The organism is Nostoc sp. (assembly GCF_036917095.1).
GTDB lineage: Bacteria > Cyanobacteriota > Cyanobacteriia > Cyanobacteriales > Nostocaceae > Nostoc.
Genome location: NZ_JBALFH010000015.1, coordinates 634,386 through 692,056 on the forward strand (window position 1 = coordinate 634,386; position 57,671 = coordinate 692,056).

The 57,671-nt window shown below is 45.2% G+C and carries 51 protein-coding genes, 3 pseudogenes and 1 riboswitch (2 of these 55 cut by a window edge); of the genes and pseudogenes, 28 read left to right on the forward strand and 26 right to left on the reverse strand.

The window, feature by feature from the left end:
• The 10 genes and pseudogenes from ntrB to V7L01_RS06785 all read left to right on the forward strand — a co-directional run.
• On the forward strand, nucleotides 1-188 hold the 3' end of the coding sequence (gene ntrB, locus V7L01_RS06740) for a nitrate ABC transporter permease (protein WP_335033051.1). Its footprint begins 664 nt before the window's first position; the window shows 188 of its 852 coding nt (coding positions 665-852); its start codon lies off the left edge, out of view; the stop codon is at nucleotides 186-188.
• A gap of 87 nt (nucleotides 189-275) precedes the next feature.
• Complete coding sequence (locus tag V7L01_RS06745) at nucleotides 276-1,718, forward strand: ABC transporter substrate-binding protein (RefSeq protein WP_335033053.1); 1,443 nt, start codon at nucleotides 276-278, stop codon at nucleotides 1,716-1,718.
• 53 nt (nucleotides 1,719-1,771) lie between these two features.
• On the forward strand, nucleotides 1,772-2,608 hold the full coding sequence (locus tag V7L01_RS06750; RefSeq protein WP_335033187.1) for an ABC transporter ATP-binding protein: 837 nt from the start codon (nucleotides 1,772-1,774) through the stop codon (nucleotides 2,606-2,608).
• A 17-nt stretch (nucleotides 2,609-2,625) separates the two neighbouring features.
• Nucleotides 2,626-2,761: riboswitch (cyclic di-AMP (ydaO/yuaA leader) on the forward strand.
• Between the two features lie 175 nt (nucleotides 2,762-2,936).
• The gene (locus V7L01_RS06755) at nucleotides 2,937-3,557 is read left to right on the forward strand and encodes a universal stress protein (RefSeq protein ID WP_335033189.1); all 621 of its coding nucleotides are present in this window, start codon (nucleotides 2,937-2,939) and stop codon (nucleotides 3,555-3,557) included.
• Nucleotides 3,558-3,740: 183 nt separating this feature from the next.
• Nucleotides 3,741-3,918 (forward strand): annotated as a pseudogene (locus V7L01_RS06760) (winged helix-turn-helix domain-containing protein); the annotation flags it as partial.
• Nucleotides 3,905-4,159, forward strand: coding sequence for a YbhB/YbcL family Raf kinase inhibitor-like protein (locus tag V7L01_RS06765; RefSeq protein WP_335033055.1), 255 nt, complete (start codon nucleotides 3,905-3,907; stop codon nucleotides 4,157-4,159). The pseudogene V7L01_RS06760 and the gene V7L01_RS06765, both read left to right, overlap by 14 nt.
• 185 nt (nucleotides 4,160-4,344) lie before the next feature.
• Nucleotides 4,345-4,470, forward strand: a complete 126-nt coding sequence (locus V7L01_RS06770; protein ID WP_335033057.1) for a hypothetical protein — start codon at nucleotides 4,345-4,347, stop codon at nucleotides 4,468-4,470.
• A gap of 30 nt (nucleotides 4,471-4,500) precedes the next feature.
• Complete coding sequence (locus V7L01_RS06775) at nucleotides 4,501-5,031, forward strand: (2Fe-2S)-binding protein (protein ID WP_335033191.1); 531 nt, start codon at nucleotides 4,501-4,503, stop codon at nucleotides 5,029-5,031.
• Nucleotides 5,018-6,010 carry an FAD binding domain-containing protein gene (locus tag V7L01_RS06780; RefSeq protein ID WP_335033059.1) on the forward strand — a complete coding sequence of 331 codons (993 nt, stop codon included), beginning with the start codon at nucleotides 5,018-5,020 and terminating at the stop codon, nucleotides 6,008-6,010. The genes V7L01_RS06775 and V7L01_RS06780 overlap by 14 nt, the downstream gene beginning before the upstream one ends.
• On the forward strand, nucleotides 6,007-8,208 hold the full coding sequence (locus tag V7L01_RS06785; RefSeq protein ID WP_335033061.1) for a xanthine dehydrogenase family protein molybdopterin-binding subunit: 2,202 nt from the start codon (nucleotides 6,007-6,009) through the stop codon (nucleotides 8,206-8,208). Before V7L01_RS06780 ends, V7L01_RS06785 begins: the two co-directional genes overlap by 4 nt.
• A 323-nt stretch (nucleotides 8,209-8,531) precedes the next feature.
• Here the strand turns inward: V7L01_RS06785 and V7L01_RS06790 are convergent, their stop codons facing one another.
• The 11 genes from V7L01_RS06790 to V7L01_RS06840 all read right to left on the reverse strand — a co-directional run bounded on the left by V7L01_RS06790 (nucleotide 8,532) and on the right by V7L01_RS06840 (nucleotide 18,201).
• Nucleotides 8,532-9,563, reverse strand: coding sequence for an ABC transporter substrate-binding protein (locus V7L01_RS06790; RefSeq protein ID WP_335033063.1), 1,032 nt, complete (start codon nucleotides 9,561-9,563; stop codon nucleotides 8,532-8,534).
• A gap of 93 nt (nucleotides 9,564-9,656) precedes the next feature.
• The gene (locus V7L01_RS06795; RefSeq protein ID WP_335033065.1) at nucleotides 9,657-10,847 is read right to left on the reverse strand and encodes an LLM class flavin-dependent oxidoreductase; all 1,191 of its coding nucleotides are present in this window, start codon (nucleotides 10,845-10,847) and stop codon (nucleotides 9,657-9,659) included.
• Between the two features lie 86 nt (nucleotides 10,848-10,933).
• A complete protein-coding gene (locus tag V7L01_RS06800; protein WP_335033067.1) occupies nucleotides 10,934-12,172 on the reverse strand; it encodes an acyl-CoA dehydrogenase family protein in 1,239 nt (412 codons plus the stop codon).
• A 6-nt stretch (nucleotides 12,173-12,178) separates the two neighbouring features.
• On the reverse strand, nucleotides 12,179-12,307 hold the full coding sequence (locus V7L01_RS06805) for a hypothetical protein (protein ID WP_335033069.1): 129 nt from the start codon (nucleotides 12,305-12,307) through the stop codon (nucleotides 12,179-12,181).
• Nucleotides 12,308-12,469: 162 nt separating this feature from the next.
• Entirely contained in the window at nucleotides 12,470-13,267 is a 798-nt protein-coding gene (locus V7L01_RS06810) for a class I SAM-dependent methyltransferase (RefSeq protein WP_335033071.1), read from the reverse strand.
• A gap of 333 nt (nucleotides 13,268-13,600) precedes the next feature.
• A complete protein-coding gene (locus tag V7L01_RS06815; protein ID WP_335033073.1) occupies nucleotides 13,601-14,938 on the reverse strand; it encodes an LLM class flavin-dependent oxidoreductase in 1,338 nt (445 codons plus the stop codon).
• 19 nt (nucleotides 14,939-14,957) lie between these two features.
• A complete protein-coding gene (locus V7L01_RS06820) occupies nucleotides 14,958-15,842 on the reverse strand; it encodes a MetQ/NlpA family ABC transporter substrate-binding protein (RefSeq protein ID WP_335033075.1) in 885 nt (294 codons plus the stop codon).
• Nucleotides 15,843-16,060: 218 nt separating this feature from the next.
• Nucleotides 16,061-17,146 (reverse strand): aliphatic sulfonate ABC transporter substrate-binding protein, encoded by a 1,086-nt coding sequence (locus V7L01_RS06825; RefSeq protein ID WP_335033077.1) that lies wholly within the window; start codon nucleotides 17,144-17,146, stop codon nucleotides 16,061-16,063.
• A 320-nt stretch (nucleotides 17,147-17,466) separates the two neighbouring features.
• Nucleotides 17,467-17,655, reverse strand: a complete 189-nt coding sequence (locus V7L01_RS06830) for a hypothetical protein (protein WP_335033079.1) — start codon at nucleotides 17,653-17,655, stop codon at nucleotides 17,467-17,469.
• A 19-nt stretch (nucleotides 17,656-17,674) separates the two neighbouring features.
• Nucleotides 17,675-18,010, reverse strand: coding sequence for a hypothetical protein (locus V7L01_RS06835; RefSeq protein WP_335033081.1), 336 nt, complete (start codon nucleotides 18,008-18,010; stop codon nucleotides 17,675-17,677).
• Nucleotides 18,010-18,201: a hypothetical protein gene (locus tag V7L01_RS06840; RefSeq protein WP_335033083.1), complete on the reverse strand. Its 192-nt coding sequence runs from the start codon at nucleotides 18,199-18,201 to the stop codon at nucleotides 18,010-18,012. Before V7L01_RS06840 ends, V7L01_RS06835 begins: the two co-directional genes overlap by 1 nt.
• 741 nt (nucleotides 18,202-18,942) lie before the next feature.
• Here V7L01_RS06840 and V7L01_RS06845 point away from each other — a divergent pair.
• The 4 genes from V7L01_RS06845 to V7L01_RS06860 all read left to right on the forward strand — a co-directional run bounded on the left by V7L01_RS06845 (nucleotide 18,943) and on the right by V7L01_RS06860 (nucleotide 23,256).
• A complete protein-coding gene (locus tag V7L01_RS06845) occupies nucleotides 18,943-20,706 on the forward strand; it encodes an FAD-binding protein (RefSeq protein WP_335033085.1) in 1,764 nt (587 codons plus the stop codon).
• A 13-nt stretch (nucleotides 20,707-20,719) separates the two neighbouring features.
• Nucleotides 20,720-21,061 (forward strand): 4Fe-4S binding protein, encoded by a 342-nt coding sequence (locus V7L01_RS06850; RefSeq protein ID WP_335033087.1) that lies wholly within the window; start codon nucleotides 20,720-20,722, stop codon nucleotides 21,059-21,061.
• Nucleotides 21,062-21,632: 571 nt separating this feature from the next.
• Nucleotides 21,633-22,301 carry a glutathione S-transferase family protein gene (locus V7L01_RS06855; protein WP_335033089.1) on the forward strand — a complete coding sequence of 223 codons (669 nt, stop codon included), beginning with the start codon at nucleotides 21,633-21,635 and terminating at the stop codon, nucleotides 22,299-22,301.
• Nucleotides 22,302-22,389: 88 nt separating this feature from the next.
• Nucleotides 22,390-23,256 (forward strand): CmcJ/NvfI family oxidoreductase, encoded by an 867-nt coding sequence (locus V7L01_RS06860; protein ID WP_335033091.1) that lies wholly within the window; start codon nucleotides 22,390-22,392, stop codon nucleotides 23,254-23,256.
• A 299-nt stretch (nucleotides 23,257-23,555) separates the two neighbouring features.
• Here the strand turns inward: V7L01_RS06860 and V7L01_RS06865 are convergent, their stop codons facing one another.
• Together V7L01_RS06865 and V7L01_RS06870 are read right to left on the reverse strand one after the other, a co-directional pair.
• Entirely contained in the window at nucleotides 23,556-23,819 is a 264-nt protein-coding gene (locus V7L01_RS06865) for a TOBE domain-containing protein (RefSeq protein ID WP_335033093.1), read from the reverse strand.
• Nucleotides 23,779-24,537: an ABC transporter substrate-binding protein gene (locus V7L01_RS06870; RefSeq protein ID WP_335033095.1), complete on the reverse strand. Its 759-nt coding sequence runs from the start codon at nucleotides 24,535-24,537 to the stop codon at nucleotides 23,779-23,781. Before V7L01_RS06870 ends, V7L01_RS06865 begins: the two co-directional genes overlap by 41 nt.
• Before the next feature lie 151 nt (nucleotides 24,538-24,688).
• Here V7L01_RS06870 and V7L01_RS06875 point away from each other — a divergent pair, with 151 nt between their 5' ends.
• Together V7L01_RS06875 and V7L01_RS06880 are read left to right on the forward strand one after the other, a co-directional pair.
• On the forward strand, nucleotides 24,689-25,492 hold the full coding sequence (locus V7L01_RS06875; protein WP_335033097.1) for an SDR family NAD(P)-dependent oxidoreductase: 804 nt from the start codon (nucleotides 24,689-24,691) through the stop codon (nucleotides 25,490-25,492).
• 319 nt (nucleotides 25,493-25,811) lie between these two features.
• Entirely contained in the window at nucleotides 25,812-26,774 is a 963-nt protein-coding gene (locus V7L01_RS06880) for a sugar-binding transcriptional regulator (RefSeq protein ID WP_335033099.1), read from the forward strand.
• 49 nt (nucleotides 26,775-26,823) lie between these two features.
• Here the strand turns inward: V7L01_RS06880 and V7L01_RS06885 are convergent, their stop codons facing one another.
• Nucleotides 26,824-28,011: an anion transporter gene (locus tag V7L01_RS06885; RefSeq protein ID WP_335033101.1), complete on the reverse strand. Its 1,188-nt coding sequence runs from the start codon at nucleotides 28,009-28,011 to the stop codon at nucleotides 26,824-26,826.
• A gap of 376 nt (nucleotides 28,012-28,387) precedes the next feature.
• Here V7L01_RS06885 and V7L01_RS06890 point away from each other — a divergent pair, with 376 nt between their 5' ends.
• Entirely contained in the window at nucleotides 28,388-29,662 is a 1,275-nt protein-coding gene (locus V7L01_RS06890) for an MFS transporter (protein WP_335033102.1), read from the forward strand.
• A 310-nt stretch (nucleotides 29,663-29,972) separates the two neighbouring features.
• On the opposite strand, the gene V7L01_RS06895 is transcribed toward V7L01_RS06890, so the two are convergent.
• Both V7L01_RS06895 and V7L01_RS06900 read right to left on the reverse strand, forming a co-directional pair.
• A complete protein-coding gene (locus tag V7L01_RS06895; RefSeq protein ID WP_335033104.1) occupies nucleotides 29,973-30,716 on the reverse strand; it encodes a 3-oxoacyl-ACP reductase family protein in 744 nt (247 codons plus the stop codon).
• Between the two features lie 680 nt (nucleotides 30,717-31,396).
• Complete coding sequence (locus V7L01_RS06900; protein WP_335033106.1) at nucleotides 31,397-31,546, reverse strand: hypothetical protein; 150 nt, start codon at nucleotides 31,544-31,546, stop codon at nucleotides 31,397-31,399.
• A gap of 329 nt (nucleotides 31,547-31,875) precedes the next feature.
• Here V7L01_RS06900 and V7L01_RS06905 point away from each other — a divergent pair, with 329 nt between their 5' ends.
• A complete protein-coding gene (locus V7L01_RS06905; protein ID WP_335033108.1) occupies nucleotides 31,876-32,301 on the forward strand; it encodes a hypothetical protein in 426 nt (141 codons plus the stop codon).
• A gap of 715 nt (nucleotides 32,302-33,016) precedes the next feature.
• Here the strand turns inward: V7L01_RS06905 and V7L01_RS06910 are convergent.
• From V7L01_RS06910 to V7L01_RS06920, 3 genes and pseudogenes are all read right to left on the reverse strand, one after another.
• A complete protein-coding gene (locus V7L01_RS06910; RefSeq protein ID WP_335033110.1) occupies nucleotides 33,017-33,364 on the reverse strand; it encodes a hypothetical protein in 348 nt (115 codons plus the stop codon).
• Between the two features lie 156 nt (nucleotides 33,365-33,520).
• The gene (locus V7L01_RS06915) at nucleotides 33,521-33,775 is read right to left on the reverse strand and encodes an oxidoreductase (RefSeq protein WP_335033112.1); all 255 of its coding nucleotides are present in this window, start codon (nucleotides 33,773-33,775) and stop codon (nucleotides 33,521-33,523) included.
• A gap of 608 nt (nucleotides 33,776-34,383) precedes the next feature.
• A pseudogene (locus tag V7L01_RS06920) lies at nucleotides 34,384-34,596 on the reverse strand (AAA family ATPase); the annotation flags it as partial.
• 407 nt (nucleotides 34,597-35,003) lie between these two features.
• Here V7L01_RS06920 and V7L01_RS06925 point away from each other — a divergent pair.
• Nucleotides 35,004-35,705 carry a Swt1 family HEPN domain-containing protein gene (locus V7L01_RS06925; protein WP_335033114.1) on the forward strand — a complete coding sequence of 234 codons (702 nt, stop codon included), beginning with the start codon at nucleotides 35,004-35,006 and terminating at the stop codon, nucleotides 35,703-35,705.
• Nucleotides 35,706-36,219: 514 nt separating this feature from the next.
• A complete protein-coding gene (locus V7L01_RS06930; RefSeq protein ID WP_335033115.1) occupies nucleotides 36,220-37,272 on the forward strand; it encodes a transaldolase family protein in 1,053 nt (350 codons plus the stop codon).
• Here V7L01_RS06930 and V7L01_RS06935 read toward each other — a convergent pair.
• Nucleotides 37,269-40,892: an NB-ARC domain-containing protein gene (locus tag V7L01_RS06935; RefSeq protein WP_335033116.1), complete on the reverse strand. Its 3,624-nt coding sequence runs from the start codon at nucleotides 40,890-40,892 to the stop codon at nucleotides 37,269-37,271. The genes V7L01_RS06930 and V7L01_RS06935 overlap by 4 nt on opposite strands.
• Nucleotides 40,893-40,954: 62 nt before the next feature.
• Between V7L01_RS06935 and V7L01_RS06940 the strand changes: the two genes are divergently transcribed.
• The 4 genes from V7L01_RS06940 to V7L01_RS06955 all read left to right on the forward strand — a co-directional run bounded on the left by V7L01_RS06940 (nucleotide 40,955) and on the right by V7L01_RS06955 (nucleotide 43,662).
• Complete coding sequence (locus V7L01_RS06940) at nucleotides 40,955-41,122, forward strand: hypothetical protein (RefSeq protein ID WP_335033117.1); 168 nt, start codon at nucleotides 40,955-40,957, stop codon at nucleotides 41,120-41,122.
• A gap of 74 nt (nucleotides 41,123-41,196) precedes the next feature.
• Nucleotides 41,197-41,943 carry a glucose 1-dehydrogenase gene (locus tag V7L01_RS06945; RefSeq protein ID WP_335033119.1) on the forward strand — a complete coding sequence of 249 codons (747 nt, stop codon included), beginning with the start codon at nucleotides 41,197-41,199 and terminating at the stop codon, nucleotides 41,941-41,943.
• 203 nt (nucleotides 41,944-42,146) lie between these two features.
• A complete protein-coding gene (locus tag V7L01_RS06950; RefSeq protein WP_335033121.1) occupies nucleotides 42,147-43,079 on the forward strand; it encodes an NmrA family NAD(P)-binding protein in 933 nt (310 codons plus the stop codon).
• A 442-nt stretch (nucleotides 43,080-43,521) separates the two neighbouring features.
• The gene (locus V7L01_RS06955; RefSeq protein ID WP_335033123.1) at nucleotides 43,522-43,662 is read left to right on the forward strand and encodes a hypothetical protein; all 141 of its coding nucleotides are present in this window, start codon (nucleotides 43,522-43,524) and stop codon (nucleotides 43,660-43,662) included.
• A 349-nt stretch (nucleotides 43,663-44,011) separates the two neighbouring features.
• Here V7L01_RS06955 and V7L01_RS06960 read toward each other — a convergent pair whose 3' ends face one another.
• The 4 genes and pseudogenes from V7L01_RS06960 to V7L01_RS06975 form a co-directional block, all read right to left on the reverse strand.
• Nucleotides 44,012-44,221, reverse strand: coding sequence for a high light inducible protein (locus V7L01_RS06960; RefSeq protein ID WP_335033125.1), 210 nt, complete (start codon nucleotides 44,219-44,221; stop codon nucleotides 44,012-44,014).
• Between the two features lie 41 nt (nucleotides 44,222-44,262).
• Nucleotides 44,263-44,475 carry a high light inducible protein gene (locus tag V7L01_RS06965; protein WP_335033126.1) on the reverse strand — a complete coding sequence of 71 codons (213 nt, stop codon included), beginning with the start codon at nucleotides 44,473-44,475 and terminating at the stop codon, nucleotides 44,263-44,265.
• Between the two features lie 41 nt (nucleotides 44,476-44,516).
• Nucleotides 44,517-44,720, reverse strand: coding sequence for a high light inducible protein (locus V7L01_RS06970; protein WP_335033128.1), 204 nt, complete (start codon nucleotides 44,718-44,720; stop codon nucleotides 44,517-44,519).
• 54 nt (nucleotides 44,721-44,774) lie between these two features.
• Nucleotides 44,775-44,978 (reverse strand): annotated as a pseudogene (locus V7L01_RS06975) (high light inducible protein).
• 483 nt (nucleotides 44,979-45,461) lie between these two features.
• Between V7L01_RS06975 and V7L01_RS06980 the strand changes: the two are divergent.
• Nucleotides 45,462-48,587, forward strand: coding sequence for an MFS transporter (locus tag V7L01_RS06980; protein WP_335033130.1), 3,126 nt, complete (start codon nucleotides 45,462-45,464; stop codon nucleotides 48,585-48,587).
• A 328-nt stretch (nucleotides 48,588-48,915) separates the two neighbouring features.
• On the opposite strand, the gene V7L01_RS06985 is transcribed toward V7L01_RS06980, so the two are convergent.
• Together V7L01_RS06985 and V7L01_RS06990 are read right to left on the reverse strand one after the other, a co-directional pair.
• Nucleotides 48,916-50,130, reverse strand: a complete 1,215-nt coding sequence (locus tag V7L01_RS06985) for a DUF790 family protein (RefSeq protein ID WP_322667893.1) — start codon at nucleotides 50,128-50,130, stop codon at nucleotides 48,916-48,918.
• Complete coding sequence (locus tag V7L01_RS06990; protein ID WP_335033132.1) at nucleotides 50,033-51,661, reverse strand: DEAD/DEAH box helicase family protein; 1,629 nt, start codon at nucleotides 51,659-51,661, stop codon at nucleotides 50,033-50,035. The genes V7L01_RS06985 and V7L01_RS06990 overlap by 98 nt, the downstream gene beginning before the upstream one ends.
• Before the next feature lie 180 nt (nucleotides 51,662-51,841).
• On the opposite strand from V7L01_RS06990, the gene V7L01_RS06995 reads away from it, so the two are divergent.
• The 3 genes from V7L01_RS06995 to V7L01_RS07005 form a co-directional block, all read left to right on the forward strand.
• Nucleotides 51,842-53,143 carry an adenylate/guanylate cyclase domain-containing protein gene (locus tag V7L01_RS06995; protein ID WP_335033134.1) on the forward strand — a complete coding sequence of 434 codons (1,302 nt, stop codon included), beginning with the start codon at nucleotides 51,842-51,844 and terminating at the stop codon, nucleotides 53,141-53,143.
• Nucleotides 53,144-53,394: 251 nt separating this feature from the next.
• The gene (locus tag V7L01_RS07000) at nucleotides 53,395-56,511 is read left to right on the forward strand and encodes a PAS domain S-box protein (protein ID WP_335033136.1); all 3,117 of its coding nucleotides are present in this window, start codon (nucleotides 53,395-53,397) and stop codon (nucleotides 56,509-56,511) included.
• Nucleotides 56,512-56,640: 129 nt separating this feature from the next.
• On the forward strand, nucleotides 56,641-57,671 hold the 5' portion of the coding sequence (locus tag V7L01_RS07005; RefSeq protein WP_335033138.1) for a tetratricopeptide repeat protein. It continues 814 nt past the right edge of the window; 1,031 of the gene's 1,845 nt are visible here — the first part of the coding sequence; it begins with the start codon at nucleotides 56,641-56,643; its stop codon lies beyond the right edge, outside the window.

A 57,671-nucleotide genomic window follows, 5' to 3' on the forward strand; every position in this document is an offset into this window, starting at 1 on the left:
TCGTTGCCGTGGAAATGCTTACAGGCGGTATTGGTATCGGCTTCTTTGTCTGGGATGAATGGAGTCGCTTAAACCTGAGTTCAGTCTTTTTAGCTGTGTTGGTAATTGGTGTAACTGGGTTAATCCTGGATTACGCCGTGGACAAAATCCAAGAATTAGTAACCCACCGCCCTAAAACTTCCAACTAACAAAATTCGGCTGCTCTTAAAACAGCAAGATGTAACGAGAATCTGCGCCTGGAACGTGAGTAATTCATCACCAATGGAGCTATAAGAATGGGTGATATTAACTGGACTCGACGAGATATTATTAAGGGAATAGGAGCAACAACGGCGGGAATGGCGCTGTCCTCTTGTGGGATTTCAGGAGATAGATCGGCTAAAGGATTGACAGAAGAAGCCTTAGCTGTGCAACCAGTAGTTAAAAGCGGCGACCTAGAAAAAGCCGATCTGACAGTAGGTTACGTTCCCGTTAATGATTGTGCGCCATTTGCGATCGCCTGGAAAAAAGGTTTCTTCCGCAAGTATGGTTTGAACGTTACACTCAACCGCGAAGCCAGTTGGGCCACCTCCCGCGACGGTGTAATTTTTGGTCGCCTGGATGCTTCACCCGTGGTATCTGGTGCAGTTACTAATGCCAGAATTGGTGCCGAAGGCGCACGCCACGCGCCATTGTGTGCAGCGATGACCATTCACCGCCACGGTAACGCCATGACAATGAACAAAGCCATGTGGGATTTTGGGCTGCGTCCGTGGTACGAGTATCAAGAAAAATATGGCGATGGTGCTTTAGAAGCCTTTGGGCGCGATTTCCGAGGCTACTTTGACAACGAACCGCCAGAAAACAGAGTTTGGGCGGTAGTATTAAGTTCCTCCATTTACGAATACTTTATCCGTTACTTATCCGCCGCCGCAGGTGTCGATCCGCTTAAAGAGTTTCGCGTGATCATCGTTCCGCCCCCGCAAATGGTGACAAATGTGCGGATTGGTGCAATGCAAGCTTACATGGTTGCAGAACCTTGGAACACAAGGGCAATAACAGGTAACGAAAACATCGGCTTTACTTTCGCACAAGGTAAAGAAGTCTGGTTGGGACACCCAGATCGGCTTTTGGGAGTGATGGAATCTTTCATTGACCAATATCCCAAAACCTATCGTTCCCTCGTCAAGGCGATGATTGAAGCCTGTCAGTATTGCAGCAAAGCAGAAAACCGCCAAGAAGTTGCCGAACTGATTACAGACCGTTCCTTTACAGGTGCTAGACCGAAAAAGAAAGATGCCCCAATCGCGAAATTTACAAGTCCCGGAATTCTCGGCAATTACAACTATGGCGGCTTTGACGGCAAAGACCGCACCATCAAAGCCGCAGACACCACGATTTTCTTCGATATTCCTGACAACCTTCCCAAACAGCCGGGAGAACACTCCACATTCTTATGGAGATCGAGAAGCATCTGGTTGATGACACAAGCAGCACGGTGGGGACAAATTAAGGAATTCCCCAAAAATGCCGAGAAATTGGCCGGGCAAGGTTGGAGAACAGATTTATATCGGGAGATAGCATCTGAAATGGGCATTGAATGTCCCAAGGATGATTACAAGGTCGAACCACCAGAAGTATTTATAGATAAGAAAGGCTTCGACCCCAGCGATCCTGTGGGCTATTTGAAAAGTTTTGCTATCAGGGCTAACGCTCCCACTAACTTCTTCATGTCTTAAATACCAAGTTTAAATATTGACTGATGACTAAATAATTTTGGGAGCATTTGATGATGGAATATACCTCATTACCTATTAATACCCAGACAGAAGTTCTTCCCCGCCCTGGATTTTTAGAAATTGAAAATTTAGTCAAGTCTTATCCGACACCTGATAAAGAGAACTTTGTCGTTTTAGATGGGGTTAATCTGACCATTGGTGAAGATGAATATATTTCTGTAATTGGTCACTCAGGTTGTGGGAAATCGACTCTACTAAAGATAGTAGCTGGTTTAGAAAAAGCAACTTCCGGCTCAGTCAGGCTAGATGGAAAAGAAATCCGTGAGCCGGGAGCTGAAAGGATGATGGTATTTCAGAACTACTCGCTGTTACCTTGGTTAACAGTGCGAGAAAATATCCGTTTAGCCGTAGATGAAGTGTTAAAAAATGCTAATCGGGCTGAAAAAATTAGCATTGTAAATCAACACTTGGCAATGGTAAACTTGACGGCGGCGGCTGACAAATATCCTGATGAAATTTCTGGAGGTATGAAACAACGAGTAGGTATTGCCAGAGCTTTAGCAATTCGTCCTAAAATGTTACTAATGGATGAACCTTTTGGGGCGCTAGATGCACTAACCCGTGGCAAATTAGAGCAGCAGGTATTGGATATTTGGGAAAATAATCGTCAAGCAGTGATGATGATTACCCACGATGTAGACGAAGCAATTTATATGTCCGATCGCATCGTCTTGATGACCAATGGCCCGGCTGCTAGTATCGGAGAGATTTTAGAAGTTCCTTTTGAGCGTCCGCGCGATCGCGCAGCCATGCGAAACTCAAAAGAATATTTTGAACTCCGCAACCACGCCCTAAATTTCCTCGATCGATATTTTGCCCAAGACGAGTAAATTAGATTATCATTTTTTTTAGTGGGTAGCCTAATTCAAATTCATGAAAGCTGGATTTGGAACGGAGGAACCAATGTTTGGGGCTAATCTTACGAGAGACACCTTCCAGTCTTAGCCCGTCAGCTAACTCCGTAGGCAATGGAAGGAACCCCCAAGACTTTGGCTGTAATACAGTTATTATTGGGGTTTCCTTGACTGATTTAAGATTTGAAATTTTGGTTGTCATCGCTCACAATAAAAGCCAAAATCCAAAATCTAAAATTGATCGCCCTGCTTCTCATTGTTAATTCATTTCATTGGGAGAAGTAAAGCTGTGCAAATCAAGCCAATGTTAGCACGTCTGCAAAGTGCCACAGGTCGAAATGACTTAATTGAACAAATGGTACTGCTGCCCGAACCAAAAAAACCTTTTTCTAAAAAACCTCAAAAAGAAAAAGCAGTTAATTTAATTGTTGCTTATGACGCATCTCCTAACAGTCATACGGCGCTAGATATTGCCTTTTGGATTGCCCATCAAACGCGTTTAGCCACTAATGCAGAAGTCACAGTTCAAGCTGTTTATGTGGTAGAAGGCAATTCAAAAAGCCAGCATCTAAATATCTTGAGCTTTCCAGAACAACAGCGTTCATTAGAATGTCAAGTGAGTGAAGTATCAAAGTCTTTCACACTGGTATTAACTCAACCAAAATTGCAGCCAGTGGTAACTCCCCTGCAACAAGCAGATATAATTCTTTGGCAAGCCCGAAGTTTAGCTGAAGAATGGCAGGGTTCATTCAAATCTCATTTGCGCTTTGGCTCCATTTCCACAGAACTTAAAAAAGTTGTTGAATCAGAAGCTGCCGATATTTTGTTTCTCGGTTGCAACTCTCTCAATCATCCGATGATTGAAGCTTTAGGTTCTAATTTTCCCTGTGCCGTTTTGGGTATTCCCAGTTGTATTGATGAATAATTACTATTCAGAATTTCAGTAGTTTTTATCTAATTGTAATGATAGATCGGTCACCTATAACTAGGTGGCTTTTTTTACGATTAAGTAAACAATTAAACATTATTATTAGTTTCTAGAGAGCCAGTCCAGTAAAAGTAGTTGACAAGATGCACAGTTCTTGCAAAGTGTAAAAAGAGGAGAACGACAGGAACAAAAATAAGCAGACAGAGGGGATGGGAGATATTGCGGCAGATGACTTTTAGGCTCAGAGTACCTCGTCCATGTCACACAAAAAGCAACCCTTTTGAGCAAGAAGCCTGGAAAAAAAATAGTAACAGAAGTAGAAGAACTTCAAGCCGCCTACCCAGATGCGGAAATTCAGTGCCAAGATTGCCGAGGGAGGTGGTAGCAAATTTACTGAAGGTATGAACAGTACCAATCAGCCAGGATATACCGGGACTGCTCCACCAAAAGGGCACGGGCCTCACCATTACTATTTCTGGTTATATGCCCTAGATGCAGAGCTTGACCTGAAGCCAAATATCAACCGCGAGGAACTACTGAATGCGATCGCTGACCATGCGATCGAGCAAGCGCGGTTGGTTGGAGTCTATGAGTCCTGACATCTATAGGACTTACGCACACTCTACGAATTCTCGGCGCTCTTCTCTAACGAGACGCTACGCGATGGCGTCTTCTCTGCGAGACGCGAAGCGCGATGGCGGTTCGATAAATTAAGCTTTTTAGCAATTTTTGCGTAAGTCCTAATCTATATAGATAGTTCTAGAAATCCGAGGAGGGTGCAAGTATGGGAGAGATTAGAGATAACTACACACTGCAAGAGCAGAAAAACATTGAGCTTGTTAAGGAGTATATACAGATTGCATACGATCCCAAACGTGCCAGCGCCGAGGCAGTTCGGATGGCCGATTGAGGAGTGTTTAACCCAGAAGGGATAAGGATGATGACATCAACAAATTTCTCTCCACCAAGCGATCGCCTGTTGACAGAAACAGTCTCAGTTACTCTCCAAATTAACGATCGCCTTTACACGGTCGAAATTGAACCGCGTGTGACATTACTCGATTTATTGCGAGAACGGTTAGAACTGACAGGAAGTAAGAAAGGCTGCGATCGCGGTCAGTGTGGTGCTTGTACGGTACTGATTGATGGACGACGGGTGAATTCCTGTTTAACGCTAGCGGTGATGCAGGTGGGAAAAACCATCACCACAATCGAAGGATTAGCACAAGGAGATGAACTCCATCCGATGCAGGCAGCATTTATCCAAAATGATGCTTTTCAGTGTGGCTATTGTACATCTGGGCAGATTTGTTCGGCAATCGGGTTGTTGAGTGAAGGCAAAGCAGACTCGGATGCAGATATTCGAGAACTGATGAGTGGCAATCTTTGTCGCTGTGGGGCGTATCCAAATATTGTAGCAGCAATTCAGTCTGTAGCAGCAAGCGTGAGGGCGGGGGATGCAACCATTTAACTATCTACGTGCATCAGACGCAGCGATCGCGGTGAGAACTGCGATCCAAGACCATCAGGCAAAGTTTATTGCAGGTGGCACAAATCTGCTGGATCTGATGAAGGAGGGTGTGGAAACTCCGCAACAGTTGATCGACATCAATGATTTGCCGCGATCGCAAATTGAGCGCTTACCCAACGGCGGAATTCGCATCGGCGCACTGGCCCGAAATAGTGATGTTGCATACGACGAGAATATTCAGCGACAGTATCCGGTGTTGTCTGAAGCACTTTTATCTGGAGCATCTCCCCAACTGCGAAACATGGCAACCCTTGGGGGAAACTTATTACAACGAACTCGCTGTTATTACTTTACCGATGCTGGATTTGCATCTTGTAACAAACGTATCCCTGGTTCAGGCTGTGCTGCCATTCCAGGTTACAATCGCATTCACTCCATTTTCGGCACCAGCGACTGCTGTATTGCTACTCATCCCTCTGATATGGCTGTGGCCTTAGTTGCCTTGGATGCTATTATTCACACGCAGAACGCCAATGGAACTCGGCAGCTTGCGATCGCCGACTTTTATCTGTTGCCAGAAGACACTCCCGATCGCGAAACCGTCTTGCAACCCGGAGAACTGATTACCGCCGTTGAATTACCGCCGTTGCCCTTTGCGGCTAGATCGCACTATTTGAAAGTGCGCGATCGCGCCTCCTATGATTTCGCTCTAGTTTCTGTAGCTGCGGCTTTGGACGTTCAAGATGGTCAAATTACCGATGCACGGATTGCCTTGGGTGGAGTTGCTACAAAACCCTGGAAAGCAACCGAGGCAGAACGAGTTCTTATCGGTTCACCTGCGAATGCATCCACTTTTGAAGCAGCCGCTCTTGCAACAATCCACGATGCTAAACCACAGCAATACAACCACTTTAAAGTAGAACTGCTGCGGCGATCGCTAGTACAAGCATTTTTTAAGGTTACAGGAGATGAGCAATGAATCCGGTAATTGGAAAAGCAGTCGATCGCGTAGACGGACGGCTAAAAGTGACCGGAGGCACACATTACTGTGCCGAAATGCCGATTCCTAACCTGGTTCACGCAGTCTTAATTAACAGCGCGATCGCCAACGGACGCATTGTGTCCATAGATACCCAGGCAGCTGAAGTTGCTCCCGGTGTAATAGCAATACTCACACATCTCAATGCGCCTCAAATTGCACCTGCACGCGTTACATTAGATAGTGCCAGTCAAGGGGGAGGTGCTGGAGAGCAGTATATCCCGCTTCAAGACGATCTAATTCATTACAGTGGGCAACACATTGGGGTTGTGGTTGCAGAAACTTTGGAGCAGGCCGATCGTGCTGCATCACTAGTAAAGGTTCGTTATGAAGAAGAACCACCTACGGTGACGATGCAAGAAGCAATGGAGCGTGCCTTTCCACCCGATATCGTCCAAGGTGATTTAGTAAAGGGACTGGCAGATGCCGCCGTTCGGATCGACCAGACTTACACCACCGCTATGCAGCACCACAACGCCATCGAACCTCATGGCACGATCGCACTTTGGTCAGGTGATTTCCTGACGTTATACGAACCAACTACCTGGGTTTACGGCATCCGCAATGCTGTAGCTGAGTGGCTGCAAATGCCGCGCGAAAAGATTCGCGTGATTCAGCAGTTTGTTGGCGGTTCCTTTGGCTACAAAGGCCCTGCTTGGACGCACGTAGTACTTGCTGCGATCGCCGCTCGTCAGGTCAATCGCCCGGTCAAGTTGGTTCTAACTCGCCGACAGGAATTTGCCGGGGTGGGCTACCGTCCGCTCATTCAACACCATATTCAGTTAGGTGCAACTGCCACAGGGCAACTGACAGCACTCACGCACCATGCGATCGCTCGCACTTCAACCTTTGATAACCGGGTCGTTGCACCAGTCGAGCGCACCAGTCGCAAAATATACGCTTGCCCGAACGTTACTACTACTTACCGTCTCGCTCCCAGCAATCTTAGCGGCCCCTATACTATGCGTGGCCCTGGAGAGACACCAGGATTGTTTGCCATCGAGTCGGCAATGGATGAACTGGCATACGCCTTACAAATCGATCCAATCGAACTACGCTTACGTAATCACGCTGATGTTGACCCAGAAACGGGAGATCCTTGGTCTAGTAAGTCGCTGAAGGAGTGCTATCGGCAAGGTGCAGAGCGATTTGGCTGGCATCGGCGCAACCCACAACCCGGTTCCATGCGGAATGGCGATCGCCTCGTAGGTTGGGGAATGGCAACAATGGCCTATGATGCTCGTTTTTCTGGGACGACTGCCTCGGCTCAACTATTTGCTGATGGCAATGTCCTAGTGCAGAGTAGTACCTGCGACCCAGGTACGGGTGTCTACACAATCATGCAGCAAATTGCAGCAGATACTTTAGGGTTATCGGTGGCATCGATTCGCTTTGAGCTAGGCGATACCCAGATGCCCGAAGCTCCTGTTGCAGCCGGGTCTAAGACAACTGCTAGCGTTGGGTCTGCGGTATATGCTGCTACCAAATCCCTACAGCGTAAACTGCTCAATCTAGCATTCAACAATCCGAACTCTCCTCTTTACGGGCATACTGAAGCTGAGGTGACGGTGAATAATGGGCGTTGCTACCTCAAGGACAATCCTACTCAGGGACAGACCTATGTAGAAATTTTGCAGCAGCACCAAATGGAATCGATTTCAGCACAGGAACAGGTTCAGCCTGATGAAGAAACCAAGAAATTTACTCACTACTCCTTCGGCGCACATTTTGCCGAGGTACAATTCCATCCAGGATTAAGCGAACTGCGAATCACTCGTTATGTCGGCGCATTTGCTGCCGGAAGGATCGTTAACCCCAAAACTGCCCACAGCCAGCTGATTGGCGGAATTATTTGGGGCATTGGCATGGCATTGATGGAGCAGAGCATCGTCGATCCGCATTCGGGACGAATTGTGAACTCGAATCTCGCTGAGTACCTGATTCCGGTGAATGCCGATATTCCCCCCATTGATGCCTTTTTTGTCGAGGAGGAAGCTTTGCATCTCAACCCGATTGGTAGCAAGGGAATTGGCGAAATTGGTACAGTTGGAGCCGCAGCTGCGATCGCCAACGCGGTCTATCACGCTACAGGCAAACGGATTCGCGATCTGCCGATTACATTAGACAAGCTGCTGTAACAAAAGTGCTTTCAAGACAACTTGTAGTTTTGATAGTTTAATTGATACTACAGGAAAAATTTATGGTTCTTCGTTTGGTATCGTTATTTTGGTGAGATTATGGAGGAAATATTAAGCGAGCCATAATTTCTTAGTTAGTGGCAATAATTATCAACAAATATAGGCAAGTAAAACAGATCCATTTGACATACCTAACTTTATCGGTGACTCTGCTTATGAAGGACGAGTATATCCACAGATTCCTATATATCAGCCCTCCCTCTTCATACTCTTTTTTTGGCAAAGGTATTGTTTGATATTTAGCTTTTTACTCCTTGCTGCAATTATTGGCATTTGGCAAGATCCTCGTTAAAACTGCTGTCCCATAGTTGTTTCACATCAACTTTTGTGGGAATTACACCCGCTTGAAAAAAGGTATCAGCAACCTTTTGCTGAGAAGCAATAGCTGCATCAGAAACAGGAAGTAATTCTTGACGACGCTGTTGTTGTCCTTGCTTGGCATCCTGATAAACAATGTCTTCATCAATATCAATGGTAGTTGCATAATTCTTCGACCATTGCTTGAGATTAGATTCCCGCCAAGTTTGGGATTTCTGCAAACGACAGAGAAAATCAGCGATCGCAACTTTCTTTTGCGGATCGGCGATCGCATTGGGTGAAGCAATAATCACAAAGTTACCGCTCAAAATATCTTTTGCAGATTCCAGCACTCGCGCCCCTTCTTTTTCGGCTTGGGGGATGGAGTAACCGTAGGTAGCCCAAGCATCAAGCTGTCCTTTACGAAAAGCAGCTAGTCCATCGGGTATCGATAAAGGAATTGCATTGATATCCTTCATTGTCAGCCCGGCTTTTTCCAACATCTTAATCAGGAAGTAGTGGGCAGTTGTAGCTTTAACGTAACCCACTTTCTTACCTTTAAGATCGGCGATCGTTTTGGCAGTCGAGTTTTTGGGTACGAGTACAACTTGACCAATCGTCGGCCCTTTGAGAGTGGCAATAATTTTTACAGATGCTTTCGATTCAATCGCAAAAATCGGGGGAATTTCACTAGCTGAAGCCAGGTCAATCGCACCAGCATTGATTGACTGTACCATCAAATTACCCCCAGTAAACTCAGTAAATTGAGTTTGATAAGGGAAATTATCTAGTTTAGCTAACTTTAAACTTAAGTCCCAGCCACCTTTAAATTTAGCAACATGCAGTTGAGTTGTATTCGATACTGCGATTTGGGATGGACTAGGATTAGCAGCGATCGTCGCCGGACTGGTAGACTTAACCTCTGAGCAAGCTGTTGTTGCTACTAACAAGCAACCTAGAGGGAAGAAAAAATTCTGGCGCAGCCAATTGATAGACATGTTAATTTCTGGGTATAAAAAGACAAGTAAGAAAGTCAAATTTTGAATGTGTTGCCGGATTTTAGAGAATTGGTATTAGCTGGGTTGGAGAACTTAGAGTCTAAGTCCAGCCTGTTTCAGTAGTGGTAGAACGCGCTTACCGAAGAAATCAAGATCGGGTTCAAAATCGTAGAAGGCAAGCTGGAAGCCATCGACACCAGCTTTATTGAGTTGCAAAAGTTGTTCGGTGATTTGTTCTGGCGAACCGATTAGCTGCACATTACCGCCGATCGCGCTGCCAACGCCATGACGCAGATTTCCCTTCTGATGCCCCCTCCAGGCGTGTGCATCGCTGCTAACGCCAGAACGTCCAGAAATTGACTGATAATCGGCATGGTCGATTATCGCCTGAGCATATTCTTCCGCCTCTTTTTCAGTTTCACGCACGACAATAAGCGGATTTAGGAGAGTGCGGACTTGTCTACCATTAGCGATCGCCGATTGTTTAACACGGGCTGTATGGGCGGGTAACGACGACAAGGCGCTTTCTATGTCGCCACCAGCCGGACTGGTGATAAATACGATATCAGAATGGCGACCTGCAAACTCGATGCCAGCATCCGAACCGGTGGCGTTAACTAGGATGGGGCGACCATAAAGCGGTCGGGGGCTGATGTAGGCATCCTTAAACTGCCAAGAACTCTGACTTTTGTAAGAAAAATTCTCTGTTTCCGACCAGAGTCGTTTGAGGACGGTGACAAATTCATCAGCGAGTTCATAGCGGCGATCGTGTTCGATTTGGCTCCAGCCGAATAGTTCATGCTCGTAAGCCCGGTGTCCGGTGACAACATTAATTCCCCAGCGACCTTTAGAAATGTGGTCAAGTGTCGCACCAAATTTAGCCAGATGGATGGGATGCCAAGGCCCGTAGAGGACGTGAATTGTTGAGATTAATAGAATGCGTGAGGTAATGGCGGCAAGGGAAGCAGTTGCAATGAAGGCATCTAAACCTGCTTCTGTCCGAGTTGGCCCCTGTCCGCCCTTTGGCTGCCAGGTAGAATAGCCAAAAATCAGGTCAAAACCTAGCTCCTCAGCCTTTTGGGTGAGTTTGGCATTGTAATCAAACGACCAGTCTGTAGTGCGCGGTAGGTTAGAAGAACTCCAACCACCGTGATGAATCGGTAAGAACAGCCCTAGCAGTACTGGCTGCTGGAGAGCTTGGGATAATGGGCTTTGGGGATAGTCTGTTGGAGAAGCGATCGCCTCTTTACTTGCTCTCAAAAAAGTAGTATCAATTGCACTCATAGTTCCTCTCAACGGTTTCGGTTGGCTGCGAGATCCCCGACTTCTGATAAATTGCCACAAGTTAGAAGTCAGGGATCTGAACAAAATTAGAAGAATCCTCGTTGCGGCAATGGTGTACCGTTGATCTCGTAGTCGCCGATCGCACGAGCCTTAAAATGATTTGGGTTGTGTGAGGATAAGGTACGGGCGTTGCGCCAGTGGCGATCGAAGTTGGAGCTTTTCTTTGTTGTTGAAGCCCCACCAACTTCAAACAACAAGGTGGCCGAACGTAGAGCCAAATCATCAACAATCAATTTGGCTTTGGATGCACTCAGAGAAGTTGCCAGTGCCGCAGCCGTCTCTGCTTCTTCACCCTGAGCTTGGGCAGCAGGGAGGCGATCGAGACCATCAGCTGCTGCTAAAACGATCGCTTCGGCAGCAAAGGCATTGGCGGCAATCTGCCCGACAGTCTGCTGCAAGATTGGGTCTTCTGAGGCTTGCTCGGATACAGCATGGTAGAAAGTCCGGGGTCTGTTACGGATGAGGGCTGTAGCATCACGCAGAACGCTGCGAATAATACCGGCGTTGATGGCAGTCAGAAATAATTGCGGGACAATGTTGTAGGGCAGATCGTCTTTGTCTGTGTCTGTCTCAAAAATTACTTCTTCAGCCTCTACACGGACATTCGTGAAGGTGGTCGTTCCCGTACCTGTCAGTCTTTGCCCGAAGCCGTCCCAGTCGTCCACCAGTTCAAGACCCTCGCGGTTAGTAGGAATGAGTATAAACGCTGTAGAACCATCTGGTGCTAACACACGCACAAAAATCAAGTCTGCGTAAAGGCTGCCAGTGCTGTAATATTTCGTTCCATTCAGACGATAGCCGTTGCCATCGGGTGTCAATTTTGTATTCACGACTTGGCGACCACCCGATCGCTTGGCTTCTAGTTCGGTGGAAGCAAGTCCAATAATCGCGCCATCGACAACGGCTTTGAGCCATCGCTGATTCCTTTGGGTGCGCTCAGAACGCAAAATTCGCTCTGTTATAGAGAAATGATTCCGCACAATGTGAGCCACATTTGGGTCAGCGTCCCCCAGCCGAATCACCACCTCGAATAATTCGCGTGCCGTGCTACCACCACCACCTTCAGCAACGGGGATTCGCAATGCACCCAACCGAGAACGCCGGATCGATTCAACCACATTATAAGGAAGGATGCGATCGCGATCGCGCTCACTTGCCCCCAGAGCAATAAAATCAAAAAGCTGCTGGAGTTCCGGCGAGTTTGCTCTTACAGGAGCCGAAAACTGAATTGTCGTATCTGCAAGTTTCTCTGGACTCTTAATCATTAGTTTCTATCTCCGAATATCCTGTGGAAAATCTATGTTGGTGAGTGGTGAGGCAATTGCTATTTCTGGGTGACGCGATAGCACTACAAAGTTGAAGAATGTTTCCAGCCTTGAGGCGATTACATCTGGTAACATATTCAGGCCACCAACTGCACTCGACAAAAACCATTCTTCTGTAAGGGTTTTAGATGTATTTAAGTTTTTTAAAGTACTAAAACTCTACCAAATTACCGTAGTTTGATACTCCCAAATTTTCCCCAAGTTGTCAATCTGTTTTAACGAAAGATTTAGATAAGATTAGAATAAGTGGGCTAGGTATAAAGTAGTTAAGTAACCTTTAGTAATTTGACCATTAAACTTGGTATTAATTAATTCAGCGATCGCATGGAAAAAACGCGCTTTTGTAATGCGATCTAAATTTAGATGACCGGAGTAAGTATTTAAGAGGTTGAGATAACTTGCACTGTTGTATGTTGCATCCCATCGATAAGAGCGATAAACTACTTCACCAAACAAACCTGTTTGCTCAATCTCACTTGTTTTATTAGGGACTTCCTGCTCGCGCAAAGGAGGCTCATCGTCTTTAACCAGTTGAGGAGCTAAACTTTGATATAGCTCCTGTACTTCTTCAAAGAAGCCATTACTAGCATCACTATATACATGTTCATTCCAAAATAGCGCGATCGCTCCTTCAGATGTGAGGGCTTGAGCCGTTTTTTTGTAAGCAATACTTGGGTCAAGCCAGTGGAAAGCAGTCGCCGAAATCACTAAATCAAAAGCATTTTCTTGGGTCACCCAATCCTCAAAAGCGATGTTATGCACTTCTACTCGCGGATAAGCATCCAGATTTTTTTGGGCAACCGTAGCAAGATTCTCACCCAACTCAATGCAGAGTATACGATAACCCCGGCGGGCAAAGGGCACAGTTGCCTGACCAGTACCACAACCAATCTCTAATATCCTTCCGTCTGGAGTGATTTTTGAGAGAGACACCACATCGTCAAAAAGCGCTTCTGGATATCCTGGTCGAACTTGGTCATACAACAGTGCTACTTGATTAAAAGTGGTTCTTAAGTGACTTCTTTCATCTGTCATGTGTTTGTGGTCATACTATAATTTGACAAATGCTTAAGGCTTAACATCTATTGGGGTCAAAGCAGCATACTAGTAGTCTGGCAAGTCAACTTTGCATGGTGGTTAGCAGAGGGGCAGAGGGGCAGAGGGAAAAGAACTTGGTATTTGCCTCTCCTCTGCTCCCCTGCTCCCAGCAATTTTGGGTTGGCGAACTACTAGTAGTCTGGCAACCAAAAAATGCGCTTGTGAGGATTGGGTAAAGGTTAAAGGTTAAAGGGGAAAGGATAAAACACCTTTACCCATTGCCCTTTCTCCTTTACCCCGCCAAGGAAACTTGGCAAACAGTAGCGCAGCTTACACCAAACTAGTCTGGAAGAAGCGGTTAGCCGGACGCGCTAATCCCAAATTTTCGCGCAGTGTCTTACCCTCATACTCTTGGCGGAAAATCCCACGCTGTTGAAGTTCTGGCACAACTTTATCGACAAAATCATTCAGCCCTTCAGGAAGAAAAGGGAACATGATGTTGAAACCGTCAGAGCCTTCCTCAATCAGCCATTGCTCCATATCATCAGCGATCGTTTGGGGTGTGCCGACGAAGGCCAATCCGCCGTAACTGCCAATGCGTTGCGCCAGTTGTCGAATAGTCAAGTTCTCACGTTGCGCTAAGGCTATTACTCTTTCTCGTGAAGAGTGACCAGCGTTAGTCGATGGGATTTCTGGCAAGGGCCCATCTGGATCGAAACCCGAAACATCGTAGCCAAGCGCACTATTTAGGCTAGCGATCCCACTTTCATAATGTACTAGGCTATCCAAATGAAGACGCTTGGCATATGCCTCGGCGACGGTTTCCCCTACAATGACTAAAACACCTGGAAGGATTTTTATGCTGTCTGGGTCACGGCCAATTGCCCGCGCCCGTCCTTTAATGTCTGCAAATAAAGCTTTGCCAGCTTCCAGATTACTCGCAGGTGCAAACACAGCCTCGGCGGTTTCGGCAGCTAATTGCCGTCCGGCTTCGGATGCGCCTGCCTGAACGATTACCGGCCAGCCTTGGACAGGTCTGGCGATGTTCAATGGCCCTCGCACCGAAAGATATTTTCCCTGATGATTCAGAACATGAAGCTTTGCAGGGTCGAAATAAATCCCTGATTCCACATCCCGAATGAAGGCATCATCAGCGAAGGAATCCCAAAGACCCGTGACAACATCGTAAAATTCTCTAGCCCGCCGATAGCGTTCGTCATGCTCTATCTCTTCTTCTAATCCAAAGTTGAGCGCTGCGTCTGGATTGGCTGTGGTGACGATGTTCCAGCCAGCGCGACCGCCACTAATATGGTCGAGAGACGCGAAGCGGCGAGCGATGTGGTAAGGCTGATCGTAAGTCGTGGAAGCGGTAGCTACCAGCCCAATGTGTTCGGTGACGCTGGCGAGGGCAGAAAGCAGGGTGAATGGCTCGAAGGAGGTGACAGTATGGCTGCGCTTCAGTGCGTTAACTGGCATATTCAGCACTGCTAGATGATCGGCCATGAAGAATGCATCGAACTTGCCTTGCTCTAATTTCTGGATAAATCGTTTCAGCGCTGGGAAGTTGAAATTAGCATCAGGCAAAGCCCCAGGATAGCGCCAAGCCCCTGTATGTATGCTTACCGGGCGCATAAAAGCACCTAGTTTTAATTGCTTCAATTTGCTCATTAGTCCTCCGTATCAATGTTTAAAATACAGGTACGTAGGCGTAGCCCGCCGAAGGCATCGTCCCCTTGAAGTATTTATTGATATAATCCTTTAATTTGGGATCGACAACCAATTGATTTAGTTTTTGGATGTTGGGATCGTTTGCTTTTGATTGTACAGTTGCTAAACCCACTGCATAATTTTTGTTAGCCATGCCAATCTCGTCTAACACAATAGGATTTAGAGATACCTTTGCTTGCACAAGGAAGGATGCAGATGTCACAGCTAAATCTAGATCGTCTAAGGCTCTAACAATAGCGTAATTATCTAATTCCTTAATTTGGAGATTTTTGGGATGCTTAATTATATCTTTGATGCTGTAATACTCCCCTGGCTTGTCTTTTAAATTGATTAAGTTGATGTGTTTGAGGAATTTCAAAGCCCGATCTTGATTGCTGTCATCATTAGAAATAGCAATTGTCGCCCCTATAGGAATTTCATTGAGTGATTTTATCTTTAATCGTTTGGAGTAGAGTCCGGTTATGGTGGTATAACTGCGATTTAACATAACAAAATCTGCATTTAGTCTTTTAGCAGCTTGTTTCATAAATGGCTCATGCTGGAAAAAGTTAGCATCAATTTCCCCACTCTTAAGAGCATCGTTAATTTTTACTGAATCAGCGATAGTCACGATTTGAAAATCTAATCCGTGGCTAGAGGCTATTTCTTTTTGAATGAACTTCAAAACATCTTCAGTGGTGCTATTTCGAGAACCGACTTTAAGTACTGCTGTCTTAGTTGATTGGCTGACTAATTGACCCGTAGATGAATTTGGTTTTGGTGTACAACTGGCGAAAAAAATAGATGCGATCGCTAACCCTGTTGTCAGAATAAAATAGCGACGAGCGAGCTTTGGATAAAACATGATATAATTCGTAATTTTTAAGCGATTAAATTGCTAACATATCCCTTTTCCACATATTGCCAGACTTTGCCTCCAGTTTAGAAAATACTGTAGAAGCCGCAAATGATGTAAAGGCTACTAAAAAGAATCGACGGTTGTTATTAATGTAAAAATTCATGCTATCGCCTACCTTAATCAACCAAAACCTGAGCAAAAATTCCTACCTTATTAATTACGAATTACCACTTTTGCTCAGGAAACCAGTTGTAATTCTTATCTTTGACATCAATTTTTTTAGGAATAATTTTGAGTTCATAGAAGGTATCTGCCATGCGCTGCAATCCACTCAGAACTTCATCTGTTACAGGTAATACCTGACGTTGACCACCACGTTCTTCTACTGTTTCCATTGTTTTTAAATCAATCTTGTACAACTTAGAAAGGAGTTTGGCTGAATCCTGATAGTTGTCTCTAGACCAAGTACCAGCCTTTTCTAGCTCTTGTAAAATTGTCTTGAGAATGTCTGGATAATCGCGCACAAAATCTGGAGCAGCATAATAAAAGCTTGGGCTTTCTAGTGGAGCTTTGTCTCCAAATACAGTACTATTATCAGCCAATAGACGAGTGCGAAGTTTACGTTCAGCTTCAGCAGTATAAGGGTCCCAAATTAACCACGCATCAATATCACCACGTTCAAACGCTGGTAAAGCCTCGGCTGGTGTCAGATAGAGAGGTTTAATATCACTAAATTTCAAACCTACTTTCTCTAAAGCACGTACAATAATATAGTGCTGACCAGAACCTTTTGCAAAAGCAACTTTCTTACCTTTTAAATCAGAAAGAGTCTTAATCGGTGAATTTTCTGGGACTAAAATAGCTGAACCTCTAGTGCTACCTGTACCGGCTGCAACTCTGACAAATGATTTATCTCCTGCTTGAGCAAAGACACTTCCTGTACCGCCACCACCACCAAAAACGATCGCACCTGCACCCATCCCATCCAATAGAGGTGCTGTAGAGGAAAATTCATTCCAGGTAACAGAAATACCCAAGGGTTGTAAGCGTTTTTCTAAACTTCCTTGCGCTTTCACAATATTCAGCAGTGCCATTCCTTTTTGATGTCCCATTTTCAGCACTGTTAGCTTGGGGACTTGGGGTTGTTGTGCAGGTGCATTAGCTGAATTACTAGGAGCACAAGAAGCGAACGCTAAACTTAAACTTATACCAATAACAAAGAATAGGAAAAAAGTTTTAATATCGTGATGTTGAAATAAACTTCTTTTCTTGATAGCTTCTAAAAACTGATTTATCAATTGCTCGAACATGTTTTGTCTTTACCTCTTAGCTTTTTTTCGTCCGAATTTAAAATTGAGATCGTATCTAAAAACAAACAAAGCTATATATATCTCAAACTCAATATTAAAATATTTAAAAATTCTTTCTGTTCATAGATAAAATATGATAAGACTTAAGCCTTAAAAATATAGTGTTTTTAACGACTAAAACGGAAAAATTTTCTATATAAATAAAACAATTAATAATGCTGAATAGAATATTATAAAATTAATTTAGTAATCATAAATATTACTAATCATCAATAAATTAGTAAGCTTTAAAATCTTATAAAATATGAAAAATCAATGTGTTACCACGGTAAACCGCAGAGGTTAATCGTTCCTTTTTTGGGAGCTTTGTCATTCACAGGCAATACCATTGGTTCGTTGACCGTAAAAGGGACTGTGCCACTTGGTTGCTCAACCAAAAGAATGCCATTGAAAGATTGCCATCCCAGTCGAGTATAAAACGGTACTAAATCCTGACGACATACGAGCAATGCGAAACTTAAACTACACTTATCTAAGAAAGACTCTACGTGCCGAAGGGCAGCAGTTGCAAAGCCTTGACCCTGTGCTTGTCATTACCCCACCAATACCGCCAATGCGGATTGATATATCATCTAGCGTTACCTCGCGGGTAACAATCCCGATGTGCGAGACAAGCCATCCACTGCCATCCTCTACAAGTAATCTCCATTGCGGTATAGACCATTTAATGTGCCGTCCTGGGCGATTAGCAATGACCTCTGGTGGATAAACTGCCGCTCTGAGAACACGCAAGGCTTCTTTCTCATCCACGGTCAGTTCGGTGATAAGTTTCAAATTAAAGCTCAAAGGACGGTTTTTTATCATCAATCATTCACACTCACAAGTTTGGGCAGTCTAGATATAGGGATATCCAAGAAGTAAGAAAGAACCTCTCGCCGCCAAGCATGATAAAGTACTGGCAAATCATCAATTTGAATACCAATAGCTTTTTGACTCAACTGCCAACGATCCCAAAGGTAAGGATTGCACCGACGTGATTCTTGCGATCGCTTCACTATCTACCGTTAACGCTCGCACTCTTGGTATGATTTCGGCAGTAAAACGCTCCATTTCTCTGGTAAAAGGCTGGAATCGCAGCATAAGTAGTTGGCACTAAAAATTTATTTTTGTACCCGCTCGATTTAGATTCTACGGTAAATCGGTAGATTTATTGTAGTATATTATGAGATTTGCATAGATAAAGATAAAAAACAAGGGGGTATCTAGATTCTGTATCTCCCCATTCCCTACTTAATTTGGAGATAAATAATGTCAGAACCACGCTACGGTATTTGGATTCCAATTGGGGCTAACTTTGGCCCTCTCAATCCGCCAGATGAACCGATTGATGCTAGTTATGAACGCATGCGATCGCTACTATTAGAAGCAGAATGTTTAGGATATGTCACCACCTTAGTGGCATAGCACCTTGCCAATCCCCGTCCCTTGTGGATGGCTTAGTATTCACTGTTCCTTGTTCCCTTTCATAGCAGTTCTAACCAGATAGGAAATTAACTTGCAATACTTAATGTTTGATAAGCTAACAATTAGAGTATCATGCTAACTGTAGTTTGCCGTACACACTTTTTGTATCTATTATGCAAATATCTACTGCATAATTTAGTCACACAAATCAGCGATACCTCCGGTATGGCTACCGCTAACGCAATTTTATAGACAAAAAAAGCAGATGAGTAACGCAGTTAGAATTTCCTGATTCGTAGGGCGTACCCACGTGGCGGAAGTAGCCCGGAGGTTTGGATGGAAAAATGCAGGCGGGTGGATTTTTGCGTGTAGAAACCGCTCACAGTGGCAAAGAAATATGTGACTGCCAAAAAGGAGAAAAGGAATTGCTAACAGAAAATGAACTACAACTATCTGCTGATGTGCTGGTAATTGGTGGTGGCCCTGCCGCTGCATGGGCAGCATGGGCAGCCGCATCCCAAGGAGTCAAAGTCATTATTGCTGATAAAGGTTTTCTGGGTACGAGTGGTGCTGCTGCTGCCAGTGGCAATGGCATCATGGCTCCTTCTCCAGAGAATTGGGACAAAGTTTTATCGGAGCGTTATCGCGTAGGAAAAAACCTCGCTAACTCACGTTGGATCGAGCGTGTTATCGAAAAAACTTGGCTCAGTTTGCCCTTAGTGGAAAATTGGGGCTATCGTTTCCCCAAAGAAAATGGGGAATCGGTGCGCCAGAGTTATTATGGCCCTGAATATATGCGGGTACTTCGCAAAAACCTCTTGCGTGTTGGCGTGCAAATTCTCGACCAAAGTCCGGCTCTAGAACTTTTATTGGCTGACGATGGCTCAGTAGCTGGAGCAAGAGGTGTGCAGAGGCAACATCATCGTAACTATACTGTTCGCGCTGGTGCAGTAGTCTTGGCGAATGGCGGTTGTGCATTCTTGAGTAAAGCATTAGGGTGCAATACTAATACCGGTGATGGGCTGCTGATGGCAGTGGAAGCTGGTGGCGAACTCTCTAGTATGGAAGCTTCCAATCACTATGCAATTTCGACCGCTTTTAATGCCACAGTGACGCGGGGTGTTCCCTTTGGCTGGGCTAGTTACAGCGATGAAGCAGGTAACGATCTTGGTGGCTATATCGATGGTCGTCGCGATCCATCATTCCTTCCCAATGCCCTCTTAAAAGGCTCCGTTTATGCTCGTTTGGATAAAGCCACACCTGAAGTCAAGGCAGTGATTGAAAAGTCTCATTTCATCTCTTTTCTACCGTATAAAAAAGCTGGCATCGATCCGTATACTGAACGAGTGCCTGTAACACTAATTTTAGAAGGTACAGTCCGCGGTACAGGTGGAATTCGTTTGACCGATGATAGTTGCGGTACAAAGGTTCCTGGCCTCTACGCCGCCGGTGATGCTGCATCGCGGGAGTTTTTAGCCGGGCTAGCTTCTGGAGGTGGTGGCCCCAATGCTGCTTGGGCAATCTCTACAGGGCAATGGGCTGGAGTTGGGGCAGCTACCTTTGCGAAAAGTTTGGGCACTCAAGCAAATGAACGGGTTGCGCGTCCTACCGGTCAAGCCGGATTGCGATCGCCTACGGTGGGCAAAACGCCATCGCCCTCTCCCGCTTCCGAAACATTCGATAGTGAGGCGATCGTGCGTGGTGTACAAGACCAGATGTTCCCGTTGGAGAAGAATTACTTGCGTACTGAGCAGGGACTTCTGGATTCCCTCGCAAAATTAGAAACGCTGTGGCAGCAAGTACAAGGGAACCCGAAACAAGATACAGTACGCGATGTGGAATTTTCTCGTCGAGCGGCTGCTCTGACGGCTGTAGCGCGATGGGCATATTTTAGCGCCTTACATCGCACGGAAACGCGCAGCGAACATATTCGCATGGACTATCCCGAAACCGATCCAAATCAGCGTTATTACCAAGCAACTGGTGGCTTACAAAAACTTTGGGTGAGGCGTGATTGGATAACAGAACCGCAAAGCGTCTACGCTACACCACCAGTACAAACCACTCAAACCACACCCTCTGTATCAAAATTGTAGTAGGAGCAGAATCGTGATCGAGCTTGTCAGCCATAAACTCTGTATCAATTGCAATGTATGCGTCCAAGTATGTCCTACCAACGTCTTTGACTCCGTACCTAACCAGCCACCTGCGATCGCCCGGCAGGAAGACTGTCAAACTTGTTTCATGTGTGAGGCATATTGTCCGGTGGATGCACTCTATGTTGCGCCCGAATCTCATACCAATGTTGCAGTCAATGAGGATGATTTAATTGAAAGTGGCATCATGGGTGAATATCGTCGGATCTTGGGTTGGGGATATGGCAGAAAAAATAATAGTGAATTAGATACTGCTCATAAACTACGCCAACTGCCACGCCCCTATCAAAGTTAACTTCAGTAAGATTGAGTCGATGGGGACTAGTCCCCATACCTCAAATTTTTCAGATGAATTTACACAATTAATTATTGTTAATAATTTGAGTCAGACGCTCAAATATATCTACGTGTTTTTAGGGACTTCCAGTTAAAAAAATATCCCGTCGTAGGGGCACAAGGCCTTGCGCCCCTACAAATCTATAAATAATTTGGGATAATTTATTTTTTGCAAGTCTCTTAATACATTTGTCCTATAAGTTTGCGATCGCTTGCGCTGATTTGTCAGTTCGCGCTGTGCCAGTTGCGTAAGCCCTGAATACCTCTTTTTGATAAGTCTGATTATGTCTAGATATTTATTTAGTTACACTAATAATTAGGTATGCATACTCCAATAAAGACTGTATAATAATTAAAATACGTTAAAACGACCGACAAACCGTAATATATCATCTAACTGACGTAAATACCTGCCAGTCAATTATTTAACTGCACTAATCAACACATCTCGCTTCTGTCTTATTGCTTTAGTTTGAGTTGTGCAATCTCAAATAGTCTGCATGTCACGATGTTTACAAGGAAAAAATTTCATGAGCAACATACAACTGTACTTCGCCAAAGCCTCTACCTTCTCTCAACGGACTCGTGTAGTCTTACTGGAAAAAGGTATTGACTTCACCCCAGTCGAAATTGACTTACAGAACAAACCAGATGAGTACACGCAAATTTCGCGCTATGGCAAAGTTCCAGCTATCAAACATGGGGATGTTGAAATTTACGAGTCCGCTATTATCAATGAATATCTAGATGAAGTTTTTCCAGAACCACCTTTGTTACCCCGCGATCCCGCAGCTAAAGCGATCGCTCGGATTTGGATAGACTACGCCAATACTCGCTTTGTCCCAGCTTTTAACAAATTTCTGCGCGGTAAAGATAGTCAGGAGCAGGAACAAGGACGAAAAGAGTTCACAGAAGCACTTTTATATATTGAAGAAGAATTAGGCAAAGGTGATTACTTGTTAGGAGATCAATTTAGCCTAGTTGATATCAGCTTCTATCCCTGGTTTGAACGTTTACCACTCTTAGAACACTTCCGTAAATTCACATTACCAACACAAACATCTGGTTTGCAGACATGGTGGAATCTGGTACGCGATCGCCAGTCAATCCAAGCAGTAGCAAACCCTGTGGACTTCTATTTGCAAAGATTCGCCAAAGTTCTCGGCGAACCTCTTCCTGTTGGTACATCTCAAAAATAGGACACAGGGGTGTGTTAATGGGAGTGAATGATTAACTGTTAAGTATTGACCAAACAAAAATTAACCAAAATCTAAAATTGGATGAGCTATGAGCTTAAATAACCAACTTCTAGACAGACCGATTTCCCAAGAACTGCCATACGTAGAGGCTAACCTCAGCTACCTGATTCCAATGGCAGAAAAACCTGTTAACTATACTTACGAACCGCCAGCCGGGATTCCTCGCACGAATGCAACTTATCAGACGCACAAACTGCCGATTTACAACGCTCGCTCCATCTCAGAGAACATCTCGTTAGATCGAGAAGGTTTCGCCTTGACTGGACATAATACTAATGTCCGCAACTTTTACGATGAAGAAGAATTACGCCGCGTCTACTATCCAGAAGCCGAGCAGTTATTAAAAGAGGTGACAGGTGCAACGAAAGTAGTGATATTCGATCATACCCTGCGTAATGCCAGTGAGTCAAAGCCAGGTGAGAATAATATTAAAGAACCTGCCAAGCGCGTACACAATGACTTCACCGCTAAATCAGGCTATACTCGCGCCCATTTGGAACTAGCAGCACGGGGCATAGATGATATTGATACGTTACTAAAACAAAGATTTGCCATCATTAATGTTTGGCGAGCGATCGCAACACCAATCCAAGAGTCACCATTAGCAGTGTGTGATGCTCAAAGTATCGTATCAACAGACCTTGTAGCAGGCGATCTCGTGTACAGCGATCGGGTTGGTGAGACATACGGAGTCACGTATAACTCCAAACATAAATGGTTCTACTTCCCGCAAATGCACAGAGATGAAGCACTATTTATCAAATGCTTCGACTCCGCAGAAGACGGACACGCCCGTTTTGCCGCCCATACAGCCTTTGAAGACCCCACCAGCCCAGCCAACGCTCCCCCACGAGAAAGCATCGAACTACGAACATTAGTCTTTTACCCCGCATAGATCGCAATACGGTTCAGTTAAGGCTAAAACTCTTTGTCAAAGTTATTTTTTAACGAACCGCGTACTCCTACGGAGAAGCAAGCTACGCGAAGCGTCTCGCAGAGAAGGACGCAAAGGAAGAGAAAAAGAGAAGGGAGAAATGCTTAACTGAACTGTATTGGCATAGATCGCAAAAACTTGTCTCAATCAAAAGACCTCTCCCTGGTTTTACTACGCAAAACCGTCCCTCTCCGGCTCGGAGAGGGACAGACTTGAACTTTAGTTCAAGGCAGGGAGAGGTTCGTCGAATTCACGTTTATTTATACTAATTGGTGACGACGACTTTTTGAAACTGCTTCACCCTGTAAGTCAAACAGATGGCAAAGCTCGCCGTTAATGTGGATAGGAACAAGATCGCGTAACTGGCTGGAATTATCTCCGTCTGTTTGCACTACTACGGTGTCTCCCCCCTCAATCTTGACATAGAGATAGGTTTGTCCCCCCAGTCGTTCCACAACTAACACTTCGCCATTCACACTTGGGTTATTGCGATCGAGTCGCAGGTGTTCGGGGCGAATCCCCAATGTAGCTCGATCTCCAACCGACAGCTTTCCAGGCTAGAGTATTTATAGTGGGTTGCCACTTCATATCAAACCACTGTCCGCCAAAGGTGTTGACCAATGTGGACACAAATCCGATATTTTCGCCCCAGCCTGGTTTTCCGCGCAGACAAACACCATAAACTCCATGCGCTGGATCGTGAACCTTACTCGCCCATTCCCTGATTTGGGGATAGGTTGGTTGTTCGGGAACCGTAATCCCTGCTTTTCCAAACAAGTCTTTCCGGTAATACAGCATAGAACTTTCGCCATAGAACGGCACAGCATAAAGTTTGCCGTTGTTGGAAAGCCCTTCTCGGATGGGTTTTATCAGGTCATTTACGTCATAACTTGCGGGTAGATCCAATGGTTTTAACCAATCCCGTCTTGCCCAAATCGGCGTTTCATAGGAACCGATTGTCAGGACATCGAATTGTCCGCCCTGGCTAGCAACGTCTGTGGTGGTACGTTGACGCAACACATTTTCTTCCAGGACAACCCACCGCAGTTGAATATTTGGATTTGTTTGTTCAAAATTGCGGGAAAGCCCTTGCATAACCACCATGTCACCATTATTGACAGTAGCGATCGTCAGTCTGGTTTTCCCTGCTGCTTGCGAACCCGCACAGGCATGTAGCAGTTGTGCCAGCATTATTCCAACGAGGAATGCAACCAAGATTTTAGCGAAGCGAGGCATACGCATCGCACAGCTCCTTTAGTATTAAAATCATATAAAAAAATGATTTTATGCTCTACTATTGGGCAAAGTCCCAATAATTGAATCATACTAGCCGATCTTCAATACTGGGCACTTAAACACTATTTGCAACATATATTCACAAGGGGTTGAAGATATGACAGCTAAAGCAAGCTATAACTTTGCTGGCAAGACGATTTTGATTACGGGCGGTGCTGGTGATATTGGTCGAGCTACCGCACAGCGTTTTGCCGCAGATGGTGCAGGTGTAGTACTCCTAGACTTAAACGAAGCGAAGATGGCAGAGGTTACTCATGAATTGGAAGTTTATAAAATTCCAGTTCTGAGCTTTCGCTGCAACGTCACCGCTTCTGAGGATGTTGCTCAAGCCTTTTCTGCTGCTGTAGAGCAATTTGGACGAATCGACTATATTTTCAACAATGCGGGTTATCAAGGAGTATTTGCCAAAACTGACGAGTATCCTGAGGAAGATTTTCAAAAGGTGATTGACATCAATGTTGTTGGAGTTTTTCACGTCCTCAAGGCGGCGGCACAACACTTGCGTAAATCGGGCGGAGGAGCGATCGTTAATATGGCAAGCTATGCAGGAGTGGTTGGCCCTCCAAATATGATCGCTTACTCAGCCTCAAAGTTTGCCGTAATTGGCATAACTCAAACAGCAGCGAAAGACTTGGCTCCTTACCACATTCGAGTGAATGCGCTCTCGCCTGCGCTGATTGGCCCTGGTATGATGTGGACGCGACAGACCGAATTGCAGGCAGGTGTAGGGTCACAGTACTTTGATGCCGATCCTAAAGTAGTAGAGCAGCAAATGATTAATTCAGTCCCGATGCGGCGTTTAGGGAGCCTTGAAGAAGTTGCCAACAGTGTGGCATTTCTCATGAGCGAGGAGGCAAGCTATATTACGGGCTTTAATTTGGAGCTTACTGGCGGGCAATAGGGGGCGAGCAGGGGAGGCAGGGGAGGCAGGGGGAGAACAATGGATAGTCGTTTTAGATGTAGGAATTGGGTAATTTAATTTTTGGAGTTTCCTAGAGAAAAGGGGATTGCTAAGTTAGTAATTTAGTAATGTTGTCAGTCCCCATGATTATTACTGCAATGTTTTGCTGCGTCTGAGTTGATTTCAAGCCACTTTTATTAACGTAGAATGTGATAGCGTATACACAACATAATGAGCAAAAGATGCATCTTTGAGCAGATATTCAAGCATTTTATCTACTCTTTAGGGGATGCATACTTCCTCTTCCTATAGGTGGAATATGAAAGAACCCTTCTTAGAGCGGCGCGATCGCAAGTTAGACCAGGCAGCTCGCGCAGCTTGGCTCTACTACATTGCTGGAAACACACAGGAAGAGATTGCCGCAAAGTTAAACGTGTCCCGGCAGGCAGCACAGCGTTTAGTCGCACTAGCGGTGAGTGAAAAACTGATCAAATTTCGGCTCGATCATCCCCTGAGTGAGTGTATTGCTCTAGCTGAATCGCTCAGAGACAAATTTGAACTATCCCTTTGTGAAGTGGTTCCAAGTGATGCAGGGAGTGGCGATAGCTTCAATGGAATTGCTGTATGTGCTGCCACTCACTTAGAGGCGTACCTTGTTGCTAAAACTCCTACAATCCTGGCATTTTCCACCGGTCGGACTTTGCGAGCGATGGTGGAGCAAATCCCATCCATGAACCAACCTCAGCATAAGATTGTCTCAATAGTTGGGAATATGTCTCAATATGGGCGTGCAGGTCGTTATGAAGTAGTGATGCATTTGTGCGATCGCGTTGGCTCTCAAGTATATCCAGTTCCGACTCCAGTTGTAGCAACTAGTATTGAAGAACGAGAACTCTTGCAGACTCAGCGATCGTTTATCACCGTAAAAACCCTTGCGGAGCAAGCCAAAGCAACCTTTGTTGGTATTAGCCAAATCGGCTGGGATGCACCATTACACCAAGACGGATTCATTAATGACGATGAAGTGACCCAATTAATTGAACTGGGGGCAGTTGGGGAAATTGCGGGATGGGCATACGATCGCCAAGGAGTCTTAATTCAGGGTGCAACTAATAGCAGAGTTGCCAGTGTCCCGCTCGAACAAACTGCTCAACGGCTGGTTATCGGTATTGCAGGAGGTGTGAAAAAAGTGGAGTCAATTTTGGCGGCTCTGCATGGCAAGTTGATCGCGGGGCTGATTACCGATGAAGTTGTGGCTCAAGCTATTCTTGACAAAAGCTGATTTTTCGATTTTTCATATTGTTGTTTATAGCGCTTCCTTTGCTGATAATTCAATAAATCCAAAAATAGGTAAGCGCCAAGGTGATAGCAGTCAGCGGTAGCCCAAATCGCAAATGTTCCCCAAAAGTGAGCTGATATCCCTGTTTGGCAACAGCCTCCGCCACAATTAAGTTTGCCACCGAACCCAGCAGGGTGAGATTTCCTGCCAGTGTTGAAGCCGCCGCTAGTAATAGCCAAGTGCGTGTGTCAGGATGGGGAATTAGGTGATGTAGTAGCAGAACAGCCGGCACATTCGATACTAGATTTGACAGCAACGCCGTTATCCCCAGAATGCTCAAGGGATCGCCAACAAAACGGGAAAGCCATCCCAAGGAACCAAGCTTTTGTACACCCTCGGTAAGGATAAACAGTCCACAAAACATTAACAGCAAATCCCAGTCTACCTTTTGTAAAATTCGCTCTGGCTTGAGGCGACGCGTTACCAGTAATAGTCCAGCAGCAATTAAGGTAACTTCAGCAGTAGGAATCCCAATTAAAAATGCCACTAGTAATCCGGTGGTAATCAATAGACTTTTAACTAACAGTGGCTTGAAGATGTGGTAACGGGGTGGTTTTACTTTTAAGTAAGGGCGAAGCGATCGCACCTCTGGATATAACCACCACAGCAAACCTACCTGAATCACCAAACATATCAAAGCAAGTGGTGTTAAGGCTTTAGCAAAGTCCAAATAACTAATACCAGAGAAGGAACCGATCAGAATGTTCTGAGGATTACCGCTCAAAGTGGCGACGGAACCGAGGTTGGTTGCACCTGCCAGCGCCAGCAAATAGGGAATAGGTTTAAGCTTTAGTAACTGGGTTACACCAATTACCAAAGGCGTCAAGATCAGAGCAATCGTATCATTGAGAAAAAGTGCCGAGAGGATGCCACTGCCAAAAGTTAACACCACCAGTAACCCAAATGGGCTGTGGATACGGCGGATTGTATAATCAAGAGCAAGCTGGAAAAATCCAGAAGCGGCGAGATTAGCGCTGATTACCATCATGCCAAACAGGAAAATGAGTGTTTTGTAGTCGATTGCGCCCCACGCCGCAGGCAAATCTAGCACTCCTAATGCCATCAAAAAGGCAGCACCAACAATGGCGATCGTAGCCCGATTCATCCGCAGTCCGGGCAAGTACCCTAGCCCTAAGCCGATGTAGGCGAGGATAATAACGAGATATTGCAGAACTACCATTCTCTATTCCCTAAACGTCGCAAGCTCCGATTTAGAGCTTACCGGATATGGCTGTAGATTTAGTTTCGGGCATGAAAAACCAGATAAAGTTGGGCTATATAAGTTTAAATGCAAAAAGCGTGTCAATTCAAAGGCTCAATAGTATAAAGGTTTTAGGGACTTCCAAATATAAAAATATCCCATCCCTGCGGGACGCTACGCGTAGCAAGATCCCCAAAGGGGTACGCTTGTAGGGCAGGGAGCACTTAGCTGGGGGAGGATGTCAACGAAGTTTTTCTTAGACAAAGCGGAACCTTTAAAACCTCAAGATTTATCAAGGGGATATTGTATGGCATAGTTTGCACAATTGAGTAAATATCACCGTCATTTAGGATGTATGCAAGAAAAGCCAAGACCAAGTAACAAGAGTTTGTACGCACTAGATTACTTAAACCTATTTCTAGCAGACGTGCGTGATGGTGTCGGGCCATATCTGAATATATACTTAAAAGCCTCGCAACATTGGAATCCAGACCAAATTGGAATGGTCACAGCTGCTTCCTCAATCGCTACAGTTATTGCACAAACACCAGCTGGCGCTTTAATTGATCGACTACGCCAGAAACGAATGTTGATTGTACTTGCTGCTGCTTTAGTGACAATTGGTTGTATAGCAATAGCTTTGTTTCCCAGCTTTCCAATCGTTATTGGCTCTCAGATTTTAATTGGTATTGGCGCAGCGGTTTTCGCGCCCGCGATCGCTGCGATTACTCTGGGACTGGTGGGGCGGAACAAATTAGATCGGCGAGTTGGACGCAACGAGACTTTCAATCATTTGGGTAATTTACTTGCTGCTGTTCTGGCTGGTTTAATTGGTCAATTTATTTCGCCCAAAGGCATCTTTTTTCTTGTTGGGATTATGGCTGTTGCTAGCGCTTACTCAGTTTTAAGGATTCGTAAGCAGGAAATTAATCATGAACTGGCGCGTGGTGATGGGGAGGAGGGAGAACAAGAAAATCAAGGTAAAAGACAACATCAGAATCACTATGAAAGCATATTGAAATTGTTGAAAGATAGGCGAATACTGATGTTTACTGTGGCAGTAGTTCTGTTTCACTTCGCCAATGCTGCAATGTTACCCCTTGTAGGTCAGCTACTAGCTCATAACGGACAGGGGAAAGGATTAGACAGTACAGTATATATGTCTGCCTGCATCATCATAGCTCAGGTAGTCATGATACCTTCAGCTTACTTAGCTGGTCGTCTGGCAAACGCTGGGCGAAAACCAATTTTTTTGGTGGGTTTTGCTGTATTGCCTATTCGTGGAGTACTCTATACCCTTTCACACAATCCCTTTTTTCTAGTTTCAGTGCAAATCTTGGATGGGATTGCAGGTGGAATATTTGGCGTCCTCTCAGTACTGATGGTTGCTGATTTAACTAAAGGGAGCGGGCGCTTTAATCTCACTCAAGGTATGCTCGCTACTTCTATTGGAATTGGTGCTGGTTTGAGTAACTTGCTCGCTGGGTTTGTGGTGCAAAAAGCTGGGTACAATGTCGGTTTTCTAATGCTGGCAGCGCTTGCTGCTGTGGCTTTGGCAGTTTTTTGGTTTTTGGTTCCCGAAACTAAAGAAGAACAAAAATCACAAAAAAGTCGTGCTGTTGCGTCGTAGTAATGATTTTTAGCTAGTTTGGCACGAAAATTGCGCTCATAGAAACTGAAGTTTAAATCGTAACTGACGATCGCTTGAATCAAAACTTTCATGGTGAATTCCTCTAGAATCAGAACACATTCCTGATTTGATGAATGAAGCAATTCACTTGCGCTTTGGGATTGCCGCGCTTCTCTACGAGACGCTGCGCGAACGCTTGCAATGACATAAGCCTAAGTAGGGGCGCAAGGCCTTGCGCCCCTACCGCGTGGTCTATTTACCTGAAAATAGCTGTAATTACGAATTGGTATTAGGCATCCACCTACGACAGTTATGCGCTGAACCCTCCGTCAATCATCAGGTTTGCGCCGGTAATGTAACCGGACTCAGGGCTGGCCAGATAAGCAACCAGCCCTGCAACCTCGTCAACGGTGCCGTAGCGGGCTACCGCAATGTGCTTTTTGAGCATTTCAGCAAACTCACCATCCGAGGGATTCATATCCGTAGCGATCGGCCCGGGCTGCACGTTGTTGATCGTAATCCCGCGCGGGCCAAGGTCACGCGACAGCCCTTGCACAAGCCCTTGCAGAGCAGATTTGCTCATGGCATAAACGCCACCACCAGGAAATGGCATACGTTCGGCGTTGGTGCTGCCGATGTTGATGATGCGTCCGCCCTCTTTCATGTGCTTGACTGCGGCTTGCGTCGCCACAAACACGGCACGCACGTTGACGGCAAAGGTTCGATCGAAATCCGCTAGGGTGAAATCGTCGATCGCCCCGATCGCTAGCACGCCCGCATTGTTGACGAGAATATCAATTCCGCCCAATTTATTTACAGTTTCCTCAACAGCAGCGACTACCGCACTGGCTTCGGAACTATCGGCTTGGATGGCAAGAGCTTGCACGCCTAGCGCCTGCGCTGCCTGGACGATTTCCTTGGCGCGATCGGGTGAACTGGCATAGGTGAAGGCGACATCAGCACCAACACTAGCTAAACGCTTCACGATCGCTGCCCCGATGCCGCGACTGCCTCCAGTAATGAGTGCGCGTTTATTCTTGAGTATGTGGTTCATGTTCGATACCATGCGATGAGAAAGTGGATAATTCGGTGTGTATTTCTAATGAAAGAAAACTGCTCGAAATTGGGAGCAAGCAAGTAAACAATAACAGACGATGGTGGTTAAAACGATCGAAACAATTCATATACAGCAGTTTGCAAGTAAGTGAGCTACAAAATGCAGGAATTGAAATCACACATAAACAGTTTCTGCTTCCTGCCTCAAAATCCGTGGCTTTGTACTTCATGCAAAAGAAAACTGCTGTAACCTTTTCTGGTTCCTGAATCGTTTTCAATGCCCAGAGGCGAATCCATCCACAATTAATGTAATACCAATTTAATGTGAAGTTGCACATATCTTGATCCCCCTAAATCCCCCGATAAATTGGGGGACTTTGAATTCCCCCTTTTTTAAGGGGAGCCAGCGCGGTCTTGGGGTCTCCCCAAGTGGAGCGACTGGCGTGGGCTAGGGGGGAGCGAATTCTATGCAGCTTCAGAAAGAATTGGTATAAGCTGTGATTTGGAATAGCATTCCCCAACCTTCAAAGGAAACTTGAGATAGGGAGCAATGCGATTTTGTTAAGCGACTCAAAAAAAGTGCGATGCCTTCGGCAGGCGCAGCCAACTTGGGGCTGTTGGTTTAAAGCTTGTCTCTTCGGTCTAGCGCTGTTGTATCTATTTGATGAAATAGCACGTTCAATGAGTTCCAGCTTTTTGGTCATTGCGTCGAGCTTGCTTTCCAGCTTCTCCTCGAACTAACTGCAAAACCGATTTACTGCTTGGGGCAACATCGATATCAATATTGCTATCAAATTTAGATATTAATTCCTCTAAGCCTTGCAGCAAGGCAATTGTATGCCCCTCTTTGTGCAGTTTAGATAGTTCTCTGACTACTGGAATTAAGGCAGTAGAGACGCGAATCCGGAACGCTTGGTGGGGTCTTGTCGTCAGCCATTTGATATCAAATTTGATAGCAATGAACTGATTGTAGAGTGAAAGCGATGTCTATTTTCTTAGAGGAAACTTGAGCAATAGAGCGTAGGCTTCAAGAAGCGCAGGCATCGCCTCATACACTGTGCAAAATATTCGGGTAGCAGCTATTTTATTATACCTACTATAATAGAGCCATTATTTTTGAATTTCCTCCAGCCAACTCTATTAAGGGAAAAAGTTATATGAAACTAATTAAAAAAGTTTTAGCAATCTGTTTTCTATTATTTGGCATTCCTTTTTCTGCTGTGATGATTCTAGAAATTCTCAATCCCAAAACTCCCGCTAAAGAAAAAGAAAATTATGTAACTGCTTTAACTATTCTTACTATTCCGTCAACCATTATAGGAGGTTGTTTGAGTTGGTCTTTAGTGCAGCAGAACCGAAAACAACAAACATTACTTGTTGAATCAGAACAACAGCGTCTTCAGTTAGTGTTCTTAGAATTAATTGAGCAAAATGCTGGCACAATAACGGTATTACAACTAGCGCGAAATGCTGACATATCAACCCACTCAGCTAAACAATATTTAGATGAGAAAGCAAAGGAACTCAATGCTTATTTTGAAGTAAATGAGGATGGTAATGTTTTGTATCGCTTCTCTTTGTAAGACTAATTTGAATAGCACCTCCCTTATTTTCGGTCATTTTGGGTTAGCGCTGCTTGCCGATTCGCTCTACACAGTATCATCCATCCAGCCACACTCTGAATTTTGACCTAGTGGTCTGTCTCATTAATTTTGCGCGGTGAACTAACTTTTAATTTCTTTTCTTCTTTCTCTTTCTTTGCGTACTTCGCGTCTTTGCGGTTCGTTCCTCAAACCCCGCAGAATTAACGCGATTAACCACTAGTGGTCTGTCAGCTTTGAATTGAGGGGTAAACAAGTTCGTAGTAAGCACTTTAGTCCTTGTTTTCTACGCACTAAAGTGCTTACTACAAACCCTCAAAACTAGCTTGACAGACTACTAGCCCCGTTGGGGCGGGGTTACAGGTTCGGGTGTAGGATGTAGTGGAAGAAATAGCCCCAACAACCAACCATCGGGATACAAGCTCCGTCTTTTAACCCACATTCCGCACCTACAACTGTCACACCCCAAAGAAACAGATATATTTAGTACATAAGAACTAATGATTGAGAGCATTGACTAGAATCTATTAAAGCTAATCCAAGTTACGCGCTAGTTCCTTGCATCAAGATTAATTATCGTATAAAACAATATGCTTGCTGTCAATAAAATTACTTGCCACTTAGATTTGATTTTTAGCGATGCTACGCCCGCCGTTGGCGTACCACTTGCCTACGGCACACTCCGCGAACGTGCAAGCTAGCTAGCAAGAGCGTGTCGCAGACAAGCCTCTCCAAGAGTTGGCATTGCACCTTGTTTAGCCCGACCTGACGGTTCTTCAGGTTTAATAAATAATCTAGCGGACATGATATCACAGAGATGTGAAGCCTTGTCTGTGCGCGATCGTGTACGTAATCCTGCTCGTAGCACATTCGCCAATAACATCGAGCGTTGGATAGTCGGTGTATCCATGAGCGCGTCGCCACCGTAAAACGTCTTGCGGTCGTATGGATTGAGGGCTGTATGCGTTTGAATACGCGACCTTGCGGGGTTAGAAATAAGCAGCCTTCCGAATGCGATCGCATCTGCACGATCTGCGAATGGCACGCTTGATAAGGGAAAATCGTTGAGGCAGCTCTTGTGCAGAGGAGCGGAGGAGCAGGGGAGAAAGAAGAAATTTTAGGCATTGCGTTCAGATATTTAGAAATTCCCCTCTGCCCCCCTGCTCCCGTGCCCCTGGAGCATCCCTACGCCGCTTACCTTTCAGCTTAACTTAGTGCCATTCAGTCCTGGGGCACCTAGCCATCCACGGCTCGTTACCGAGATGTTGGTGGCTTCGCTGATAATGAATCCGCCCTCGGTAGCCCGTTGAGCGTAATACTCAGCCATGAGATCGCCGGGAATGGAATCGGGCTGAATAGACCGCGAGCGAGTCAATGGAGCCATCACGACGCGATGCTTCAATTGCATTGCTCCAAACTGAACGGGAGTGAAAAGTGTGGCCCTGTTCATTGTCATGTTCATCTTGGCATCTCTAACTGTGATAATCCGCGCTGGCAACAAATCCAGGTTAGCCGGATGGGTTAGCGGAATTCTTGTTGAAATCGGTCATTCTTCTGGCTTCTTCATGATCGAAATTGCAAATACCTCTTGGCCGCTCCGATGCTACTAAGAACGCAGGGTAATAGACTAAGCTAATCGTCATTCATTTTTCTAGACTGATTCGCATGTTGTAAGGGCTTCAGCCCTGGCGTTATGCAACTTAAATGCTCATTAGCTTAGGGCGACTGCATCTTGTCAATAAGCAAAGTATATTCTCAATAGAGTTAAAACTAATATCATTAACTCTTATATTGCCAAAAACTTAGGCATCGCTTTGGGGCTTAAAAAATAATCAAACGCGAGAGGAAAGATTTTTTTGTTGGTTCTTAACCTTCGTTGCGATCAAGAGTAATTTAGATGCGTTTGCCCTGGAGTATCCGGCTTTGCTCCTGAATTATTAAGTTCTACAAATGCCTCCAAAAGTTCTTGACAATGCTTTTTAAACTGATGACTTTTCTGTTATTAGCTGATTCTTCTGTAGTGTTATCAGCCAGCACAGAATCAAATCAGTTTCCAACAAAGGTTCTGGTGAGGACTTCCCAACTCAATTGCAGGGAGTTTTTATCCACAAAAGGGTGAACATCTCCCAGGATTAAAACCCCATTACCGTCGAAATTGTTGATGTACTCGAACACATATATTAAAGGGTCTATGTTATGAGGCTTTTTATAAGTTTCGACTGATTTGAACACCAGTCCACCGTCGTCAGCAATCAGACATTGCTCCAAGCCAGAAACTCTTATGCTGTAATACTTTTTACCCTACTTTGTCTCTGTTTGTTGTTTTATGAACTAAACCCTGTTAGATATAGTTATTTTATGTTATGGTCTTACTGAAGTTATTTAAGCTAAAAAAATGACACCAGATAAAATAGAAAACTTGTTAAACCAACTACTAAATAATAACGAAACTAGTGTTGAAGATTTGATTAGTACAATTGGGACATATTGTTTAAGCCAAAGAACAAAATATAGTGACTGTATAATGCCAAAAAATAAATATGAGAATTCCAGATATTGGGATGAATATCATCGAAAATTGTATGAAGTAGTAGCACAGTTTCAACAATGGAAGTAATGGACTCTGATTTTTAGCTTAGAAACATAAACGAGAAGTTATAGAGTCATTATTAGAGAGTTTGTCTATGCTAGAGACTTTTTATGATTCTCCAGAAGTGATTTTTCGACATTTTTCACATTGGATGAACAGTGTTAGATGTATCTTTAATGATACAGACATGAATGATGAATTAAATATTTGGAATAATGCAATAAAAGGCTATCAATATTCAGACGATGGCTCTTTAGTTGTGGTTATGCAAATAGCAAAAGCTACTCTTATAGCTATTCTTAGTAAATTAGAAACTACTGAAGTATTTAATACACCTTATCTTAATAATGAAGATGTGATAAATGCCTATAAAATGGCTAAATTGTATGTGATACTTCATTGTTATGAAAATTCAGTGCGTTGTTTTATTGAACAAATACTTTCAAGAGAATTTGGAGATAATTGGTGGGAAAAGGCTAAAAATACAAAAACAATACCAAAAGTAGAAAGAGTCAAAGATTACGAAAATAAAAACAAATGGATTTCTCCTAGAGGAGGTAGTTCACCTCTTTATTGCATTGATTGGGGGGATTTAGTTACTATTATTAGAAATCATCAAAATTTATTCTTACCTTACATTGGAGATATTAAATTTATTGAAAATAGATTTGAACAACTAGAAGGTTTGCGAAATATTGTTGCTCATCATGGAGTGTTACCCTCTGACGATGATTTTCAAAGAGTTTTTATTTCATTTAGAGATTGGTGTCGTCAAATAAAATCTTTGTATACATAAAATCGATACAGATACTTGATTATTGAGAGATACAGGTAATAATAGTAAGGTTTTTATTGCCTTAGACTTGCTAAAATACTTTTTATTATTTTTAATTTAGAATTTCGTTATTATTCTGTATAGATAATCCATAGGAGTTAATTTTAAAATGTTAGTATTTATGGTTGTTGTTTTTTGTCTTTTATTCCAAGTATTAGTTTTTGTAATTATATTACCTATAATTCAAAACATAATTGGGAACCCCCCAACAAAAGTTTCCAAAAACCACCTCTTTAATGAATTTGCCAATGGTATCGTCATCTCGATTCAATGCCGAAATATTTCTTTTTGCCATTCTTTAAGATTCTTACAACTCATTGACACACAAGCATTGTGAGAACTTGATATAAAGCTGTGTAATCAATTCTTCACTTAAATCAGAGCTTAACTGGCGGATCTTGAGTGGTGGAATTTGAAGAAATTTCGCAGACTGGTTGATTGAACCTTTGAACCTCGATCTTGAAGTTTGCAATTTATGAACCTGATACAATCGCTGCGACGACAGGGACAATCGGTTTGGCTCGATGGATTTGAGCGAGGCTGGATTAGTCAGGGAAAATTGCAGCATACCATTGATGATGGTGTGCGGGGTGTACTCCTGACTTTTGAAGGTTTAAAGCTTGCTATCCAGGGGCAGGAGTACGATCGCGACTTCAACGTACTGACTCAACAAGCAGTCAATCGAACGGCTCGATCGGACTATGACTATATCGTTAAGCGGGATCTGCAATTAGCGGCTGATTTACTCAAACAAGTACATTCTCAGACTCAGGGACGAGAGGGTTATGTTCAAGTCGATTTCCCGCCTCATGCATTATTGCAGGCTGAAACAGCGATCGCAGAAGCTCAGAAAATTTGGCAAGAGGTTGGGTGGCAGAATTTGATGCTGAGAATTCCAGCGACGCCAATCATGCTTCCGGTGATTGAACAATTGATAGGCGATCGCATAAATGTGAATGTGACGTTGGTATTTTCTCAGCAAACCTATGAGCAGGTATTTGATGTTTATCTCAGCGGCCTAGAGCGACTAATTCACCAAGGAGAGTCGGCGAACGATGTTGTTTGTTTTACCAGTTTTTCGATTGGGCGCTTGGATGCTGCTCTGCATCCCCTGACATCTTTTGGAATCACGCAAGCCGAAATCCTCTACCAGCATTTTCAAAATTTTTGTCAAAATGCCCGTTGGAAAGCGTTACGGGGAAGGGCAAACCCACTTCGTCTAGTGTGGGATTGTACAGATATTCAGCCTCAGGATGCCTGGCGCTATATTCAGGTGCTGGCGTTTCCTGGAACTGCAATCCTGCTGTCAAAAGCAACACTGGAAATGTATCAACAGGTTTCTCTACTGCCCATGAGTGTGATTGGCAGCAAAAGAGTTGAGCAGATGCTGACGAACTTCCCGCTTGTAGCAATTCCTTTGGATGAACTGGTCGATCGACTTGTGGATGAAGAGATGACGCGATCGCTCAACGCCTTCGATCGGTTATTAGACCAGATTGCACTAAAACTGGATGTGCAATCGCCCTAATGCTCAATTGCCCCCAACGTTTTAAGCGTGGATTTTTGAGCCACTGTCAACCCGGTTGCACCTTGAATATTCATGCCTTCGTAAAGACGATCGACCGTCAACGTTCTGATACAACGTCCTGTCGTCACATCCCATAGCTTAATCGTGCGATCGTCACTGCCACTGAAGAGAATTTGACCATTGGAGCTAAAAATGACTGACCGAACCCAACTCGTGTGTTCGCGCCAGACTTGAAGGCAATGCCCCGTTTGGAGATCCCACAGTCGAATGGTTTGGTCAGCACTGCCACTGGCTAAGAGGCGACCATCTGGGCTGATGGCAAGCGTCCACACAGCTCCCGTCTGCCCCTGCAAAGTCTGCAAGCAGGCTCCAGTTTGGAGATCCCACCATTGGATCGTTTGGTCATGACTGCCGCTTGCCAGTCGTTGACCACTGGGATCGAATGCCACTGCGAAAACTGAATCTGTATGCCCCTGCAATAGCTTCAGACACGCTCCGGTTTGCACATCCCAGAGCCGAATAGTGTTATCATAACCGCCACTTGCTAACCATTGACCGCTGGGATCGAATGCGATCGCCCGAATGCTACTTTCATGACCGCGTAACACCTGCAAACAGCGATGAGTCTGTACATCCCAAAGTCGCACAGTGCGATCTTCACTACTACTTGCCAAAACCTGCCCTCCTGGACTAAACAGCACTGCCCACACGGACGCGCTGTGCGCTGACCACTGGTCGAGATCCCCAGTTTGGACATTCCATAGGGCAATTGAGCCGTCATGTCGATTGCTTGCCAGCGTTTGACTATCGGGACTAAAGCTTAAATTGCTTAATGATGCAATCCAACGGGTCTTGCTGGATAAGGTTTTGTAGGGGTGAAGCGGCGATAGATTGTCATCCAACGGCAACTGCCACAACTGGATCGTCTCATTCTGACCGCTACTGGCAAGCATTCGATTGTCCGCACTGAGACTCAGGGAGTGAACGCCACTGGTATAGCCGCGCAACGTTTTCAGGCTCTGTCCGCTCTGCAAATGCCACAATCGAACTGTATTATCTTGACCTGCACTGATCAACCATTGCCCGTCCGCGCTGATAACAACCCCATAAACGTCGTGTATGTGACCGTTTAGCACATGGATGGCTTGCCCGTCTGGGACGCTCCAAAGGCGCAGAGTGCCATCGGAACTGGCGCTAGCTAACAAACGACCATCGGGGCTAAAGGTGATGTCCCAAACCCAATCGGTATGTCCATGCAGCAGTTTGAAAGCGGGATTTGACTGTCGATCGTTGGAGCAATAACCACTCCACAGTCGAATCGACCCATCGCGACAGCCACTGGCTAGCTGTTGACCGTCAGGGCTGTAGCGCACACACTGAACCCCGCTGGTATGCCCCTTTAAGACATTCAGGCAGTTTCCATAGCGGACATCCCAGATCCGAAGGTCAGTATCATGACTGCTACTGACCAAAGTTTGCCCATCGGGAGCGAAGTCAACGGCGTAAACGCTTTGGGTATGCCCTTGCAAAACATGGAGACACTGCCCTTGCAAATTCCACAAGCGCACCGTATGGTCTTCACTGCCACTCGCGATTCGCTGACCATCGGGACTGAAGCTCACTGACCAAACACAGCTTGTATGCTCTGTAAGCACCTGCAAGCAGCGCCCGCTTTGGACATCCCACAAGCGCACGGAAGTATCACTACTGCTGCTGGCTAAAGTATTGCCATCAGGACTAAAGGTAACTGACCAAACCCAGCCCATGTGACCTTCAAAGGTCGCTAACAGTTGGGTTGTGGTGATGTTCCAGAGATGAATGTTGCCGCTTGAGTCGCCAACGGCGATTCGCTCACCGTCTGGACTAAGGTCGATCGACATCGCCAGACTGAGTGTTTCTGAAAAGATGGACTTGGCTAAAGCGGCCTGCTGAAAATTGACCCCTGCTAAATCGACCTGCCGGAAGTCGGCTTGTTGCACCACGAGATCGGAAAAGTCAGAGCCACGCAAATCAACTTGAAGCTGCACCAGCAGGTTGATCAAGTTGCCCCCAATGTACCCTGGGGTTTTTCCTTGCTGCGCCAATAATTGCCTTGCTCTTGCCTCGATCGCTGCTACACTACCAAAACGAGACAGGAGTCGCTCGATCGCAGATTGCACAATCAACCGGATTTGAATCTCTCGGATATAGTCTTTTGCCTGCACCTGCATTAAGAGATGACTTCGCAAAACGTCAATCTGCTGTGTCTCAAATTCTGCACAGACCTGCTGTACGAATCGTTCTGTGACATATTCCATCACAACTGGTTGCAAGAAGAATAACCCATCCGTTTTTTCGAGCAGCGTCGGCTTGGCCTTCTCGATTAGAGATCGCCTCAGCAGCGAGTTGACCAGATTGGGCACACTTTTCTGATAAACAAGATCGATCGCATTTTCTTGCATGTCTGCGAGCGAGATTGGCTCGCGATGAATGGCTTGCCAGAACATCAGATGCTGTTCGTTTTCGGTTAAGCGATCGAACTGACGATCGAGCAGATCGCGGATGTCTGTAAAAATAGAAATCCCCTGATTGAGATACGCTAATACCTCTGCAATACTGCCGTTAAACAAATCTTGGATGGCAGCCGCCACTAGTTTCAACGCCAGAGGATTGCCGCCATAGTGATGGATCAGGGTCTGCCATTCGGCTTCGGAACCTGTAAACGTTCCCTTTTGTCGAAAGATGGCACGTCCGTCAGCGGGTGTCAGTCCACTCAAGGTCAGCGATCGCACTAGAGCCTGTGCGCCTTCCATCAGCACCATTTCCTGTGGCTTTTCTCGACTGGTAAGCAACAAACAACTTGGGTGAGGCGTTTCGCCAATGGCTCTGAGCAACTGTCCGTAACCTTCATAACCCGATCGCCATTGTCCTACCTGCTCGCTGTGCAGAATGATTTCAGCATTATCCAGAATTAATAAACACCGCCGCGATCGCAGATAATGCATCAATTTCGAGAGTTTTGCATCGAGCGTGGTGGGAATCACTGGATCTTCCCCGTAGAGCGGCATGAGAAACTTCAGCAGGCTCGACAAAAGTTCATCCACGGGTGGCGCGTTGGCGAGCGATCGCCACACGACGACTTCAAATTCTGTCTGCATCCCAAGCGCAGCCTTGACGGCGATCGTACTTTTACCAATGCCCCCAATGCCCAATAACCCGACAATGCGACAGCGCTCAGACACAATCCAATACCACAGTTGCGCCAGTTCTGCCGCACGCCCATAAAACACCGAGGTATCAACCGCATTGTCCCAGTCCTGTTGCGGATCTGCTCGTCGGGTTTTTGTCACTTCAGGTGATGAATCGGGGGATGTAAAGTCTGCGTTCGTTAATTCCAGTGCAAATGCTCCAAAGAGATACTCTAATGACTGGCGATCGACCCCCAGTTCGCGCTTGAAGATTCGAGCAAGGGTATTTAGGGAGAGTCCAGCGCGATCGCTGATATCTTCTTGGGTAAAGTGCTTACCCCAAGTCTCGTCAGATTCCGCCTGCTGTTTTGCCGTCTGAAACTTCTGCCACCCCTGAGGTGATAGGATGACTCCTCGAACTCGCCCAGATTTTGGCGCCTTTTGATAGTTCATAGACAAGCGAGGGCAAAGGAGCAACGTGAGGCTTCCCCTCAACAATACCGCATTTTTCTCTCATGCCGAAGGGTTCGCTGATACAGGTGAATCGGCAAATGATGCCATTCTTACTGAAGCAGATAAGCTTAACCGTCCCCAATTCACTGCCTGTTGCTTTCTTCCTGCTTAAATTGCGTTTTAACTCAAATAACTTGAGTGGTCTGCATGGAGCGATCGCTGCATTATGAGCATAAGCAAATGTTGCTAATCAAAGTCGCCAACCCAACCAGAAGCAATTTACTAATTTGAGGATATTAAGACTATGAGCAAGCTCACAGGTAAAGTAGCAGTCGTTACAGGCGCATCCAAGGGCATCGGTGCCGCGATCGCCAAATCACTTGCCGTAGAAGGTGCAGCAGTCGTCGTCAACTACGCCTCTAGCAAATCTGGTGCAGACAAAACGGTCAGTGAGATCGTCGCCGCCGGTGGCAAGGCTATTGCCGTGGGTGGTGATGTCTCCAAAGCTGCTGAGGCACAGGGCATCATTGACGCAGCTATCAAGAACTACGGACATCTCGATATCCTCGTCAACAACTCTGGTGTCTACGAGTTCGCTCCAATCGAAGACATCACCGAAGACAAGTTCCATAAGATATTCAACATCAACGTACTCGGTCTTCTGCTCATGACGCAGGCAGCCGTCAAGCACCTGGGCGAAGGTGCCAGCATCATCAACATCGGCTCTGGCGTCAGCCGTATTACACCTCCAAACAGCGCGATTTATACCGGCACCAAGGGCGCTGTTGATGCCATCACGGGTGTACTCGCAAGGGAACTCGGGCCGAGGCAGATCCGCGTCAACTCTCTTAACCCCGGCATCGTCGAAACCGAAGGCTCAGTAACTGCTGGCTACATCGGCTCTGACTTAGAGAAGTCATTCGTTGCTCAGACACCGCTTGGTCGCGCGGGACGACCCGGAGACATTGCCTCCATTGCCGTTTTCCTGGCATCAGACGATGCTGGCTGGCTCACCGGCGAACAACTGCTCGCTACCGGAGGCCAGCGCTAATCCATACGGACTTCCACTCGACCGAGTACCTCATTCAACATACATCTGCATCTGTGATTGAGTGAGGTTGGTTTTACCGTTATGCAGCGAGGCTTTTTCACAAGCACTCTCAAGAGGTAACACATGAACAAGCTCAAGAGATTTCAACCCTTAGAAATCCCCGTCAACTCTATTTTTCAAACTGCCGTCAAGGAGGTTTTTTCATGAATACGCAGAATGATAAGCTGTTTCTAATCACAGGAGCGACCGGAAACACGGGTGATACGACGGTGCGTCTGCTGCTTCAACGGGGGCACCGTGTCCGTGCCTTCGTCCACCGTAGCGATGCGCGTTCCGAGAGTCTGTCCGTAGCAGGGGCTGAGATCGTTGTCGGGGATCTTCTCGACTTCCACGCGGTCAGCTCTGCAATGCGAGGGGTGACGGGAGCGTATTTCTGCTACCCGATCGCTCCCGGACTGCTCGACGCCACCGTCATCTTTGCCCAAGCAGCCAGCGAAGCCGGTGTCAAGGCAGTGGTGAATATGTCCCAGATATCTGCACGCCGCGAGGCGAACAGCGACGCCGCACGCCAGCACTGGCTTGGCGAACGCCTGCTGGATCGAACCGCTATGCAGACGACACACCTGCGACCGACGTTCTTCGCCGAATGGTTGACATGGTACTGGAATTACCGTGGTGACGAGGGTGTTCTGCGACTTCCTCTCGGAAAGGGTCGCCACGCACCGATCGCTGGAAAAGACCAGTCCTACGTCATCGCCGCCATTCTGGAAAACCCGGAACCGCACGATCGCCAGATATACCCGCTCCATGGCCCGGTCGAGATGGACTATTATGCGATCGCGTCGGCGATCTCACAGACACTCGGCATCCCCGTGCGGTATGAACCTCTCGATGTTGCCACGTTCGCACAAGGGCTGAATGCAAAGGGATTCCCATCTCACCTCGTCCAGCACCTCAGCAATGTCGCAGTCGACTACCAAAACGGGATCTTCGCCGGAACCAACAACTTCGTCGAGGTCATCGGCAACAGAACCCCGATGACCGTTGAGGACTACGTGAACGCCAACAAGGAAGCCTTCACTAAGGATGGTCTCTACGCCATTACCTCGACCCCGGTTCATGCCCTTCCAATCTAAAGAGACTAATCGGGTGAAGGGTATCTACAAGGGGAGCAATATTGAGTCGGAGAGTGTGGGCATCTCGTGCCAAATATTTCAGGATTTGTAATTCTACATCCATTGCCCTGCTTATTTTCCAGAGTTTTTTCTTTTATATCATGTCCGGATAAATAGTTATGATTCCCACAGTCATTGCACCCCACCCCCAACCCCTCCCGAAGAGCGGGGAACTCGGGGCCCCCTCTGGGGATTAGGGGCAGGGAGACAAAGCTACGCTTTGGCGGGGTGGGGTTCTTCGGGTTTAATAAGTAATCAAGCGGACATGATATTAATCCTTTTATTAAGAATACTCGGAAAGTGACAGAAGAGGGATATACGACCTGCTGTCATCTGGCGACGTAACAGTTTTGGTTCTCACTCCCCTTGGGGGCAGTAATTTTGTCGCCCGAATGTTAACCTTGTGACAACACTGAAGTCTCAACGTCGAAATGTCTTGGAATTTATGACTCAAGCCGTTAGTGCCAAACGCCAGAATCAACCAACTCCTTCTTTACTTCCTCATGTCCCGGTTGCGGTTGTTGCTGTCAAAAATCCTGCTTAATACACACGAAGTTATACAGATTTATTTTCCGAATTTAATCAGCCTTCTTTTCATCTCTAACTTTTTGATTTTGAAGCGTTTTGCGGTTTTATTTTTTGTGTTCTCCCTGTAATCTATTACCCACAGAGACGCAGAGGGAACAGAGAGAATAAAAAATTGTTAACTGAAGGTACCATATCCAGGATAAAGTTCTCGATTTTGGTTTTGCCTACTAAAACCGAGATGAGCGAGAAGTTAAGAATTATCAAATTTGAGTTTTTAATTAATAGTTTCTTTCAAACCGATTAACGCCACTGACTACAAAGGAGGAACCCCCGCAAGGCAGTGGCTCCTCCTAACTTCTTAGCTATTAGCTAATGATGTGTAGCACGTCACGCAGAACGCTATAACCAGCTAAATCCCAAAGTAAATAGGCTAGGAAGCCGATAGCTGCCAAGCGACCATTCCAAATTTCGGCTTGAGGTGTCCAGCCAAACAGAAATTCATTGCGATCTATGCCGTTGTATTCTGGTGCAACAGGTGGTAAATCAGTAGAAGGGCGAGTTTCTTGAGTTGCCATTTTTTTCTCCAATATCTAGTAGCTTTTCAGGTGTTTAATTTCTAGTAGCTAATCAGATGTAAAACGTCACGCAGAACGCTATAACCAGCTAAATCCCAAAGTAAATAGGCTAGAAAGCCGATAGCTGCCAAGCGACCATTCCAAATTTCGGCTTGAGGTGTCCAACCAAACAGAAATGCATTGCGATCTATACCGTTGTATTCTGGTGCAACAGGTGGTAAATCAGTAGAAGGACGAGTTTCTTGAGTTGCCATTTTTTTCTCCAAAATCTAGTAAGTTTTTAGGTGTTTAATTTCTAGTAGCCAATCAGATGTAAAACGTCACGCAGAACGCTATAACCAGCTAAATCCCAAAGTAAATAGGCTAGAAAGCCGATAGCCGCTAACCGACCATTCCAAATTTCGGCTTGAGGTGTCCAACCAAACAGAAATGCATTGCGATCTACACCGTTATATTCTGGTGCAACAGGTGCTAAATCAGTAGATGAACGAGTTTTCATTGTTTTTTCCTTCCAAACCTAGTATTTTTTCAAATTGTTTGATCTTTGAGCTTTTTAGTAGCCAATTAGGTCTAGTAAGTCACGCATAACGCTATAGCCAACTAAATCCCAAAGTAAATAAGCAAGGAAGCCAAGTATTGCAAAAAGACCGTTCCCAATTTTGGCTTTATCTGTACAGTTAAACAGAATTTAATTGCGATCTTCGCCATTTAATTCTGTTGCAAATAATGGCAAATCTTTGGAAGAACGAGTTGCCATTTTTTTTGTCCTTAGCTCATTTGTTAACTTTAATGTAGCTGTTTATAACTAGACTTATTTCTGTCTGTGGGTACAAACCACAGGCACTTCTTCTGGAGGATTATCAGAAACGTATTGTTTTAGACAAATCCACCTTGAGAGGGTGACCAAAAACAAATATGTAAATAAATGTAAAGGTTTGCCAACAAACTATAATTTAAACAGAATCAATCGCTAAAAATAAGCCGTTTAAAATTTAAAATTAGCTATACATAATTAGATCGTGGGTGGCAATTTGATTCATATTCTCACCGAGTGATAAGAAAAGTTATATCTTCCGCTGGATACACTTTTCAATCTTTAGAGAGATGCTTTAAATAGCTAAATTCCAGGATTCTGAGCTAAAGAGTTAGGTAATGCCATAGGTACAAACATAAATACTAAGAGTTGCTTCTCAAGAAAATCTTAATTCCCCAAATTTAAACCTTAGAAGAAGGAAATACAATGTTCCAAAGTACGGAAATCATGCTGGGACTCTACAAACCACTATTGTGGTTGGCACAGATTCCAGTAGAATCCTCAAACGTCACGCCAGCACAGGCATCGGTTCTCACTTCCGGGCCGCGCTTTTTTGTGGCTTTAATCTCCGGCGTGATCCTGGCCTTTGCTTTCCAATTAGTTTTAACTAATCTCTCCCTTGCAGCCGGTATTTCCTACCTGGGGCACTCATCTGACTCGGATTCAGATAGTGGGGAAGTGGGAAGTTTGGGCGGCAGCATTCGCAAAATTGGCACCGCAGTGGGGATTTGGACATTAGTCACGGTGACGATCGCCTTATTAATTGCTTGTTTTCTGGCGGTTAAATTGAGCCTGGTAATCTTAGACCCAGCATTGGGAGCGATTCTCGGTTTGGTGATTTGGGGCGCTTACTTTTTGCTCCTCGTCTGGGTAAGTTCCACCACCGTAGGTTCCTTAATTGGTTCAGTCGTCAATACGGCAACTTCCGGTTTTCAGGCGATTATGGGGACAGCTACGGCCGCACTGGGCGCAAAAGCTGTAAATAGCCAAGTTGTAGCGACAGCTGAAGCCGCCGCCGCCGCCGTCCGCCGGGAACTAGGGAGCGCCATCGACCCTGTGAGTATCCGGGAGAACATAGAGGATTACTTAGACAAGCTGCGTCCTCCAGAACTAGATGTGTCAAAGATTCGGAGTGATTTTGAAAATTTACTCAACGATCCGCAACTAAAAGCGATCGCGGGGACTCCAGATATTCGCAACATCGACCGCCAGAAGTTTATCGAGTTAGTCAGCAGTCGCACCGACCTTTCCAAAAAAGACGTTACCCGCATTGCTGATACGTTGTATAAAGTTTGGCAGCAAGTGGTAGGTCAGCAACCACCCACCGAAGACCGGTTGGGTGAGTTAATGGATTATCTGAAATCACTTCCAGCAGGACAAAATAAAACAGATGAACTCAACGCCAAACTGGATCGGTTATTAGCAGAAAGGGGTGGTTCCAAAGAAGGTGACCAAAACCAAAAGGCAGCTCCTGGCCCAATGCAAAGTACAATCCAGCAAGGACTATCTGCCTTAACCGCCACTGTGCTGGGACGGGCAGATTTGCCTGATTTGGATGTGGAAAAAATCTTGGGTAGCCTCACCACAGCCAAAAATAAAGTCACTCAACAAGCAGATAAGCTAGGTTTGCCAACACCACCACAACCCTATAGCCCAATTCGGGCTGATGTCGAAAACTATCTGTTCAACACCTATGCTTGGCAACTAAGTCCGGAAAAAATTGCCCAAGAATTTCGTGATGTCCTCTACGATCCAGCAGCCGATTCAGGAATAGTCCGCAGGGAACTAGAAAGACTATCCCGCAACGATTTCGTCAACATCCTGCAACAGCGGGGATTGCTTACCCAATCCCAAATTCAGCGCATTGCAAATCAGCTAGAAACTGTCCGCAAAGAAGTGCTAGTGATAGTTACAGGTATTGAAGAAAGAGAGATAGTCCAAGACTTGCAACGGGCAGTGGAAAGTTATCTGCTAGTTACACCGAAAGCAGATTTGACAGCAGAAGGCATTGAGCAGAATTTCAAGCCACTGGTGCAAGACCCAGATGCAGATTATGAAACCCTGACATTGCGACTAGCCCACCTCGATCGTCAGGAAATGCGGGCGATATTGCTGCAACGTAATGATGTCCAGCTATATGAAGTAGATAGCATTCTTGAGGAGTTGGAAAAACAACGCGATCGCGTCTTGGTAGAATCCAAAGGACTAGCAGAACAGGCACAATATCAAGCAGAAACCCTGTGGTTGAATGTAGAATCATATCTGCGTAACACAGGAAAATCAGAACTGAATCCTAATGCCATCCGCGCAGAGTTCAAAAAGCTACTGGAAGATCCCCAAGCTGGAATTAGCTCAATTCGGGCACGCTTGTCTCGCTTTGACCGCGATACTTTGGTGCAATTGTTAAGCCAACGGGAAGATTTGAGTGAAGATCAAGTCAATCAAATCATCAATACTGCTGAGGAGTCGTGGCATAGTATTCGCCACACACCCCAAGCTGTAGTGGATAAAGCTAAAGAGCAATATGACTCTGTTACTAGCACGATCGCAGATTATCTGCGGAATACTGGTAAACAAGAATTGAACCCAGAAGGTATCCAGCGAGATTTGACCAGATTGTTTGAAAATCCCCAAGAGGGAGCCGTAGCACTGCGCCGTCGGTTGTCGCAGGTAGACCGGGATACACTGGTGAAATTACTCAGTCAACGTAAAGACTTGAGTGAAGAGCAAGTCAATGAAATCATTGATTCCACCCAAACTTCGATTCGCAACTTTGTCCGTGCGCCTCGTCGTCTAGCTACCCGGACACAGCAAAGAGTGGAAACATTTAAAGCCTATCTGGAAGAGTATCTGCGCCAAACTGGTAAGGAAGAACTTAATCCTGAAGGTATCAAACGCGACTTGCAATTATTGTTGCACGATCCGCGAGTTGGGGTAGAAACTTTTAGCGATCGCCTTTCCCATTTTGACCGTTCTACGATCATCGCCCTGCTGAAAATTCGGGAAGATATGTCCGATGAAGAAGCGGCGCGGATTGCCGATAACATTGTGTCTGTAAGGGATCAATTTGTAGAACAAGTGCGGAATATCCAACGAGGCATTCAAGATGCAATTGACGGGGTTTTCGCCCGCATTCGTAACTATCTTAACTCCTTGGATCGCCCGGAACTTAACTATGATAATATCAAGCGCGATGTTCGGACATTTTTTGACGATCCTCAAGCGGGGTTTGATGCCCTGCGCGATCGCCTCTCTTCTTTCGATCGTGATACCCTAGTGGCAATTATGAGTTCTCGTGAGGACATCTCTGAGGAAGATGCCAACCGGATCATCGACCAAATTGAACGGGCCCGCAACACAGTATTGCAACGTGCAGAACGCATACAGCATGAAGCCCAACGCCGCCTAGAACAGGTGAAGCATCAAGCACAGCGGCAAGCAGAAGAAACCCGCAAAGCGGCAGCTACAGCAGCTTGGTGGCTCTTTGCGACAGCATCCGTATCCGCGGTTTTCTCTGCATTAGGAGGAGTAATCGCTGTAGTTACGCAGTAGTTTAACAAGTTTTCTCCGCTAACTTTTAAGCCTCCTACTATGGGAGGCTTTTTTATATCTGGGATGTCAACCCGAAAGCGGTTCTTACAGCAGTTTTCATGTATTTGAACCACACCTGTCGTAGGGGCGCAAGGCCTTGCGCCCCTACCGCGTGGTCTATTTACCTGAAAATAGCTGTAAAATAGTGGCAATTGTTTCTATACTTTTCATTTCATTTCTCCTTAGGGACTTGCAAAAAATAAATTATCCCAAATTATTTATAGATTTGTAGGGGCGCAAGGCCTTGCGCCCCTACGACGGGATATTTTTTTAACTGGAAGTACCTTAATCAATCCATTACAGCTAACACAGCTTTTGGCAATAACTTATCTTTAAACCAAACAATTCTGGCGGGGACATCATTTAATTTTACTCCCGCCTTTTCTAAATTAAGCCGCTCGGAAATTGCTAAAATCAAGTCATCGCGTCCAGCCCGTCGCACCTGAGAAAACTTCTTTTGTAAATATTCTGGCCGCCAATAACCAACAATTTCTAATAAGAAAGTGCGTCCATCAGCATGAACCAAGCGAAAATCAGGAATCATCACACTACCGGGGATTGGTATCAAATCAACTTCTCGTTCTAACGCCCAACCACTTTTCAATGCATCCCACTTATCAGCAAAAGATGCTTCTAGCATACTATCGTAGGGCTTACCTGGTGGATAATGGGATACCAAACCACATTCGGAATTGAGAGTAAAACGTCCAGTTTTCCAGGTATTTGTATAAGCGTCGCGGGTTTGCAGAATCGAAGAAAGACTCCATTTAGTAACGTGAAGTAAAGCCGGAATCAGTTTAGCGATCGCTAACCCATATCGCGTACTAGGATTAAACAAACTCGTCGGCCCATCTATCGTAATTGTAAACCCGTGGTCAGCATCACCCTCAATATAAGCCATCAATTGAAACAACTTTAAATAGCGAAATAACAGCTTATATTCTCCCGGAACATTCCGATGAGCATTTAATACCAATTGACTGGCCTTATAAAACACACCCTGCACCTGAGATAAATTATATCGATTTAACAAATCTGGTGCTGTTGGTGCATCAAAAACCGTCAAAATTTTATTTTCAGATAAATCAGCATATAGTCCATTCCGAACCTGTTCCAATAAAACTTCCCGTTCAAGTTCTTGAGTTAACTCATCAGCAATTTTACTCAAAGTAACTTGTGTAGATTCCCGACTAGAAACCGATTTTGCAGCCAACGAAAACACCCGTTCTCTTAACATTTGTGGTTCCAGAGGACTAACCACCTCAAAAGTGCAAAAACTGCTTTTGAGAATATAAGCTAATCCCCGCTTCACCCGATAATCTGTAGAATCTCCTTCAAAATCAGTCAGTTGTCGCTCAAGCACACCTTGAGTCTTTCCCACTGCTGATTGAAAATAATTAATTAACTCAATCGCCAACTCCGAAGTCTTTTGATCGATCTTCAGTCTCTTCGGAATGATCTCCTCCCCGTTTTGGCGATGCATCAGTAAGTCTGTCGGTAACATCTGAATTCTGGATTTTAGATTTTGAACTTCCGGTTGAATAATTAATTTCTAACTGTTCCGCAGCCTTTAAACTCCTTTCCTTCCCACTCCCATAAACAACCTGTAACTTCCCTTCCTTATCTTTCTTCCCTTCGCGTTCTTCGCGCCTTTGCGGTTCGTTATTCCTCTCCCCTCTCCGCCTAGCCGAAGTCCCCTCCTCACTCGTATCCTCCGCCACCACCTCATACAAAATCGCTTGCTTATTCTCAATATTCCCCTTCCGTAAAATCCTCCCCAAGCGCTGAGTATACTCCCTAGCCGAACCAGTACCAGATAAAATAATCGCCACAGAAGCCGCCGGCACATCAACCCCTTCATTCAACACATGAGAAGCAACCAAAGTATTATATTTACCCTCTCGAAACTTTGTTAATATCTCATGGCGTTCCTTCACAGGAGTTTGATGAGTAATTGCCGGAATTAGCAACTCTTGAGAAATCCGGTAAACCGTCGCATTATCAGCAGTAAAAATCAAAATTCTTGCTGGATAATGTTCTGCCAATAAATCAATTAAAATTCGCAACTTCCCATCAGTACCCAAAGCGATATCTTTGGCTTCCCGGTGCGCTAACATCGCCCTACGTCCAGATTGCGATCGCGCACTCATTTGCACGAACATTTGCCAACCTTGAAGACTCCCCAAAGAAATCCGAGATTGTTTCAAAAAGTCATTGCGGGTTTGAATTAGTTGATTGTATCTTTCCCGTTCAAGTTGCGATAACTTTACTTTAATTTGGACAATTTCATGTTCTGCTAACGCCTTCCCCGCCAAATCTTCAGCGCGTTTGCGATATACTTCTTGGCCAATAAGAATATTTAACTCAGCGTGTTTACCATCAGTGCGTTCTGGCGTAGCGGAGAGTCCGAGGCGATAAGGTGCGATCGCATATTCAGCAATCACCCGATTAAAATCTGTCGGTAAATGATGACATTCATCAAAAACAATCAACGCATATTGATTTCCCAACGTTTCGGCGTGAATTGCGGCACTGTCGTAAGTTGCAACGAGAATAGCTGTTCTATCTCGCGAACCACCTCCCAGCAATCCCACCTCAGCATCCGGGAAAGCCGCGACCAAGTGTGCATACCACTGATGCATTAAATCCAAAGTTGGGACTACAATCAGCGTCGTGCGTGGTGTTGACTGCATCGCCATTTGCGCCAAATAAGTCTTTCCCGCCGCCGTGGGAAGCACAACAACCCCTTGTCTACCCGCCAGTTTCCAAGCCGCTAGCGCCTCAGTCTGGTGGGAATAGGGTTCCATTTCCAGACTGGGAACCAAATCTATAGGATAAAATTGCTTTGCCTCATCGATAAAATAAACATCTTCCGCTTGTAGTGCTTCCACTAGCGATCGGTATCTAATTGCTGGAATGCGGAATTTTTCAACTCTATCATCCCACGTAGCATAATCCATCCAACCTTTGCCGCGTGGTGGTGGATGCAAAATTAATGTGCCACGATCAAAATTTAATGTAGGAGTACGAGCCATGAGTATTGAGCATTGGGTATTGAGCATTGGGGAAGCAGTGCGGTCTTCTCCCAAGGGGAGACGCCAAGGGCGATGGGGTCTCCCCAAGTCGAGCAACTGCCGTCATCGGCCATTGGTAATTATTTCCATTCGCCATGCCCCATGCGTTAGTCCATTGATTACTAATAACGCAAAAAGTGCATGATTCATCCAACTAATTCCGACAAAACCCAACTAGATGCGCTCATTAGTCACGGAATGTCCCATCGGCAAACCAACAATAACTTTGCCGAATCTTACAAAGAACAGCGACAGAGCTTTCTGTTGAAACGGCTACAATTACAAGCGCAGATTATATTATTAGCTGGCTTGACTTTAATTGCTTTTTTTCTTTGGGCAAATTCACATCTAGAAGCCAAGATATACGCCTTTAAAATTGGGGCGGTAGTAGAATTATTCATTCTTCTTTGCTGGGCTTTATGTAAAACTCCCATCGGTCGCCGTCATCCTGACTTAATTTTTTTGAGTTTATGCTGGTCTGTAACTTGTGCTGTCCAAATTGATGTAGCTTTGCTGTTCAATAATCTGGAACCGAGAAGTAATATTTGGACTCTGATGTTTCTCACTCAGGCTACAATCATCCCAGTGCAATGGTGGATGCATTTAATCTCTCAAGTTGGAACAATAATCTGCTATTTAAGCTTATATCTCTTATATAATCCCATCTTGAAAAACTCATCAGCTTTTTATGTTGAACAGGGATTATACTTCTTTTGGACTTGCATAATTTGTGTATTCTCTGTATATTTATACGAACGTTTGCGAAAAAAAGAATTTTACGCCCGTAAGGCAATGGAATTAGCGCAGCAGAAATCCGAACGGCTGCTACTAAATATCCTGCCAGCGATGATTGCAGAACAATTAAAACAACAGCCGACAACTATTGCCGATAGCTTTCTGGAAGTTACGGTACTGTTTGCCGATATTGTCGGTTTTACAGAGCTTTCAACTCGTACATCTCCTGCGGAATTAGTCGAGTTATTAAATACAATATTTTGTTTGTTCGACCAATTAGCAGAACTTCACGGGGTAGAGAAAATCAAAACCATTGGCGATGCATATATGGCTGTTGCCGGATTGCCAAATCAGTCTAATGACCATGCTCCAGCAATCGCTAATATGGCGTTGGATATGCAAAATGCTATAGCTATCTTCAATGCACAAAACAATCAATTATTTCGCATCCGTATTGGTATTAGTACAGGGCCAGTAGTGGCGGGAGTGATTGGGCTAAAAAAGTTTGCCTACGACCTTTGGGGAGATACAGTCAATACAGCTAGTAGAATGGAATCACATGGTATCGCAGGTAGTATTCAGGTTTGTGAAGCAACTTATCAGCTTTTAAAGGATAAATACTTATTGGAGAAACGAGGTTTGATTGAAGTTAAGGGCAAAGGAGAAATGATGACTTATATCCTAAAAGAAATTAATTTAAAAATTTAACAGAGCTATGCTTTTTGACGGATAGAAAAAAATAAAAAGTATATACTTTGAGTGAAGATATCAGCTATTGAACCTTTGCTAAAACTGAGTTTTACTACTTTAGATAGATTCACAGCAAGTAACTGCTTATAACTGTATTTTTCCGATGCATAATAAATGTTAAGCGATGTCTACGACGGGCTACGCCAACGCAATGTCTAGCTGATTTTGGGAATAATCCTTTAGCTAGCTGCATCAAAGGAGAAGCCACATTGAAAGGAACACGTTCCCTTCTAACGCCCTATGCTGTGACATTATTGGCTGTTGGTAGCGCATTGCTACTAACACAACTGCTACAGCCACTACTGGAACCAACTATTTTCCTGCTGTTTTTTGCTGCCGTGGCAGTTAGTGCCTGGTATGGCGGCATGGAAGCAGGGTTGTTGGCGACTGCGTTGTCTGCTTTAGCCGTCAACTACTTTTTTTTAGAGCCAGTGTTTTCAATCTTGGTTGCTAGTCTAGACAGCATAGCGCGGTTAGGCTTGTTTGTGCTGGTGACAATACTGATAAGCTTGCTGAACTCAGAGTTACGTACTGCCAAACAACATCTTCAAATGAGTTTGCAGAAGCTAGAGGTGAGCGATGCAAGGTTTAAAAGGTTGGTAGATTCCAACATTATTGGAGTAATTGTAGCCAATATGGACGGGGCGATCGCAGAAGCTAATGATGCTTTTTTAGGAATGGTAGGTTATTCGCAGGAGGATTTGCTCGCAGGGCTTCGATGGCGCGACATGATACCACCAGAATATATTGAAGCTAACAACAGTGCGATCGCAGAACTGACAACCAAAGGCGTGTGTCAGCCTTTTAAGAACGAATACATCCGCAAAGATGCCAGCCGCGTTCCCATCCTATTGGGTTGCGCCTTGTTAGAAAATAATCCAGAGGATGTTATCTGTTTTGTACTTGATTTAAGCGAACGCAAACAAGTAGAGCTTGCCCTTTCCCAAAGCGAAGAACGCTACCGCGCTTTTTTAGAGCACAGTTCTGAAGGTATTTGGTGCATCGAACTGGAAGTACCAATTTCCCCAGATTGTCCAGAAGATGAGCAAATTCAACATTTTTACCAATATGTTTATCTGGCGGAATGCAACAATGCTATGGCGCAGATGTATGGCTTTTCTCGTGCCGAAGAAATTATCAGCGCTAGACTAGGAGACTTTCTCGTTCCCTCCGATCCACATAATATTACATACCTGCGTAATTTTATCCGTTCTAACTACCGATTAATCGATGCAGAATCCCATGAAATAGATAAGCAAGGTAATTCCAAATATTTTTTGAATAATCTAGTAGGAATTGTCGAAAATGGCCTTTTAGTTAGAGCGTGGGGAACTCAACGCGACATCACAGAACGCAAGCAAGTAGAAGCAGCACTGCGTCAACGAGAAGATCAACTCCGCCTGATTACAAATGCTGTGCCCGTCCAGATTTCCTATGTTGATGGCGAACAGCGTTATCGCTTTAATAACAAAGGATATGAAGACTGGTATGGAATTCCTACTTCAGAAATTTATGGTAAACACGTTAGAGAAATTGTCGGAGAATCTGTTTATCAGTCAATTATTCCTTATATAGAAGCGGTACTTTCAGGAGAACAAGTAACTTACGAAACCCAAGTACCCCATAAAGAAGGCACAAACCATTACCTGAATATCACTTACGTTCCCCAGTTCAGTCAGCAGGGAAAAGTTCAAGGATTTGTTGCCTTAATCACAGATATTACACTTTACAAATTAGCAGAAGCAGCTCTCAAACAAAGCGAGAAACGGTTAAGGACACTCACTGAAAAAGCCCGCGTGATTCCTTGGGAAGTAAATGCTAATACCGGAAATTTTACCTATGTAGGGCCGCAAACCGTTGAGATTCTTGGCTATCCATTATCAGACTGGTACGCCGATAATTTCTGGGCAGAACACATGCATCCAGAAGATCGGGAGTGGGCTATCCAGTATTGCCAAGAATCTTCTTTATCACTGAATAATTACGAATTTGAATACAGAATGCTAGCTGCTGATGGCAGAGTCGTATGGTTATATGACATTGTTAATGTGGTGCGGGATGAAAATGGGCCGCAACTATTACATGGATTCATGATTGATATTACCGAGCGCAAGCAAGCAGAGCAAGAACGCGAACAATTGCTTGAACGCGAACAAGCTGCACGCGCCGAAGCCGAAGCTGCAAACCGGATGAAAGATGAGTTTCTCGCCACACTCTCCCACGAACTCCGCACGCCCCTAAACGCCATATTGGGCTGGACACAGCTACTTAGGAATCGTAAGTTTGATGAAACTACTACTGGCCGAGCACTAGAGACAATCGAGCGTAACACCAGATCCCTAGCTCAACTAATCGAAGATGTCTTAGATGTCTCGCGGATTATTAGAGGCACACTTCATCTAAATATTCATCGGGTAAAACTTGCACCGCTTGTAGAGGCAGCAATCGATACTGTGTACCCAGCAGCCCAGGCCAAAGACATTAGCATCAACTGTCAATTCGACCCGGAAGTAGGGGTAGTTGTAGGTGATGCCAACCGCTTGCAACAGGTTGTGTGGAATTTGCTCTCTAACGCTGTTAAGTTCACACCCAAGGGGGGAAGAGTTGATGTGCAATTGGAGCGCATTGAATCCCATGTACAAATTCGGGTGAGCGATACAGGAGTAGGAATTGCTGCCGAATTCCTCTCCCATGTATTTGAACGCTTCCGTCAAGAAGACAGTTCGATCACGCGATCGCATGGTGGACTAGGATTAGGGTTAGCGATCGTCCGCCACTTGGTAGAATTACACGGTGGCACAGTCTCTGTTGAAAGTCCAGGACTTGGACAGGGGACGACATTCATTGTCAATCTGCCAATGAAAGCCGTTTATGTAGAAGCTGCTACAACAGAGCAGCTTTCATCTGTTGTAGATGCCCAAGAGGGTAACAATTACCAGCCGGATCTAGATGGCTTGCGGGTGCTAATCGTTGATGATGAGGCAGACGCGCGTCATTTGCTTACCACAATTCTGGGACAGTATGGTGCCCAAGTCATGGCAGCTGCATCTGCTTGTGAGGCACTGCTTGCCCTGCAAGAATTTAAACCCCATATACTAGTGAGCGATATTGGGATGCCACAAGAAGACGGCTACGCACTAATTCGGAAAGTTAGAGCGCTGCCAACAGATCGAGGAGGGCGGATTCCAGCAGTGGCGCTGACAGCCTATGCCAGGGCAGAAGATCGCACGCAAGCGCTGTTGGCAGGCTTTCAACTCCATGTCCCCAAGCCAGTTAATCCGGGCGAGTTAGCAGCTGTAGTTGCCAACCTTACCGGACGTACTTGAACTAGCGTTCTGTGAAGATATATTGCTTTAATTACTCAATCGGTGCACTACCACTCGCTGCTATTGCGAGCATATAAGTTGCTGCTAAGACTAGAATTAGAATTGACGTGACGTTTCCTAGTAGCTAAAGTGTCAGATTCTCTGCCATTGCGCGATCGCTATCTTGCCTTAATCGATGAAATTGTCGAAACCACCCTCAAGGGCAAAATTAGCTCTGTTGATATGGTGTATCAAATGCTGCTTAAAGGAATCACTTCCGGTACAGGGGAAGTCTTTGAGCTAGCTTTGAGCGATCGCCTGAATGCCCTGCAAAGCCAAGTCGATAGTGAAAAAGACGAACTTAAAAAAGCCAAGGCTACTCGGAGTTTGAGAGCCATTAAGACTATTCAAAGTCAATGGCAACGCTGGCAAGAGCAAAATAAAGCCACAGAAGCGATCGCCTCCGCAGTTACAGAAATTACCACAGCCCCCGCTGAAGAGCGTCTAGCGACATTTATCCGAGTTACTGACCCCAATCAGAAGTATCCGCTAAATTTGCAACAGCTACAGCAATTATCAAAAGCATTACAGCAATTTGCTCAGGCAGATGCTGATTTAGAACAATTTTCTGAAGGGATTACCCGTGGTTTAGCTTCTTGGCAGCGATTGCAAGACAACTTACTCAGTTGGATGTACGAGCAAAAAGAATCTTTAGGATTTGGCGGCGTACCGGGAGAACGCGGCCCTTGGGCAAGTTGGGCGAAACAACTCAATAGTGAGTTACCCAAAGAACTGCTACGCACCTTGGCTAGGGAAGAATCGGCAATAGAGTTTGCCGAGCGACAACGGGGAATTACCCTGAGAGATTGGGTGGAAATGGCATTGATTTTACAGTTCTTGCAACGGGGACTAATTAACTGGTTTGACCAACAAGCTTACGATGTTAAAGCTGGGCCAAAGTTGTCCATTTCCACCTTTTTGACCTTTGCAGTGATTTGGAGTCAGTTAGCAAGTGGTTTTAGGAGCATTGGCACAGTATACAGCGATGCCTGTTCTCAAATTATGCTCCAGATTTTGCGAACCTTTGCCCAGCGTCCGTATTTTCCTTTTTACGGCGGGATTTTTGCCTCTTTTACTGGCACTTATTTACGAGATGCCCTCGATTATTTGGATGAACCGCT

Excerpts from the sequence above, each read along its gene's own strand:
- V7L01_RS06815 (WP_335033073.1), bottom strand. The coding sequence starts at position 14,938 with ATGAGCAAATTGAAGCAATTAAAACTAGGTGCTTTTATGCGCCCGGTA.
- V7L01_RS06825 (WP_335033077.1), bottom strand. The coding sequence starts at position 17,146 with ATGTTCGAGCAATTGATAAATCAGTTTTTAGAAGCTATCAAGAAAAGA.
- V7L01_RS06790 (WP_335033063.1), bottom strand. The coding sequence starts at position 9,563 with ATGTCTATCAATTGGCTGCGCCAGAATTTTTTCTTCCCTCTAGGTTGC.
- V7L01_RS06940 (WP_335033117.1), top strand. The coding sequence starts at position 40,955 with ATGCCGAAGGGTTCGCTGATACAGGTGAATCGGCAAATGATGCCATTC.
- V7L01_RS06915 (WP_335033112.1), bottom strand. The coding sequence starts at position 33,775 with ATGACAATGAACAGGGCCACACTTTTCACTCCCGTTCAGTTTGGAGCA.
- V7L01_RS06890 (WP_335033102.1), top strand. The coding sequence starts at position 28,388 with ATGCAAGAAAAGCCAAGACCAAGTAACAAGAGTTTGTACGCACTAGAT.
- V7L01_RS06970 (WP_335033128.1), bottom strand. The coding sequence starts at position 44,720 with ATGAAAACTCGTTCATCTACTGATTTAGCACCTGTTGCACCAGAATAT.
- V7L01_RS06810 (WP_335033071.1), bottom strand. The coding sequence starts at position 13,267 with ATGACAGATGAAAGAAGTCACTTAAGAACCACTTTTAATCAAGTAGCA.
- V7L01_RS06770 (WP_335033057.1), top strand. The coding sequence starts at position 4,345 with ATGGGAGAGATTAGAGATAACTACACACTGCAAGAGCAGAAAAACATT.
- V7L01_RS06805 (WP_335033069.1), bottom strand. The coding sequence starts at position 12,307 with ATGTTACCAGATGTAATCGCCTCAAGGCTGGAAACATTCTTCAACTTT.
- V7L01_RS06880 (WP_335033099.1), top strand. The coding sequence starts at position 25,812 with ATGAAAGAACCCTTCTTAGAGCGGCGCGATCGCAAGTTAGACCAGGCA.
- V7L01_RS06925 (WP_335033114.1), top strand. The coding sequence starts at position 35,004 with ATGCTAGAGACTTTTTATGATTCTCCAGAAGTGATTTTTCGACATTTT.
- V7L01_RS06960 (WP_335033125.1), bottom strand. The coding sequence starts at position 44,221 with ATGGCAACTCAAGAAACTCGCCCTTCTACTGATTTACCACCTGTTGCA.
- V7L01_RS06860 (WP_335033091.1), top strand. The coding sequence starts at position 22,390 with ATGAGCTTAAATAACCAACTTCTAGACAGACCGATTTCCCAAGAACTG.
- V7L01_RS06755 (WP_335033189.1), top strand. The coding sequence starts at position 2,937 with ATGTTAGCACGTCTGCAAAGTGCCACAGGTCGAAATGACTTAATTGAA.
- V7L01_RS06930 (WP_335033115.1), top strand. The coding sequence starts at position 36,220 with ATGAACCTGATACAATCGCTGCGACGACAGGGACAATCGGTTTGGCTC.
- V7L01_RS06995 (WP_335033134.1), top strand. The coding sequence starts at position 51,842 with ATGATTCATCCAACTAATTCCGACAAAACCCAACTAGATGCGCTCATT.
- V7L01_RS06875 (WP_335033097.1), top strand. The coding sequence starts at position 24,689 with ATGACAGCTAAAGCAAGCTATAACTTTGCTGGCAAGACGATTTTGATT.
- V7L01_RS06855 (WP_335033089.1), top strand. The coding sequence starts at position 21,633 with ATGAGCAACATACAACTGTACTTCGCCAAAGCCTCTACCTTCTCTCAA.
- V7L01_RS06980 (WP_335033130.1), top strand. The coding sequence starts at position 45,462 with ATGTTCCAAAGTACGGAAATCATGCTGGGACTCTACAAACCACTATTG.
- V7L01_RS06800 (WP_335033067.1), bottom strand. The coding sequence starts at position 12,172 with ATGATTAAGAGTCCAGAGAAACTTGCAGATACGACAATTCAGTTTTCG.
- V7L01_RS06905 (WP_335033108.1), top strand. The coding sequence starts at position 31,876 with ATGAAACTAATTAAAAAAGTTTTAGCAATCTGTTTTCTATTATTTGGC.
- V7L01_RS06785 (WP_335033061.1), top strand. The coding sequence starts at position 6,007 with ATGAATCCGGTAATTGGAAAAGCAGTCGATCGCGTAGACGGACGGCTA.
- V7L01_RS06750 (WP_335033187.1), top strand. The coding sequence starts at position 1,772 with ATGGAATATACCTCATTACCTATTAATACCCAGACAGAAGTTCTTCCC.
- V7L01_RS06885 (WP_335033101.1), bottom strand. The coding sequence starts at position 28,011 with ATGGTAGTTCTGCAATATCTCGTTATTATCCTCGCCTACATCGGCTTA.
- V7L01_RS06990 (WP_335033132.1), bottom strand. The coding sequence starts at position 51,661 with ATGGCTCGTACTCCTACATTAAATTTTGATCGTGGCACATTAATTTTG.
- V7L01_RS06965 (WP_335033126.1), bottom strand. The coding sequence starts at position 44,475 with ATGGCAACTCAAGAAACTCGTCCTTCTACTGATTTACCACCTGTTGCA.
- V7L01_RS06820 (WP_335033075.1), bottom strand. The coding sequence starts at position 15,842 with ATGTTTTATCCAAAGCTCGCTCGTCGCTATTTTATTCTGACAACAGGG.
- V7L01_RS06945 (WP_335033119.1), top strand. The coding sequence starts at position 41,197 with ATGAGCAAGCTCACAGGTAAAGTAGCAGTCGTTACAGGCGCATCCAAG.
- V7L01_RS06775 (WP_335033191.1), top strand. The coding sequence starts at position 4,501 with ATGACATCAACAAATTTCTCTCCACCAAGCGATCGCCTGTTGACAGAA.
- V7L01_RS06985 (WP_322667893.1), bottom strand. The coding sequence starts at position 50,130 with ATGTTACCGACAGACTTACTGATGCATCGCCAAAACGGGGAGGAGATC.
- V7L01_RS06950 (WP_335033121.1), top strand. The coding sequence starts at position 42,147 with ATGAATACGCAGAATGATAAGCTGTTTCTAATCACAGGAGCGACCGGA.
- V7L01_RS06870 (WP_335033095.1), bottom strand. The coding sequence starts at position 24,537 with ATGCGTATGCCTCGCTTCGCTAAAATCTTGGTTGCATTCCTCGTTGGA.
- V7L01_RS06795 (WP_335033065.1), bottom strand. The coding sequence starts at position 10,847 with ATGAGTGCAATTGATACTACTTTTTTGAGAGCAAGTAAAGAGGCGATC.
- V7L01_RS06765 (WP_335033055.1), top strand. The coding sequence starts at position 3,905 with ATGCGGAAATTCAGTGCCAAGATTGCCGAGGGAGGTGGTAGCAAATTT.
- V7L01_RS06780 (WP_335033059.1), top strand. The coding sequence starts at position 5,018 with ATGCAACCATTTAACTATCTACGTGCATCAGACGCAGCGATCGCGGTG.
- V7L01_RS06895 (WP_335033104.1), bottom strand. The coding sequence starts at position 30,716 with ATGAACCACATACTCAAGAATAAACGCGCACTCATTACTGGAGGCAGT.
- V7L01_RS06835 (WP_335033081.1), bottom strand. The coding sequence starts at position 18,010 with ATGATAAAAAACCGTCCTTTGAGCTTTAATTTGAAACTTATCACCGAA.
- V7L01_RS06935 (WP_335033116.1), bottom strand. The coding sequence starts at position 40,892 with ATGAACTATCAAAAGGCGCCAAAATCTGGGCGAGTTCGAGGAGTCATC.
- V7L01_RS06745 (WP_335033053.1), top strand. The coding sequence starts at position 276 with ATGGGTGATATTAACTGGACTCGACGAGATATTATTAAGGGAATAGGA.